46 protein-coding genes and 2 pseudogenes (1 of these 48 cut by a window edge) are annotated in these 57,671 nt (G+C 60.0%); 15 read left to right on the top strand and 33 right to left on the bottom strand.

Going from position 1 to position 57,671, the window contains the following annotated elements; translation table 11 throughout:
- Both treS and glgB read left to right on the top strand, forming a co-directional pair.
- Positions 1-743, top strand: the end of a protein-coding gene (gene treS, locus ACIGDJ_RS01435; protein ID WP_101159525.1) for a maltose alpha-D-glucosyltransferase. Its footprint begins 2,599 nt before the window's first position; the window shows 743 of its 3,342 coding nt (coding positions 2,600-3,342); its start codon lies beyond the left edge, outside the window; the stop codon is at positions 741-743.
- A gap of 2 nt (positions 744-745) precedes the next feature.
- Positions 746-2,977 (top strand): 1,4-alpha-glucan branching protein GlgB, encoded by a 2,232-nt coding sequence (gene glgB / locus ACIGDJ_RS01430; RefSeq protein ID WP_312999328.1) that lies wholly within the window; start codon positions 746-748, stop codon positions 2,975-2,977.
- A 131-nt stretch (positions 2,978-3,108) separates the two neighbouring features.
- On the opposite strand, the gene ACIGDJ_RS01425 is transcribed toward glgB, so the two are convergent.
- The 20 genes and pseudogenes from ACIGDJ_RS01425 to ACIGDJ_RS01330 all read right to left on the bottom strand — a co-directional run.
- Complete coding sequence (locus ACIGDJ_RS01425) at positions 3,109-4,161, bottom strand: autotransporter outer membrane beta-barrel domain-containing protein (protein ID WP_101159527.1); 1,053 nt, start codon at positions 4,159-4,161, stop codon at positions 3,109-3,111.
- Between the two features lie 280 nt (positions 4,162-4,441).
- Positions 4,442-6,973 carry an autotransporter outer membrane beta-barrel domain-containing protein gene (locus tag ACIGDJ_RS01420; RefSeq protein ID WP_397478173.1) on the bottom strand — a complete coding sequence of 844 codons (2,532 nt, stop codon included), beginning with the start codon at positions 6,971-6,973 and terminating at the stop codon, positions 4,442-4,444.
- 186 nt (positions 6,974-7,159) lie between these two features.
- Positions 7,160-7,942, bottom strand: coding sequence for an endonuclease/exonuclease/phosphatase family protein (locus ACIGDJ_RS01415; RefSeq protein WP_101159529.1), 783 nt, complete (start codon positions 7,940-7,942; stop codon positions 7,160-7,162).
- A 131-nt stretch (positions 7,943-8,073) separates the two neighbouring features.
- Positions 8,074-8,832: a PIG-L deacetylase family protein gene (locus ACIGDJ_RS01410; RefSeq protein WP_101159530.1), complete on the bottom strand. Its 759-nt coding sequence runs from the start codon at positions 8,830-8,832 to the stop codon at positions 8,074-8,076.
- Positions 8,833-9,010: 178 nt separating this feature from the next.
- Complete coding sequence (locus ACIGDJ_RS01405) at positions 9,011-9,670, bottom strand: glycosyltransferase family 2 protein (RefSeq protein WP_101159531.1); 660 nt, start codon at positions 9,668-9,670, stop codon at positions 9,011-9,013.
- Entirely contained in the window at positions 9,667-10,266 is a 600-nt protein-coding gene (locus ACIGDJ_RS01400; RefSeq protein WP_397478172.1) for a class I SAM-dependent DNA methyltransferase, read from the bottom strand. The genes ACIGDJ_RS01405 and ACIGDJ_RS01400 overlap by 4 nt, the downstream gene beginning before the upstream one ends.
- The gene (locus ACIGDJ_RS01395; RefSeq protein WP_312999342.1) at positions 10,263-11,021 is read right to left on the bottom strand and encodes a PIG-L family deacetylase; all 759 of its coding nucleotides are present in this window, start codon (positions 11,019-11,021) and stop codon (positions 10,263-10,265) included. The genes ACIGDJ_RS01400 and ACIGDJ_RS01395 overlap by 4 nt, the downstream gene beginning before the upstream one ends.
- A complete protein-coding gene (locus ACIGDJ_RS01390; protein WP_101159534.1) occupies positions 11,018-12,016 on the bottom strand; it encodes an acyl-CoA dehydrogenase family protein in 999 nt (332 codons plus the stop codon). Before ACIGDJ_RS01390 ends, ACIGDJ_RS01395 begins: the two co-directional genes overlap by 4 nt.
- A gap of 1 nt (position 12,017) precedes the next feature.
- On the bottom strand, positions 12,018-14,177 hold the full coding sequence (gene glgX / locus ACIGDJ_RS01385; RefSeq protein ID WP_101159535.1) for a glycogen debranching protein GlgX: 2,160 nt from the start codon (positions 14,175-14,177) through the stop codon (positions 12,018-12,020).
- A 180-nt stretch (positions 14,178-14,357) separates the two neighbouring features.
- On the bottom strand, positions 14,358-14,705 hold the full coding sequence (locus ACIGDJ_RS01380) for a DUF2934 domain-containing protein (protein WP_397478171.1): 348 nt from the start codon (positions 14,703-14,705) through the stop codon (positions 14,358-14,360).
- Between the two features lie 21 nt (positions 14,706-14,726).
- Positions 14,727-17,501 carry a malto-oligosyltrehalose synthase gene (locus tag ACIGDJ_RS01375; RefSeq protein WP_101159537.1) on the bottom strand — a complete coding sequence of 925 codons (2,775 nt, stop codon included), beginning with the start codon at positions 17,499-17,501 and terminating at the stop codon, positions 14,727-14,729.
- Positions 17,498-19,576, bottom strand: a complete 2,079-nt coding sequence (gene malQ, locus ACIGDJ_RS01370; protein ID WP_101159538.1) for a 4-alpha-glucanotransferase — start codon at positions 19,574-19,576, stop codon at positions 17,498-17,500. The genes ACIGDJ_RS01375 and malQ overlap by 4 nt, the downstream gene beginning before the upstream one ends.
- The gene (treZ, locus tag ACIGDJ_RS01365; RefSeq protein ID WP_101159539.1) at positions 19,573-21,375 is read right to left on the bottom strand and encodes a malto-oligosyltrehalose trehalohydrolase; all 1,803 of its coding nucleotides are present in this window, start codon (positions 21,373-21,375) and stop codon (positions 19,573-19,575) included. Before treZ ends, malQ begins: the two co-directional genes overlap by 4 nt.
- A gap of 17 nt (positions 21,376-21,392) precedes the next feature.
- Positions 21,393-22,979 (bottom strand): glycogen synthase GlgA, encoded by a 1,587-nt coding sequence (gene glgA, locus ACIGDJ_RS01360; RefSeq protein WP_039760491.1) that lies wholly within the window; start codon positions 22,977-22,979, stop codon positions 21,393-21,395.
- Between the two features lie 589 nt (positions 22,980-23,568).
- A complete protein-coding gene (locus ACIGDJ_RS01355) occupies positions 23,569-24,522 on the bottom strand; it encodes a D-2-hydroxyacid dehydrogenase family protein (protein ID WP_397478170.1) in 954 nt (317 codons plus the stop codon).
- Between the two features lie 12 nt (positions 24,523-24,534).
- Positions 24,535-25,581, bottom strand: coding sequence for an alpha/beta fold hydrolase (locus ACIGDJ_RS01350; RefSeq protein ID WP_397478169.1), 1,047 nt, complete (start codon positions 25,579-25,581; stop codon positions 24,535-24,537).
- An 86-nt stretch (positions 25,582-25,667) separates the two neighbouring features.
- Positions 25,668-26,102 (bottom strand): YqaA family protein, encoded by a 435-nt coding sequence (locus ACIGDJ_RS01345; RefSeq protein ID WP_101159542.1) that lies wholly within the window; start codon positions 26,100-26,102, stop codon positions 25,668-25,670.
- On the bottom strand, positions 26,102-26,548 hold the full coding sequence (locus ACIGDJ_RS01340) for a DUF411 domain-containing protein (RefSeq protein ID WP_041480975.1): 447 nt from the start codon (positions 26,546-26,548) through the stop codon (positions 26,102-26,104). The genes ACIGDJ_RS01345 and ACIGDJ_RS01340 overlap by 1 nt, the downstream gene beginning before the upstream one ends.
- Before the next feature lie 261 nt (positions 26,549-26,809).
- Positions 26,810-27,337 (bottom strand): annotated as a pseudogene (locus tag ACIGDJ_RS01335) (methyl-accepting chemotaxis protein); the annotation flags it as partial.
- Positions 27,338-27,670: 333 nt separating this feature from the next.
- Positions 27,671-28,801: pseudogene (locus ACIGDJ_RS01330) on the bottom strand (cache and HAMP domain-containing protein); the annotation flags it as partial.
- Between ACIGDJ_RS01330 and ACIGDJ_RS01325 the strand changes: the two are divergent.
- Both ACIGDJ_RS01325 and ACIGDJ_RS01320 read left to right on the top strand, forming a co-directional pair.
- Positions 28,800-28,967 carry a hypothetical protein gene (locus ACIGDJ_RS01325; RefSeq protein ID WP_157830908.1) on the top strand — a complete coding sequence of 56 codons (168 nt, stop codon included), beginning with the start codon at positions 28,800-28,802 and terminating at the stop codon, positions 28,965-28,967. The pseudogene ACIGDJ_RS01330 and the gene ACIGDJ_RS01325 overlap by 2 nt on opposite strands.
- A 217-nt stretch (positions 28,968-29,184) precedes the next feature.
- Positions 29,185-29,373, top strand: coding sequence for a hypothetical protein (locus tag ACIGDJ_RS01320; RefSeq protein WP_101159544.1), 189 nt, complete (start codon positions 29,185-29,187; stop codon positions 29,371-29,373).
- A gap of 17 nt (positions 29,374-29,390) precedes the next feature.
- On the opposite strand, the gene ACIGDJ_RS01315 is transcribed toward ACIGDJ_RS01320, so the two are convergent.
- Entirely contained in the window at positions 29,391-29,768 is a 378-nt protein-coding gene (locus ACIGDJ_RS01315; RefSeq protein ID WP_101159545.1) for a fe2+ zn2+ uptake regulation protein, read from the bottom strand.
- Between the two features lie 245 nt (positions 29,769-30,013).
- Here ACIGDJ_RS01315 and ACIGDJ_RS01310 point away from each other — a divergent pair, with 245 nt between their 5' ends.
- Entirely contained in the window at positions 30,014-32,359 is a 2,346-nt protein-coding gene (locus ACIGDJ_RS01310; protein ID WP_312999380.1) for an acylase, read from the top strand.
- 52 nt (positions 32,360-32,411) lie between these two features.
- On the opposite strand, the gene ACIGDJ_RS01305 is transcribed toward ACIGDJ_RS01310, so the two are convergent.
- Positions 32,412-33,413, bottom strand: a complete 1,002-nt coding sequence (locus ACIGDJ_RS01305; protein ID WP_312999385.1) for a FecR family protein — start codon at positions 33,411-33,413, stop codon at positions 32,412-32,414.
- 153 nt (positions 33,414-33,566) lie between these two features.
- Between ACIGDJ_RS01305 and ACIGDJ_RS01300 the strand changes: the two genes are divergently transcribed.
- Positions 33,567-33,836, top strand: coding sequence for a PepSY domain-containing protein (locus ACIGDJ_RS01300; RefSeq protein WP_101159548.1), 270 nt, complete (start codon positions 33,567-33,569; stop codon positions 33,834-33,836).
- Between the two features lie 58 nt (positions 33,837-33,894).
- On the opposite strand, the gene ACIGDJ_RS01295 is transcribed toward ACIGDJ_RS01300, so the two are convergent.
- Complete coding sequence (locus tag ACIGDJ_RS01295) at positions 33,895-38,511, bottom strand: dermonecrotic toxin domain-containing protein (protein ID WP_397504508.1); 4,617 nt, start codon at positions 38,509-38,511, stop codon at positions 33,895-33,897.
- Between the two features lie 493 nt (positions 38,512-39,004).
- On the opposite strand from ACIGDJ_RS01295, the gene ACIGDJ_RS01290 reads away from it, so the two are divergent.
- Complete coding sequence (locus tag ACIGDJ_RS01290; RefSeq protein ID WP_397478167.1) at positions 39,005-40,033, top strand: Ldh family oxidoreductase; 1,029 nt, start codon at positions 39,005-39,007, stop codon at positions 40,031-40,033.
- Positions 40,034-40,091: 58 nt separating this feature from the next.
- Here the strand turns inward: ACIGDJ_RS01290 and ACIGDJ_RS01285 are convergent, their stop codons facing one another.
- Positions 40,092-40,409 carry a YqjD family protein gene (locus ACIGDJ_RS01285; protein ID WP_101159551.1) on the bottom strand — a complete coding sequence of 106 codons (318 nt, stop codon included), beginning with the start codon at positions 40,407-40,409 and terminating at the stop codon, positions 40,092-40,094.
- Between the two features lie 154 nt (positions 40,410-40,563).
- Between ACIGDJ_RS01285 and ACIGDJ_RS01280 the strand changes: the two genes are divergently transcribed.
- Positions 40,564-40,818 (top strand): hypothetical protein, encoded by a 255-nt coding sequence (locus tag ACIGDJ_RS01280; RefSeq protein ID WP_003224595.1) that lies wholly within the window; start codon positions 40,564-40,566, stop codon positions 40,816-40,818.
- A 6-nt stretch (positions 40,819-40,824) separates the two neighbouring features.
- Here the strand turns inward: ACIGDJ_RS01280 and ACIGDJ_RS01275 are convergent, their stop codons facing one another.
- Positions 40,825-41,739: a LysR family transcriptional regulator gene (locus tag ACIGDJ_RS01275; RefSeq protein WP_101159552.1), complete on the bottom strand. Its 915-nt coding sequence runs from the start codon at positions 41,737-41,739 to the stop codon at positions 40,825-40,827.
- Positions 41,740-41,822: 83 nt separating this feature from the next.
- On the opposite strand from ACIGDJ_RS01275, the gene ACIGDJ_RS01270 reads away from it, so the two are divergent.
- A complete protein-coding gene (locus tag ACIGDJ_RS01270) occupies positions 41,823-42,746 on the top strand; it encodes a carbon-nitrogen hydrolase family protein (protein WP_101159553.1) in 924 nt (307 codons plus the stop codon).
- Between the two features lie 55 nt (positions 42,747-42,801).
- On the opposite strand, the gene ACIGDJ_RS01265 is transcribed toward ACIGDJ_RS01270, so the two are convergent.
- Positions 42,802-43,275, bottom strand: a complete 474-nt coding sequence (locus tag ACIGDJ_RS01265) for an LEA type 2 family protein (protein WP_397478166.1) — start codon at positions 43,273-43,275, stop codon at positions 42,802-42,804.
- Positions 43,276-43,340: 65 nt separating this feature from the next.
- On the bottom strand, positions 43,341-44,807 hold the full coding sequence (locus ACIGDJ_RS01260; RefSeq protein WP_101159555.1) for a nucleobase:cation symporter-2 family protein: 1,467 nt from the start codon (positions 44,805-44,807) through the stop codon (positions 43,341-43,343).
- Between the two features lie 295 nt (positions 44,808-45,102).
- Between ACIGDJ_RS01260 and zapE the strand changes: the two genes are divergently transcribed.
- The 3 genes from zapE (at position 45,103) to ACIGDJ_RS01245 (ending at position 47,518) form a co-directional block, all read left to right on the top strand.
- Complete coding sequence (gene zapE, locus ACIGDJ_RS01255) at positions 45,103-46,221, top strand: cell division protein ZapE (RefSeq protein WP_397478165.1); 1,119 nt, start codon at positions 45,103-45,105, stop codon at positions 46,219-46,221.
- Between the two features lie 17 nt (positions 46,222-46,238).
- Positions 46,239-46,820, top strand: coding sequence for a DinB family protein (locus tag ACIGDJ_RS01250; RefSeq protein WP_397478164.1), 582 nt, complete (start codon positions 46,239-46,241; stop codon positions 46,818-46,820).
- Between the two features lie 200 nt (positions 46,821-47,020).
- Positions 47,021-47,518 (top strand): GNAT family N-acetyltransferase, encoded by a 498-nt coding sequence (locus ACIGDJ_RS01245; RefSeq protein ID WP_101159558.1) that lies wholly within the window; start codon positions 47,021-47,023, stop codon positions 47,516-47,518.
- A gap of 117 nt (positions 47,519-47,635) precedes the next feature.
- Here ACIGDJ_RS01245 and ACIGDJ_RS01240 read toward each other — a convergent pair whose 3' ends face one another.
- The 3 genes from ACIGDJ_RS01240 to ACIGDJ_RS01230 all read right to left on the bottom strand — a co-directional run bounded on the left by ACIGDJ_RS01240 (position 47,636) and on the right by ACIGDJ_RS01230 (position 50,157).
- On the bottom strand, positions 47,636-47,845 hold the full coding sequence (locus ACIGDJ_RS01240) for a hypothetical protein (protein ID WP_101159559.1): 210 nt from the start codon (positions 47,843-47,845) through the stop codon (positions 47,636-47,638).
- 175 nt (positions 47,846-48,020) lie between these two features.
- Positions 48,021-49,763 (bottom strand): phosphoethanolamine transferase CptA, encoded by a 1,743-nt coding sequence (locus ACIGDJ_RS01235; RefSeq protein WP_312999411.1) that lies wholly within the window; start codon positions 49,761-49,763, stop codon positions 48,021-48,023.
- A 211-nt stretch (positions 49,764-49,974) separates the two neighbouring features.
- Complete coding sequence (locus ACIGDJ_RS01230; RefSeq protein ID WP_016774671.1) at positions 49,975-50,157, bottom strand: DUF6026 family protein; 183 nt, start codon at positions 50,155-50,157, stop codon at positions 49,975-49,977.
- Positions 50,158-50,432: 275 nt separating this feature from the next.
- Here ACIGDJ_RS01230 and gnd point away from each other — a divergent pair, with 275 nt between their 5' ends.
- From gnd to ACIGDJ_RS01215, 3 genes are read left to right on the top strand one after another with little or no spacing between them, the layout of a single operon-like run.
- A complete protein-coding gene (gene gnd / locus ACIGDJ_RS01225) occupies positions 50,433-51,413 on the top strand; it encodes a phosphogluconate dehydrogenase (NAD(+)-dependent, decarboxylating) (protein ID WP_101159561.1) in 981 nt (326 codons plus the stop codon).
- Complete coding sequence (zwf, locus tag ACIGDJ_RS01220; RefSeq protein WP_397478163.1) at positions 51,410-52,933, top strand: glucose-6-phosphate dehydrogenase; 1,524 nt, start codon at positions 51,410-51,412, stop codon at positions 52,931-52,933. The genes gnd and zwf overlap by 4 nt, the downstream gene beginning before the upstream one ends.
- On the top strand, positions 52,930-53,751 hold the full coding sequence (locus ACIGDJ_RS01215; RefSeq protein WP_101159563.1) for an HAD family hydrolase: 822 nt from the start codon (positions 52,930-52,932) through the stop codon (positions 53,749-53,751). The genes zwf and ACIGDJ_RS01215 overlap by 4 nt, the downstream gene beginning before the upstream one ends.
- Positions 53,752-54,048: 297 nt before the next feature.
- Here ACIGDJ_RS01215 and nhaB read toward each other — a convergent pair whose 3' ends face one another.
- The 3 genes from nhaB to ACIGDJ_RS01200 all read right to left on the bottom strand — a co-directional run bounded on the left by nhaB (position 54,049) and on the right by ACIGDJ_RS01200 (position 57,458).
- Positions 54,049-55,551 (bottom strand): sodium/proton antiporter NhaB, encoded by a 1,503-nt coding sequence (gene nhaB / locus ACIGDJ_RS01210; protein WP_397478162.1) that lies wholly within the window; start codon positions 55,549-55,551, stop codon positions 54,049-54,051.
- Positions 55,552-55,648: 97 nt separating this feature from the next.
- Positions 55,649-56,938: a hypothetical protein gene (locus tag ACIGDJ_RS01205; RefSeq protein ID WP_397478161.1), complete on the bottom strand. Its 1,290-nt coding sequence runs from the start codon at positions 56,936-56,938 to the stop codon at positions 55,649-55,651.
- 253 nt (positions 56,939-57,191) lie between these two features.
- The gene (locus ACIGDJ_RS01200; RefSeq protein ID WP_101159567.1) at positions 57,192-57,458 is read right to left on the bottom strand and encodes a hypothetical protein; all 267 of its coding nucleotides are present in this window, start codon (positions 57,456-57,458) and stop codon (positions 57,192-57,194) included.
- Between the last annotated feature and the right edge of the window lie 213 nt (positions 57,459-57,671).

Here is a 57,671-nt window from a genome sequence, read left to right as displayed (position 1 = left end):
TGGGCGAGATGCACCAGGTGCTCGCGGCGCCTACCGATAACGAAGACTTCGCTGCGCAGGTGTCGTCAAGCAAGGACATGGCTGCAACGGGCAAGGATGTCACCGCCCAGGTCGAACACGCGTTGAAACTGCTCAAGCAGCATCAAAGCGAGTTGAACCCGGCGGACCAGAAACGGGTCAAGCGTCTGCTCGATGAGAAGAAAACCATTCTTGCGCACGTGCAGGACCTGGCGAAGAAAGCCACCGGCGGATTGCGCATTCGGGTGCACGGCGACTTGCATTTGGGCCAGGTGCTGGTGATCAAGGGCGATGCCTACCTGATCGACTTTGAGGGCGAACCGGCGCGGCCGCTGAGCGAGCGTCGCGGTAAACACAGCCCGTACAAAGATGTCAGTGGCGTACTGCGTTCGTTTGATTACGCCGCGGCGATGACCATCAACGTGCACAACGTCGACAACAGCACTGAAGCTGAAGCGGCGCGTAAACGCGTTGCCGAGCGTTATCTGCGTGAAGCGCGTGAGGCATTTGTTCAGTCATATCGCGAGGCGGCAGCTAGTCTTGAGCATGCCTGGCAGGATCCTGAGGGTGCCGACGCCGCGCTGGCGTTGTTCGGCCTGGAAAAAGCCGCTTATGAAGTGGCCTATGAAGCGGAAAACCGCCCTACGTGGCTGCCCGTGCCATTGCACGGCTTGTATGGATTATTGACTGGGCTTAAACCCTTTTCCGATCTTGGTGGAGAGTAGTCATGAGTTTCTCGAACAAGGAACAGGGTGTGGTAAAGGAAGCGTTGTTACCTTCGGCACGTGACGTCGATGCCTTGGTGCGCGCTGAGCATCACGACCCGTTTTCCATTCTCGGCCCGCACGGCGATGGCGCTGGTGGCCAGTTCATCCGCGCGTATCTGCCCGGTGCACTGAGTGTGGCGGTGCTGGACAAGGACAGCGGCGAAGAACTCGGTCCGCTGCAGATGACCGAAACCCCGGGGCTGTTTGTCGGGCATTTCGATCAGGCGCGACCGTATCTGTTGCGTACGCGCTGGGCCGGTGGCGAGCAGGTCGCGGAAGATCCGTACAGCTTCGGCCAGTTGCTTGGCGAAATGGATTTGTACCTGTTCGCCGAAGGCAACCACCGCGACCTCAGTGCCTGCCTCGGCGCGCAGTTGAAAACCGTTGATGGTGTCGACGGCGTGCGCTTTGCCGTGTGGGCACCGAATGCTCGCCGCGTGTCGGTGGTTGGCGATTTCAACGTCTGGGACGGTCGTCGCCACCCGATGCGCCTGCGTCACCCATCGGGCGTTTGGGAGCTGTTCATCCCACGTCTGCAAGCGGGGGAGTTGTACAAGTACGAAATCCTTGGCGCCCACGGCATTCTGCCGCTCAAGGCCGACCCGATGGCGCTGGCCACCAGCCTGCCGCCGGACACCGCCTCGAAAGTCGCCTCGCCTCTGCAAATCGACTGGCAGGATCTTGACTGGATGAATGCCCGTCAGGATCGGCAAAAGCATTCCAAGCCTTTGTCCATCTACGAGCTGCACGCCGGTTCCTGGCAGTGCGAGCTGGATGATCTCGGCGAAGTCGCGCGTCAGTACACCTGGCCGGAACTGGCTGAGCGGCTGATTCCTTATGTGAAGGAGCTGGGGTTCACCCACATCGAACTGATGCCGATCATGGAGCACCCGTTCGGCGGTTCCTGGGGTTACCAGTTGCTCTCACAATTCGCGCCGAGCGCCCGTTATGGCACGCCGGATCAGTTCGCCGCATTCGTCAACGCCTGTCACCGGGCCGACATCGGCGTGATTCTCGACTGGGTGCCGGCGCATTTTCCCACCGACACCCATGGTCTGGCGCAATTTGACGGCACCGCGCTGTACGAATACGGCAACCCGCTGGAAGGCTTTCACCAGGATTGGGACACGCTGATCTACAACCTCGGCCGCACCGAGGTGCACGGCTACATGCTCGCTTCGGCGCTGCATTGGCTGAAACACTTCCATATCGATGGTCTGCGTGTCGATGCCGTGGCCTCGATGTTGTATCGCGACTATTCGCGCAAGGCTGGCGAATGGGTGCCGAACCGCCACGGTGGTCGGGAGAATCTCGAAGCAATCGACTTCCTGCGTCATTTGAACGATGTGGTCGCGCTGGAAGCCCCGGGTGCGCTGGTGATCGCTGAAGAATCCACCGCATGGCCGGGCGTCAGCCAGAGCACCCAGCAGGGCGGCCTCGGCTTTTCCTACAAATGGAACATGGGCTGGATGCACGATTCGCTGCACTACATCCAGCAGGATCCGGTGTACCGCGCCCATCACCACAATGAGTTGAGCTTTGGTCTGGTCTACGCCTGGTCGGAGCGTTTCATCCTGCCGATTTCCCACGATGAAGTGGTGCACGGCAAGCACTCGCTGATCGACAAGATGCCCGGCGACCGCTGGCAGAAATTCGCCAACCTGCGCGCGTACCTGAGCTTCATGTGGACGCACCCGGGCAAGAAACTGTTGTTCATGGGCTGCGAGTTTGGCCAATGGCGCGAGTGGAATCACGATCAGCAGCTGGACTGGTACCTGCTGCAGTACTCCGAGCACAAGGGCGTACAGAAACTGGTTGGCGATCTCAACCGTTTGTATCGCGAAGAGCCGGCGCTGCACGATCAGGACGACGCCCCGCAAGGCTTCCAGTGGTTGATTGGCGATGATGCGATCAACAGCGTTTACGCGTGGTTGCGCTGGAGCAAGGATGGCTCGCCGGTTTTGGTCGTCGCCAACTTCACTCCGGTACCGCGCCAGGCATATCGTGTCGGCGTACCGTTTGCCGGGCGCTGGACCGAGTTGTTCAACAGCGATGCCGACATTTATGCCGGTTCCAATTATGGCAATGGTGGCGGGGCGTTGACCGAAGAGGTACCCAGTCATGGCCAGTCGTTGTCGCTGGAGCTGAATCTGCCACCGCTGGCGGTGTTGATCCTCAAGCCGCAAGGCTGATTCGCAACCGCATCCCAATTGTGGGAGCGGGCTTGCTCGCGAAGGCGCCGTGTCAGTCAACGATAAAGTTGAAGGTGACACCGCTTTCGCGAGCAAGCCCGCTCCCACAAGGTTCTTCAGTGTTCAGAGGCTCACCAGCGCATCCGCACCCCGAGGCTGCCAATAATTCCGTTAAGGTCGTTGTCATCCACGTCGCTGCTGTAATCGGCGCTCATGTACAGGCTCACTGCCGGCGTGACCCGTGCCACCAGTCCCAAACCCAACTCCACGGTTGAAGATTTGCGACTGCTGCTGATCTTGTCGACCTGATCCAGCGTCACCGTGCTGCCGGTATAGACCGTGTGCCACAGGTTAGTGCGCACGTAAGGCTCGACCGGCAACCCGTTCAAGTCATAACTGCCTTTCAACCGCGCACCGACGCGGCCGCTCCACGCTGTCAGGTCAGTCGAGGAAGCGTTGCCCGCGCTGGCGTAAGGAGCGTCGAGGCTAATGCGTTGATTGATCAGTTGCGCTTGCGGTTCAACCACCCAATTCTCACCCAAGCCGATCGGATAACCGCCCTCGACAGAAAATGTCATCGCGCTGCCTTCGGTGACCTGACGGTTACCTTGCGCGGTACGACTGAAACCACTGACCCGGCCGCCGCTGGCCGTCAGGTCAACATGCCAGCCTTGCGCGCCCACGAGGCTGTAATAAGCGCCCAGACTCTGGCCGTGCAGATTAAGCCTGTCAGTGTTCGGGGCGGCGAAAGCGCGTCGCGTCAGTGCACCCTCGGCACTCAGTTGAATCTGATTGTCGCCGCCGATCAGACCAAGGGTCTGGGTAGCGCCATTGTTGCTTTTCAACGTGACCACGGCCGGGCCCTTGTCCTCTGCGCCGGGCATCGCGTAACCAGAGGTCAGTGCATCGGTCTGAGCGCGTCGCGCATGTTTGCCATAAAGCTCATCCCATGCGGAGGGCGCCAGATCCTCGGTGATCAGGCGCGAAGTCTGTTGGCCCAGCGGCAGCGGGCCAGGGGTTATCACGGTGACCGGCAACGTCATCACTGGCACCTCCGCGCGATACCACGTGGGTTCATCCGCCGCAGAACCCGCATGCGCCTCCATGGATGAGCACAGCATCAACGAACCTGAGACTGTGCAAAGGGTGATTTTCAATTCGTGTGGGGTCAGTGAAGTTTTCATGGAGGTCTACCTTGCAGGCGCATGCGTCTTCTCAAGTTTGGCGTCTCTCCTACCCCGAACGAGGGGCGACCGAATAGAGCGGGGCGAACCGTGGCGGCTCGATTTCACGAGTGCCGGAAGGTCAGCCCCAGTAGTGATTCCGGGGGGTAGTAAGGTAGAGATAAGAAGAGCGATGCCCGCGCGTCAAGAAAATAGACGATAAGCGGTAATGGCAAATTGCACGACGCAAGTTACTGTTTTAAAAAAATAACTAAGTGATTGTTTGTACGTAAGAACCCGTTTACCAGCTGATCCGCACCCCCATATTTGCCACCAGCCCACGCTCATCGTTGCTGTCGATATTCTGGCTGTAGTCGGTACTCGCATACACACTGACAGCGCGGTCAAGGGTCAATATCACACCGAGACCGACGTCCGTTGTTGAAGACTTCTGTTCGGTACTGATCACGGTGCTGTCGCCGAAGGTGACCGAATCGGTGCCGGAGAACGTGTGCCAAAGGTTGGCGCGCAGGAAAGGTTCCACTGGCAAGCCACTGACCTGATAGCGCCCCTTGAGCCGCGCACCGAGACGGCCGGTCCAGGCGCTGTCGGAGTCGAATGAGACCCGGGAAATTCCGTCGTCCTGGCTGTCGAGAGAGATTTTTTGGTGAATGATCTGGGCCTGCGGCTCGACCACCCAGGTGTCGTTCATCGCAAACGGGTAACCCGCCTCGGCCGAGAGCGTCAGCGCATGGCCGCGGTTATCCAGCTTCACGCCGCGATCGGAATGATTGTCTCCATCGAAGCGGGTACCCATCACTACCGTATCGACGTACCCACCATGCGGATCGCTCAGCGTCCAGTACAGCCCATAGCTGTCGCCCTCAAGTTTGATCTTGCCGGCGCTGTTGTTTTGGAAACCCTCGTTGAAGCCGTCGACATCGCCTCGCAAGCGACTATGCCCGACGAAAAAACCAAGGCGCTGAGTCATGTCGTCCAGGATCAGCGAACTGTAAAGATCATTGCCGACCTGAAAGCCTTTGAGCGAACCGTCGAGGCTCGGGGTGACCGTGCCCGCCCAGGTCTGATTGAGGTTTTTGCCGTACACCCGGCCCCATCCGGCACCGAAGGCGCCAGTCTCGCTGAGCAGACGTTGATCACCCTGACGGTCATGGAACGTGCCCAGAGCGCTCAGCGTCAACTGCGCCGCAGCCGGTGGAAGCACCGACCAGGTCGGGACTTCCGGGCGATAAAGCGCAATGGGCGCGGCGCCTGCCACCGCAGCGGGCAATACTGGCAGCGGCGGGCTGCCGGCCGGCGCCACAGCGGCGATCGGTACAGCAACCGCCGGCACAATGACTGGAGGCACAATGATCGGAGGCAAGGTCGGGTCGGGGTTGGGCACGCTGACCACCGGTGGCGCGACTGGTGGCGCGACCACGGCGGAGCGCAGGTACCAACTGTTTTCCGTGCCGGCAGTGACGCCACCCTTGAACAGGTAATAATCATAAGCCCCGGCAGACACCGGGCCATTGAGCGTAAATGCATTATCGCTACTGACCGTGCTGCCTTGGGCCTGTACCAGTTGAATGCCATTGAGCTGAGTCAGCGCGCCAAGCCCGCCGATGTTGCTGACGCTGATCACCGTCGCGCCGTCGAGGCTGCCGTTGCTGACCACCAGCTTGTCGCTCGGGGAGTCATCGCCAGCGACGACGGTTTGCAACAGTAACTGGCCGCCGCTGCCGATGTAATTTCCATTGATCGTCAACGCATCATTGGTACGGCTGTTATCGCGGGTCAGATCAATGATGCCGGCGTTGTTGACGGTTACGGCTTGCCCGGCCAGTGCAGGCGATATAGCTCCTTGCGTCGAAAGGATCACGCTGGCGGCATCGATATTCAGCACGCCGGTGCCAGTGCCTGCGTCGCCCAGCACCAAAGCGTTCGAGCCCAGATCGAGGGCGCTACCGTTCAGATTGATCGTTTCCCAGTTGCTGAAGCGCGCGGGCAGGGCGGTCCGCGTGTTGTCAAAGGTCAATACGTCAGTGCCGGCGCCGCCGTCGACTCTCGGTGTGAGGGCGAGGATGCTGTCGTCCAGGTTGCGCAAGGTCGCGCTGTCATTGGCGACATCCATCAAAATCGCCGAGCGAATGATGCCGCCACCGTCCCATAACAAGCGATCATCACCCGCGCTGGCGCGGATCTCGCCGCCGATTTCCCCTCCGGTTACGGTAATGCTGTCGCTTCCGCCGCTGACACTGATATTGCCGCCGATACGCCCGCCCGAAACAATAATGGTGTCGGTGCCGAATCCGGCCACCAGATTGCCGATGATCTGTCCGCCGGACAGGTCAAAAATATTGTTGTCGAGCTTCATGTCGACGCGGCCGATGGTACCGCCGGTCATGCGTGCAACATCGCCGTCCTCGAACGCCGCGACGATGGTGCCACCCGTCATCAGGAACGTGTCGCGACCGTCACCTTGGCCAAGAAACCCGATGGAGCCGCCGGTCATCACAAAATCGTCGACGCCTGTGCCTTGATTGACGGCAAGGCTGATCACACCGGAATTGACCTCGACCCTGTCAGCACCGGCGCCAAACGACACGCTGCCGTTGATCTGGCCCGTGCCGCCGACAGGAAGGGTCAGGCTGTTGTTACCAGAGAGATCGGTCAGCGCACCGCTGGTGCCGCTGTCGCAAATGAAAGCATCGTTGCCAGGGCCCGCTACCAGCGAGCAAGCGGCCGTAACGGGCGAACTGTCCAGCAGCAGATAAGCAGGCAGCATCAGGAACGGCGGCAGCACCCGCAGTTTCGTGGCGTGGCGCATCATGACAGTCCCTCTATCATTTTTAGGGAATTCATCCATGAGCCATTCCTTTGTGAGCCGCCCCGTGCACCGATGCACCTTATGAGGTCCATGCTCCCGTTGAATGCGCCACTCCATGTGCTGCTGTAGGTGTAGAGGGTTTCGCCCGCTGATCAAGCGGTTCCGACAGACGGTCACGTCAGGATCGGTCTACAGATGTACTTCCACCGCTAATGGCAGGTGATCAGAAAGATGCGTCCACGGCTTGTTACCGAGGATTCTTGGATCATGGCTGCTGGCATTGCGCAGATAGATCCGGTCCAGCCGCAGGAGCGGAAAACGTGCCGGATAGGTTTTTGCCGGGCGGCCATGATGCCGTTCAAAGGCTTCGTGCAGATAATCGCGCCGGGCGAGGGCAGCGTTGCCCTGCAGCTGCCAGTCATTGAAATCGCCGGCAATGATTACCGGCGCATCGTCCGGCAGTGATTCCAGCAACTGGCAGAGCAGCTGCAACTGCAACTGCCGATGGCTTTCCAGCAGACTCAAATGCACACAGATCGCATGCACCTCGGCATGCCCGGGCACATCGAGGATGCAGTGCAACAACCCGCGCCGTTCGGGGCCGGTGATCGACACATCGAGGTTGCGGTATTCGCGGATCGGGTATTTCGACAGCAGCGCATTGCCATGATGGCCATCGGGGTAAACAGCGTTGCGACCGTAGGCAAAATCGCTCCACATGCTGTCGGCCAGGAATTCGTATTGAGAGGTTTGCGGCCATTCGTTGTAGCGACTCGAATGGCGTTCATGTTCACCCACCACTTCCTGCAGAAACACCAGATCGGCCGAGGTGCTGCGCACTGCTTCGCGCAGCTCCGGGAGGATGAAACGCCGATTCAGCGCGGTGAAACCCTTGTGGGTGTTGACCGTGAGTACCCGCAGGCGATGAATGACTGGCGCGTCGACCGCTTGACGCTTGGGATCGCTGGACACGTTCACTCCTCTGAATTGGGCCTTGCCTGTTCATGCGACTGATTTGAGAGGGTGGCAGTTCCTTCCAGAAACGGTTAATCGTACGCACGAGCCAGCTTCCACAGAGGTTGTTGGCGTCCAGTTGACCGAGATCAAACGAAGACAATCTCATACGGTAAGCGCATCCGTTCCAGCAACACCGGTGGCAGCAGCGGGGCGATGCCGATGGCCGGTTCGCCTTTCAGCTGGCTGGCATAAGCGTGAGTGGCGTGGCTCTTGCGCGCAACGGTCCAGGTATCGAGTCGCAGCTTGCGCGCACGCTCCCAGGGAATCATGCGCTGTTCGCGCTCCGGCCAGTGCCAGGCCCACACCGGCACATCGTGATAGCTCGCCCCGGCCTTTTGTGCCGCGTCGAAACTGGCCCGGCCCACCACTTCATGATCAGGCGGGCCATCCTTGCGCCAGGTGCTGAACACCACATCGCCCGGGCGCAGGTAACGGCCGATGAATTCAGTGAGCTGGGTCTGTTGATCACTCAGTGCGTTGTCGGTGAATCCGCCGCGCACCCATTTAAGGCTGTGCATTGGCAAGCCGAGGCGGCGCAGGGCTTCGACGCTTTCCTGCGGGCGGAATACGCTCAGGCGTTGTTCCGACCATTGCCGCGAGCCGGGGTGGCTGGCGCTGCCATCGGTGATGGAGAGCAATTGCAGTGGATGGCCAAGGCTGCACAGCAATTGCAACAAGCCGCCGCAAGTGACCACTTCATCACCGGGATGCGGGGCAATGACCACGGCGCGAGCGCCAGCAGGCACCAGACTGTGGGTGTTGATGACTGGAATATTGTCAAGCTGCGACGCGCTGTTCCAGATCTGTGCTGGCAGGCCGTGGTCGTTGAGCAATGAGGGTGTCATGAGTGCGACGTCCTTGTGGTGTCTCGCCCTCAGTCGTGAGCAGCCAACGCTGGTCGCGGCCCGTGAAGGCAAATGAATAGCAATGGTGCGGTGCTCCAACCCCTGGATTACCGCGAGGCAGAGTATTGCTCAAGCCAACGGATTCGTCGCGTCACAGATCAATCTGAATCGTATTTTTTTATTCCAACTGTGCCAGGTTTCGCAGGAAGTCACCGAATCCGCCCTTGGCCCGACTGTCGAGGCGGGCGCTGGTGTGCACCTGCGGCCGGTGACTCCAGGCGATATTGGCGCCGCTGCGTTCCAGCGCATGGACAAGTTGCACATCCTCATCACAGGTCAGCGGTTTGAAGCCGCCGGCCAGGCGATAGGCCTCGGCACTGACACCCAGGTTGGCGCCGTGAATATGTCGATGGCCATCGCGAGCCTGATAATCGCGGTGATAGCGAATCTGCGTCGCTTCATCGATCGACTCGTGCCAGTGCTCGACGGTGACCGTGCCGCACACCGCGTCAGCTTCCAGCCCCAGTTGCGCCGCCAGCCAGTCATCGGCGACGCGGCTATCGGCATCAGTGCAGGCGATCCAGCGCGCACCGCGTTCGAGCAGCAGGCGTGCACCGACGGCGCGGGCCTGGCCAACGTTGCGCGCATCGATCTGCAGGCTCAACACCGGATAAGCGTTGACAATCTGCGCCGAGCCATCGCTGCAACTATCCAGTACCACGAGAATTTCTACCGGCTCACCGGCCAGTTGCGCATGTTGGCTGGCACGCAAGGCGGCGCGCAGACATTCATCGAGCAGCGCCTCTTCGTTGTGCGCCGGAATTACAATGCCGATCAACGCAAGCCCTCCAGGGCCGCCACCGAGCGTGGCTCGCGGCTCCACAGTTCGAGAATGAAATCCGCCTCCTGATGCAACACCAGACGCGGCAACGCCAACTGATCGTGGATCTGATCGTGTACCTGGCGCGCATTCAGCGGGCAACCTTCGATTGGCGGTCGCCAGTGGCAGGCAAGCAATTGGCCGTCAGCGGTCAGCGATGCACTGATCCGGCGGATCACTTCGCTCAGATCATTCTCATCGAGGTAATAGCCGATTTCGCTGAATACAATCAGGTCGAATTTTTCCTCCGGCCAGTCAACCGGAAGGCGGCCCTGACGGACTTCGGCATGCTCGAACACGCTCAAGCGAGTACGCGCCAGCTTCACCGCTGCGCTCGCTGTGTCGCAACACAGCAGGCGGTCGCAGCGCGGAGCGAGTTCCGCACTCAGTTCGCCAATGGCGCAACCCGGCTCGAAAACCGACCTGTAGCGCGGCCGGGGCAAGGCAGCCAGAGTGATCGCGCGTTTGCGCTGCTCGTACCAGCGCTGGCGGAACGCCCAAGGGTCGTCATTATCAGCGAACAGCCCGTCGAAATAGCGGTCATCGACACTCAAAGGAATACCACTTCAAAAGGTTGCAGCAGACGATCGAGCACATAGGGTGCGAGCACTGGCCCGAGTCCGACGTCGCGATCGCCTTCCAACTGGCTGGCGAAAGCGTGCGCCGCGTGGCGTTTGCGTGCGATGTGTGTCGGTGAAAGGATAATCTTGCGCGCCCGATCCCATGGCACCGAGGCGTCTTCCGGGGTTGCCCAGTGCCAGGTCCAGACCGGCAGTTCATGGCAGGTCGCACCGACGCGCCGCGCCGCTTCGACACTGGCGCGGCCGACGGCCTCGTGATCGCTGTGGCCGTCCTGGCGCCAGGTGGTGAAGACCACGTCACTGGCATGCAGATAACCGCCGATGAATTCACTCAACTCGGTTTCCTGAGCCGCCACCTGGGTATCGGTGAAACCGCCGCGCAGCCATTTCAGGCTGTGCATCGGCAAGCCAAGACGCCGCAGCGCTTCGGCGGACTCTTGCGGACGCACCACACTCAGGCGTTCTACCGTCCAGCGTTGCGAGCCGGGGTGGCTGGCGCTGCCATCGGTAACCGAGATCAACTGCAGCGGTCGCCCGGCGGCCGCGAGCAACTGCATGATGCCGCCGCAGCCAAGCACTTCGTCATCTGGATGCGGCGCGATGATTACCGCGCGCGAGCCCAGCGGTACGAGGTCAAGAATGTCGATGGCGGGCAGCTCGGCCAGACGCCGCGAACCCTGCCATTGCTGCAGCGAAGTGCCTTGGCCGACGATCGGGTTGTCCTTCATAACGCCCAGACCTCGCAGGACTGGCCAGCAATTTGCTGGCCCAGTGCGGCAAGGTCGCGTTCGGCGTGACTCTGGCGCAGAAACACCGGCAAGTCGGCGCTCAGTCGCGCGAAATGCCGATCCTGACAAAACGGCCCGGCCCCCAGTGCCCGCCCGACTTCACGCATTACCTGCTCGGCAGATTGTTCGACCACGGCGCGGGCGCGGCGGGCCAGCAATTGGGCGTCAGCCTCAGGTTGCGCATCGATTTGCAAGGCGCTGAAACGCAACACATCGGCAGCCGCTTGCAGTGCGGTGTCAGTCGCGCCGAGGTGGGCGAGGGCATGCGGTTCATCGCGTTGCGCGCAATGCTGGCGCAGCCCTTCGGCAATCCGCCGCGAAGCGCCGTACCAGCAAGCCGCAATACCGATTCCGCCTTGCCAGAAACCCGGCCGCTGCAGGTAATCGCCGGGATTGCCGATGGCCTGCGCTTCGGCGTTGTCGAACAGCACTTCGACACTTCCGGTTGCCGCCATGCCCACTGCTTGCCAGCCTTGATCGGTGATGGTCACGCCAGGCTGATCCAGCGCGACTGCCACCAGTTGCTGCTGATCGTCAGCGTCCCACGCAGTGAGCAAGGCGTGGCTGAGCACCGCAGCGCCAGAACACCATGCCTTGCGTCCGTTCAGCGTCACCATCTGCCCGGACGGCGTGACTTTCACCCGTGCCTGCGGCGGTTCGGCAGCCCACATTCCCCACGTGCTGCCCGGCGTTGGCGTGCCACCCAACTGCTCGATGATCGCCAGCGCATCGGTGTGACCTTCATAGAGCTTGCATAACCCCAGATCGTGTCCGCCGACCTCCGAAAGACGCTGAAAACGCTCCAGCGTGTGACCGCTGCCAGGCAACGGCAAGCGGTCGAGTCCCGCCTCGACCATGGCGCGCAGGCAACGGCCGAGGGCGTTGGTGTCAGCGTAATCTGGCGGACGGCGGGCCAGATAATGTTGAAAGTCCATATCACTCTTCTTCGTCGCGTTGCAGTTCGAACAACAGCAGCGAACGTCCGGTCACTGAATACTCATGGCCGAAGTCGAAGCGTTCCTGGCCGCGAATCGACGGCTGATTGGTGTCGATCATGCAGGTCCAGAAGCCACCATCCGGTACTTCCGGCAACGTGAAGTTGACGATGTCGTGGTGCGCGTTGACTACCAGCAGCAGGGTTGCGTCGGCACCTTTGCGGCGGATGCCGGTTTCCTGTGCGCGGCCATCGAGCAGCATGCCCAGACAGCGATTGTGCGCATCGTGCCAATGCTCGGTGGTCATCTCGGTGGCGTCCGGAGCCAGCCAGGTCACGTCTTTAACGCCAATGTCTTCGTTATATTCGCCGACGAGGAAGCGCCCACGGCGCAGGATCGGATAGGTCAGACGCAGCTTGATCAAGCGTTTGACGAATTTCAGCAGCGCCTTGCCGTCCTCGCTCAGGTCCCAATTGACCCAACCGATTTCGCTGTCCTGGCAGTAAGCGTTGTTGTTGCCGTCCTGGGTGCGTGCGAACTCATCCCCGGCGACGATCATCGGTGTGCCTTGAGCCAGCAGCAGGGTGGCGAAGAAGTTACGCATTTGCCGGTGACGCAGAGCGTTGATTTCCGGATCGTCGGTCGGACCTTCAACACCGTGGTTCCACGACAGGTTGTTATTGCTGCCGTCCTGATTGTTCTCATCGTTGGCCTCGTTGTGCTTGTCGTTGTACGAGACCAGATCGTTCAGGGTGAAGCCGTCATGGGCGGTGATGAAGTTCACCGACGAATACGGGCGGCGCCCGCGCTGATTGAACATCTCGCCGGAAGCGGTCATGCGGCTGGCGAAATCGGCAAGCTGAGCGTCGTCACCTTTCCAGAAAGCACGCACGGTGTCGCGGAACTTGTCGTTCCATTCGACCCAGCCCGGCGGGAAGTTGCCGACCTGATAGCCGCCGGGGCCGCAGTCCCAGGGCTCGGCGATCATCTTCACCTGACGCAGCACCGGGTCCTGGCGGCAGGCGACGAGGAAGCTGTGGCGCTCGTCGAAGCCGTCATGGTAACGGCCGAGAATGGTCGCCAGGTCGAAGCGGAAACCGTCGACGTGCATCTCGCTGGCCCAGTAGCGCAGGGAGTCGGTGACCATTTGCAGGACGCACGGATGGCTCAAGTCCAGCGTGTTGCCGGTGCCGGAGTCGTTGATGTAGTAGCGCTTGTCGTCCGGCATCAAGCGGTAATAGGAGGCGTTGTCGATACCACGCATCGACAGGGTCGGGCCTTGCTCGTTGCCTTCGGCGGTGTGGTTGTACACCACGTCGAGAATCACTTCGAGATTTGCATCGTGCAGGTGCGCGACCATTTCCTTGAATTCGGCAATCTTGCCACTGGCCAGATAACGTGGATCCGGGGCGAAGAAGGCGATGCTGTTGTAGCCCCAATAGTTGGTCATGCCTTTCTGCAGCAGGTGCTGATCGTTGACGAAGGCATGGATCGGCAGCAGTTCAACGGAGGACACGCCGAGCTTGCGGATGTGCTCGAGCACGTCGTCAACCATCAGGCCGCCAAAAGTGCCACGCAGGTTTTCCGGTACCGAAGGGTGGCGCATGCTGATGCCGCGCACGTGGGTTTCGTAAATGATGGTCTTGTCCCACGGCACGCTGACGCGATGGTCGTTGCCCCACGTATGCGCCGGATCGATGACCTTGCACTTGGGCACGAACGGCGCGCTGTCGCGCTCGTCGAAGCTGAGATCGGCGTCGGGGTGGCCGATGGTGTAGCCAAACAATGCTTCCGACCATTTCAGCTCGCCCACCAATTGCTTGGCGTACGGGTCGATCAACAATTTGTTGTGGTTGAAGCGGTGACCGTTGGCCGGATCGTAAGGACCGTAAACACGGTAGCCGTAGATCAGCCCCGGATGCGCATCGGGCAGGTAGCCGTGATAGATCTCATCGGTGTATTCCGGCAGCTCGATACGCTCGAGTTCCACTTCGCCGCTGTCATCGAAAATGCACAGCTCGACTTTGGTAGCGTTGGCGGAAAACAGAGCAAAGTTCACCCCCAGACCATCCCAGGTTGCGCCGAGCGGGAAGGGCAGGCCTTCACGGATTCTCGACGGCTCAGCGTGCGCAGCGGGTTCGGCTTTCTTTGGACGGGTCATGATTGCTCCTGCAAAAAACGGGACGGTTCAGGCAATGGGCTTACCTTGTGAGAGCGAGCTTGCTCCCATAAGGAATTGTTTTTTCTCCCATGGTGGGAGTGGCTTTCTTCGGGGCGCAAAAACCCCTTGTGGCGAGCAAGCTCGCCACACAGTCGTTCAGTTCAATAATCGTGGACGGTGTCAGATCGCCGGGGGCTTTCGCGGGGCTCGCGGCTTTTTCTGCGCAACCTTTTCGCCCGGCGGGACTACTTTGGGCGTCGCGGCAGGCTTGGCTTTGCCCGCTGGTTTGGCTTTGGCGGCTGTCGGTGTTTTACCGTCGAGGGTTTTGGCCTCGGCGCTCTTGGCCGCTGTCGTCTTGCCAGCCACCTTGCTGCCAGCCGCTTTCGGTGGCTTCTTCGGCGCCAGCGCCTCGGCTTCAGCCAGTTTGCGCGCCATCTCCCAATGACGTTCTTCCTGACCTTCCGGCTTACCTTCCGACTCCCAGATCTGATAGGCGAATTCGCGAATGCGTTTATCGTCGGTGCTCATCGCAATGCTCCTGAACTGAACTCATGCTTGTGTCAAGTGTTGGATAAAGAGATTGACCGGGACATCCCCCAGCGCTTCGCTGACATTCAGCTCCCTGTTTTGTGTGACTACGCTGCTGGCAAAAAGTCCCTTCAGGTTTGCATCCGAAGCGGCAGACGGTAAAACCACCCGCGTATCGCCCCAGCGCAGCGCATCGACCTGCGGGATGGCACTGTTTTCCAGCAACTTCGCGCAACGCACCGGCACTACCACGATGACCCGCACGCCGTCGTGTTCACGTGCGAATGCCAGCACGTTATGGGCCTGACTGCCCAGCACTTGCAGCGGCTGATAATCGCCACGGCGCAACAGCTCGCTGTGGTCCTTGCGCAGATTCAGCACAGCGCTGATCAGCGCCTGCTTGATGCGCCCGTCACGCCAGTTCTTCAGCAGTTCTGCTGGCGGCACGGATGCCTGCAGGGATTGCTCGCGGGCGGCGTAGTCCACAGGCCGGCGGTTATCCGGATCAACCAGGCTGAAGTCCCAGTACTCGTTGCCCTGATACAAATCCGGCACGCCAGGCACGGTCATGCGCAGCAAGGTTTGCGCCAGCCCGTTGAGCGCGCCGGCAGCGGCAATGCTGTTGACGGTCTTGCTCAGCGCTGCACGCAGCAATTGGCCTTCTTCGCCGGTGAGCAGTTTTTCCGTAAAGGCCTGTGCTGCGTTTTCGTAGGCTTCGTTCGGCGCGCTCCAGCTACTTTGCAGCTTGGCTTCACGCAGAGCTTTCTGCTGCCATTGCCAGATGCGCTTGGCGTAATCGGCGAAACCAGCCTCGTCATCGTCACGCAAGTCCAGTGGCCAGCTGCCGAGCAATGCCTGATACAGAATCAGTTCATCACCCGCGGACGGCGCTTCATCTTCGATGCGTACCGGGCGGGCGAGGGCGCGCCACAGTTCGACCTGGTCGGCGTACCAATGGCTGCGCTCGCTGAGGACGGCCAGCCGGGCGCGGGTGTCTTCGCCGCGTTTGTGATCGTGGGTCGCGGTGGCCAGCAGGTTATCAGGGAACTCTGCCATGCGTCGTTGATTGACCTCGTGGAACTCGCTGACCGGCGCGCTGAATTGCTCGGTGTTGTAACCGACATCGTTGCGCGACAGCAGCACCGCCGAGCGATACAGCGCGGTGTCTTCCACGGCTTTGGCGGCCGCCGGCGAGGTCAACTGCTGGAAGCGCACGCAGGCATGCTTTAGGATCTTGCGCGAGCGCCCGCGCGGCTTGCGGCGCCACGGCGTGCCGCCGAGCCAGCCGGCGACCGAATCGAGCACCGGCCAGTCTGCTTCGCTGAGGGCTTGCCTCGCACCGTCCATGGCGTGCTGGAAGATTGCTTCGTCCTGCTCCGAGCGACCCATGGCGCTGATGTAAGTGCGGTAAACCGGGAAATGCACGATCAAGGCGTGCAGCACGCGGCGGATTGCGCCAAGGGTCAGGTCGCGGGTCATCAAGTCATCACGCGCCACCTGGTGCAGCGCCTGCGCGACGCTTTCGAAGTCGCTGGCCAGTGAACCATTGAGGATTTGTTGCCGGGCCAGTTGCGCCTCTTCGATAAACGCGGCCGGGCGCTCGGTGCGGCGCTGCCAGAGTTCGCCGAGCACCTGTTCGCCGTCCGGATCATGTTGCAGCAGCGACAGCTGATTCATGAACTCGTAACCCGTGGTGCCGTCCACGCTCCAGTCGCGGCGCAGGGTTTCGCCTTCGCCGAGAATCTTTTCGACATAGATAGGCAGATGACGTCCCGGTGCCAGCTGGTCAAGACGACGGCGCAATTTACGGCAGTAGCCACGCGGGTCGGCGAGGCCGTCGATGTGGTCGATGCGCAAGCCGTCGACCAGACCTTCTTCGACCAATTGGAAGATTTTGCCGTGGGTCGCTTCGAACACCGCCGGACGCTCGACGCGCAGGCCGCCAAGCTCGTTGATGTCGAAGAAGCGCCGCCAGTTGATGTCGTCCGCCGCCGTGCGCCAACTGGCCAGGCGATAGCTTTGCCGTTCCAGCAGTTCGTGAAGCTTGTGAAAGCCTTCCTCGGTGGTGGAATCGTACTGTGCGAGGTTGCCTTCGATAGTCGCCAGAACACGCGGATCGCTTGCCAGCTCGCGCAGCTCCTGCTTGAGCGGCATCGCCAGCGAATGGGCATCAGTCTGGTAGCTGAGCGTGCTGAAACGATCGGCCAGGGATTTGAGCGCGTCGTCGGATTTAAGTAGCTCCCCATAATTGTTCGGGCAGATCGGGAAGTGATGGTCGTAATGCTCGACGTAGAAACTGCCGATCTGTGCATTGAACTTGAGCTTGAGCGTGCCTTCCTGCAGCGCCACGCCGTAGTCGCTACCGAGGAACGGCAACAGCAACTGGCCTTCCATCAACGGGTCTGGCGAGTGCCACTGAATGTCGAAGAACTCGCCGTACGGGCTCAGGCGTCCCCATTCCAGCAGGTCGAGCCACCACGGATTGTCGTTGCCGCCCACGGCCATGTGGTTGGATACGATGTCGAGGATCAGCCCCATGTTGTGTTCGCGCAGGGTGCTGACCAGTCGACGCAATGCCGGCTCGCCGCCCAGCTCAGGGTTGACCTGAGTGGGGTCGACCACGTCGTAGCCGTGCATCGACCCGGCGCGCGCGGCCAGCAGTGGGGAAGCATAGATGTGACTGATGCCGAGTCGGGCGAAATACGGCACCAGTGGCACCGCTTGCTCGAGGGTAAAACCTTTATGAAATTGCAGGCGCAACGTGGCGCGCAATGGCTCGATAAGCTGTTGATTCATTGGTCACGCTCAGTGGCTTGAAGGCGCGCGCAGGCCAGCAGTTCCAGGCGGCGGGCGGCATCGGGGCCGTCCAGCAACGCTTCGCTGGGACCGGGCAAACGTCGCGACCAGTTCGGATGTGAGTCAGTGGTGCCGGGCAGATTCGCCTGTTCATCGATACCCAGGGCATCTTCCAGCGGTAGCAGCACCAGCGGCGCGCGGGTGTGGCCGAGGAAACGGATGCTGGCATCGACCACTTGGTCGGCTTCATGGGACTCTTCGCGGAAGTTCTGCGGATCCTGCCTCAGCGCATCGCGCAGGCCCTCGCGCTCACGCTCGCGATGCCGGCGCCAGTCGATTTCACCGTTGGCGTCGACCAGACCGAGGCGCGCATTCCAGTCGATATCGCGTCCATGCCACCAGCCATTGAGCGTCGGCAGGTCATGGGTGCTGGTGGTGGCCAGCGCGTCATCGGGCCAGTCGAGAATCGGTTTGAAGCGAGTGTTGTCCTGTTCGAACAACAGCACGCGCATGCCCAGGATCGAACGCGCGGCAAGTTTTTCGCGCAGGCCTTCCGGCACGGTGCCGAGGTCTTCACCCAGCACGATGGCTTGATGTCGGTGCGATTCGAGGGTCAGCAGGCGCAGCATGTCGTCAAACGGGTAATACAGATAGGCACCGTCGGCCGGATCAGCGCCGTTGGGGATCACCCACAAACGCTGCAGCCCCATGACATGGTCGATGCGCAAGCCGCCTGCGTGGGCGAAGTTGGCCCGCAGCATGTCGATGAAGGCACGGAAGCCATTCCGAATCAGCCCTTCAGGGGAGAACGCGGAGATGCCCCAGCCCTGGCCGCTGCGATTGAGAATGTCCGGCGGCGCGCCCACGGTCAGCGAGGCGAGCAATTCGTCCTGAAAACTCCACGCCTGACTGCCAGCGCCGTCCGCACCGACGGCGAGGTCGGCGATCAGGCCGATACCCATGCCGGCACTGCGCGCGGCAGTTTGTGCACGCTCCAGGCAGCGATGAATCAGCCATTGGCAGAAGGCGAAATAGCCGATGCGCTCGGCATATTCTTCGGCAAAAGCACTCAGCGCCGCGCCGCGCGGGTCGTGCCAGTGCTCCGGCCATTCGCGCCAGTCGAGGCTTTCGCCACGGGCGGCACGCATTTGCTGAATCGCTTCGAAGCGGCAATGGTTTTCCAGCGCTTCGCCACCGCAGTGACGAAAACTGGCGAAGTCGGCATGCAGCGGATGTTCGCCAGCGATAAAGCCGTCATACAAGGCTCGCAGCAGTTTCTGCTTGGCTTCGGCGGCAGCCGGCCAGTCGATCAGTTTGAGATTTTCCAGCTGCTCGAATTGAGCGGCCAGGCCACTGGCATCGATCGCGTCACGCAAGGCGCGTTCGCCGAGAATGCTGCCCGGGGCGGCATACAGTGAATTGAGAAACAAGCGGCTCGATGGCGAATAAGGGCTGTAGCGGCTGGTGTCGGCGCTGAACATTGCGTGCATCGGGCTGATCGCCAGCGCATCGGCGCCGCGCTCGCCAGCCACGCGGACCAGTTCTTCCAGCGCCTGCGTATCGCCGAAACCCCCATCACCTGGCCGGCGCAACGCATACAGCTGTGCGCTCAGGCCCCAGGCGCGAGGGATTGGGCTATCGACGGCATCGCCCACGCTGAAGCAGCGCTCGGGCGCAACGGCCAGCGTGAAATACTGATCGCCGATGTGCACTTGCTGATAACCGACCGGAATCAGGCCGGGCAACATCGCCTCGTTGTCCAGTTTGAGGTTCATCTGCGAGCCATCTTCAAGATGAATTTCGCAGGGCGTGTCCGGTGAAAAATAGCGACTCAGGTCGAGCGCAACGCCTACGTCGCAGGTCAGCAGGGGCGGTAAATGGCGGTCTTGCTGAACTTCTTGCAATTCCAGCAGGCTGGCATCGATTTCTTGCGCGGTGCTGGCCGGGTGGCCGAGTCCGATGAGGACATTGCGCAACACAGCAGGAGCGACTTTTTGCTGACGCCCGTTGGCGTCGATCCAGTCGACGGCCAGGCCGGCTCGACTGGCGAGTATTTCCAGTTGCGCATCGCTCATAGGCGCTCTCCATCCAGGGGGTGCATAACGGGTGCGGCCGTGAGGCTGACGAGCGCGGTGTACGCCGGCAGTTGGTTCGGGTCCGACAGTTCGATGGCGGCTGGCTGTTGAAACAGCCACTCGGTCTCGGTCTGTGCAGGGTTGACCACTGGCTTATCGCTGAGGTTCAGGTCAATTCGCAGCTCACTGCCGTTGCCCAGTCGCCAGCGTGCACTGACCGCGCCATAGCCGAGCATTTGCGCGCCCAGCGCCTGGGTGCCGGAGAGATTGGGAATGATGTACTGGTGACGCAACTGCAGCAGTTGCCGGTAGAGCTCTTGCGTCTGCTGTTGGAGCGGCGTGCCACTGCCAGCCAGTCGCGGCTGCGAGGCGCGGAAGGTGTCCTCGGCATTCGGATCGGGAATCTGCTCGCGCTTGTGCGGGTCGGTGAAGGCGCTGAACGCGGCGAACTCATTACGCCGACCTTCACGCACCAGTTTTGCCAGCTCACCGTGGTGGCTGGTGAAAAACAGAAACGGTTGCTCGGCAGCGAATTCGTCGCCCATGAAGATCAGCGGAATCATCGGCGACAGCAGCAACAGCACCGTGGCCGCTTGCACTGCACGCGGGTCGGCGAGCTGATGCAGACGCTCGCCAAAGGCACGGTTGCCGATCTGGTCATGATTCTGCAGAAACAGCACGAAGGCGGTGGAGGGCAGATGTTCGCTAGGTTCGCCGCGAGGCTCGCCATGACGCGTGATATGGCCCTGAAACACGAAGCCTTGGCTCAGGCAGCGCACCAATTGTTCGGTGGGTTGCGCGGCATAGTCGGCGTAATACGCATCGGTTTCGCCGGTCAGCAGCACATGCAGAGCATTGTGGCCGTCGTCGTTCCACTGCGCGTCGTAATCGGTTTCCAACAGGCTCGACTGGTTCAGCTCGTTCTCGACGGTCAGCCAGACGTGCCGGGTCGGGTCGATCTGCTGGCGAATGCGCCGCGCCAGATCGCTGAGAAAATCCGGGTCTTCAATCGCGTGCACCGCATCCAGACGCAAGCCGTCGAAACGGTATTCGAGCAGCCACATCAGCGCGTTTTCAATGAAGAACTCGCGAACTTCGGGGCGACGGAAGTCGATCGCCGCGCCCCAGGGCGTGTGTTTGTCTTCGCGGAAAAAGCCTTTGGCGTAACGATGCAGATAATTGCCGTCTGGACCGAAGTGGTTGTAGACGACGTCGAGAATCACCGCCAGGCCATGGCCGTGGGCGCTGTCGATCAGGTGTTTGAGCTGCTCCGGGGTACCGTAGGAGGCTTGGGGCGCGTAGGGCAACACGCCGTCGTAACCCCAGTTGCGATCACCGGGGAATTGCGCCAGCGGCATCAATTCGATTGCGGTAACACCCAGCGCAACCAGCCGCGCCAGATGCTGTTCGACTTCAGCGAAACCACCGAGCGCACCGACGTGCAACTCGTAGATCACCGCTTCGCTCCACGGCCGACCATTCCACGCCGTGTGTCGCCATTGATAAGCATGCGGGTCGACCACCACGCTGTGGCGGTCGAGATCCCCATCCTGCGCCCTGGAGGCCGGGTCGGGCACCTCCAGTTCGCCATCAATGCAGTAACGGTAGCGGCTGCCCGCCGGGCAGTTGGCCTTGATCACAAACCAACCGTCGCCCTGGGGCAGCATCGGCAACGATCTTTCACCTTCCAGTTCCACACTGACGTAGAACGCGTCAGGTGCCCACAGCGCAAACTGCGTGTGTTCGGCATCCAGCATGATCGCGCCGTGGGGCCAGGTTTCTTGGGTCCTTGACGGCATTTTCTGCAACTCCCTGGTTATTTATGGCTGGCTTTACCCAACGCCTTGGCGACCAGTTGTTCGTAAAGTTCGGCGTACGGTTCGACTGCTTTGCTCCAGTTGAACGGTGCGGCCATGGCCCGGCATCGCATGGCATTGAGCAGTTCCGGGAAGGCGAAAACCTTGAACGCGCGGCTCAGGGCTTCCTTGTAGCTCTCGACGGTGGATTCATCGAAGAGAAACCCGGTAACGCCGTTTTCGATGGTGTCGGCAAGGCCGCCGGTATTGCGCGCCACCGGCAGCGAGCCGAAACGCTGGGCGTACATCTGGCTCAAGCCGCAAGGTTCGTAGCGTGAAGGCATCAACAGGAAGTCGCTGCCGGCGAACATGCGCCGCGCGTCGGTTTCGTTGAAGCCGATGCGCACACCGATCTGGCCAGGGAAGCGCAGGGCCAGCTCGCGCATGGCTTGTTCTTCTTCCGGCTCGCCACGACCGATGATCGCGATCTGGCCACCGTTCTGCACGATGAACTCGGACACCGCTTCAGTCAGGTCGAGGCCTTTCTGATAGACCAACCGCGAGACCACGGCGAACAGTGGGCCGGTAGAGTCATGCAAGCCAAACAGTTCACGGACGTGAGCGGCGTTGACCGCTTTGCCTTCCCAGTCGCCGATGGCGAACGGGGCAAACAGGTGTGGATCGGTTGCCGAATCCCAGCTCTCATCAATACCGTTCGGGATACCGCTGAGCAGGCCTTGCTGGGTTTTGGCAGCGAGGAACCCGTCGAGGCCGCAGCCGAAGTCCGGAGTAGTGATTTCCTGCGCGTAAGTGGCGCTGACGGTGGTGATGTGGCTCGAATAGGCCATGCCGGCCTTGAGGAACGACATCTTGCCGTAGAACTCCATGCCTTCCTGTTGCAGCGCATGGGCGGGAATCCCCAGCTCCGGGCAGGAACCGAGGCTGGTCACGCCCTGATAGGCCAGGTTGTGAATGGTGAACAGGGTCGGCGTGCGTTGCCCGCGCCAGTGCATGTAAGCGGGCGCGAGGCCAGCCGGCCAGTCATGCGCGTGCACCAGATCCGGGCGCCAGTGGATTTGCGCAAGGTTGGCGGCGATATCGGCAGCAGCGAGGCCGAGACGGGCGAAGCGGATATGGTTGTCCGGCCAGTCGCGACCGTTGTTGGCGCCGTAAGGGCCACCTTCGCGCTCATACAATTCAGGGCAGATCAACACATAGATCACCAGGCCATCGGGCATGTCCATGCGACCGATTTTGCAAGGTGGCAGCGCGGCGTGGCCACCCAGCTCGCCGATAATGTGGATCGGGTTTTCGCTGTGCACCACTTGCGGGTAACCGGGAATCAACACTCGCACATCGTGCAGATGGGCCATGGCCCGGGGCAAGGCGGCGGAAACGTCGCCGAGGCCACCGGTCTTGACCAGATCGGCGATCTCCGACGTCACAAACAACACTTTTTTCTTGTTGGGATTCTGGCTTGCTACCGGAGCAAGCGTCTTGGTGCCGGGTACGTTGATCTGTCGGCTGCCGGGAACACTGATGGTGCTCGATTCTCCAAGCGACTGGTGAGCACGCTCTCCCTGAATATCCAATGCCGCACTGATCATATGTATCTCCCGTGTGTGATCTGATTCTTGTCTCGAACAAGCTGTTTCGTGGCCAAGTCCTGTGGCCGGGCGCAAAGGCGCCACGCATCGGTGAGCAAATGCTGACCCAACACGCGCAAGCAGAATGGGTGGTGAGGCCGTTGCAAGGATTACACCAGTCGCTTTCGCCCAGTTGTTCTGATGACCTGTGGCGTGAAGCAAAAGTTTCGACTTTTTTTCGTCGGTATGACCGAGTGGTTTGGCCACTGAAAAATCAGTCTAGGCCAGATCCTAGAGCGGGTCAGGGCAAAGGGGTAAATTGTTCGACAATCGGTTGTGTCGGTACGTGAACGAGGGTTTGAGAGGGCGAATGCTCCGACGAAGGGCATGTTTTCCGTCCGGAGTGGGCCAAAACGGTGACTGGTTAGTCACGATTTTGTGCTAGGGGATGGGCGGATAGCACCGTTTTGGTGCGAGAACATTCTGGCGTAGTGTCGATGATGGCCTCTTCGCGAACAGGCCCGCTCCCACATCGGCACGCGTACACCCTGTGGAAGCGAGCCTGTTCACGAATCGGCCGGTTGAGCGCTGAACCTCTCAAATGAAAGACTCAATTCAACAATCGCACCGGCTCTCCAGCCGCCCACGCCTGAATATCCTCGATCATCTGCCCGAAGAACTGCTCGTAATTCTGTCGGCTGACATAGCCCACATGCGGCGTAGCGAGGACGTTTTCCAGCGTGCGAAACGGGTGCAGAGCCGGCAAAGGCTCTTGGTCGAATACGTCCAGCGCCGCGCCGGCAATGCGTTGTTTCTGCAGCGCCTTGATCAGCGCGGCTTCATCGAGGATTGGCCCGCGCGCGGTGTTGACCAGCAGCGCGGTCGGTTTCATCCAGCCAAGCGCCTGGGCATCGACCAGGCCCCGACTGCGCTCGCTGAGCACCAGATGCACCGACAGCACGTCGGCCTGCTCGAACAATTGCTGCTTGCTGACGTACGTCACGCCGGCATTTTCGGCACGTTCGGCCGTGAGGTTTTCGCTCCAGGCAATCACCCGCATGCCGAACACCTGACCGAACTGCGCGACTCGCTGGCCGATGCTGCCCAAACCGAGAATTCCCAGCGTCTTGCCATGCAGGTCGCCGCCCAGGCCCTGTTGCCACTGGCCGGCGCGCAGGGCATTGGCTTCCTTGACCAGATCACGGGTCGCCGCCATGATCAGCGCCCACGTCAGTTCGGGTGCGGCGTGTTTGTAGCTGTCGGTGCCGCAGACCTGGATGCCGAGCGCGGCTGCCGCTGACATGTCCAGCGCCGCATTGCGCATGCCGCCGGTGACCAGCAACTTCAATTGTGGCAAGCGCCCAAGCAGATCAGCGTCGAAACGCGTGCGCTCGCGCATCACGCAGATCACCTGATACTTGCCCAGGCGCTCGGCCAGCGTGGCGTTGTCGGACGGGTAATCGTGCACAAAGCTTACTTCACCGATGCTCTCGAGCACGGACCAGTCGACCACGTCGCGGGCCACGTCCTGCCAGTCATCAATCACCGCAATCTGCACCGTCATCGGCTTACCTCATCATGGAGCGGAAGGGGTTTTGCCCAGCCAGCCGAGCAGCGCCTGATGAAATTTCTCCGGCTCTTCCATTTGCGGCGCATGGCCCATGCCCGGGAATTCGATCAGCGTCGACTGGGGAATCAGCTTGGCGACCTGTTTGCCGAGCACTTCGTAATGACCGATCTTCGCTTTCACCTCAGGCGGCGCGAGGTCCTTGCCGATGGCGGTGGTGTCGGAGGTGCCGATCATCAACAGGGTCGGCATCTTTAGATCCTTGAATTCGTAGTACACCGGCTGGGTGAAGATCATGTCGTAGATCAGCGCCGAGTTCCACGCGACCTGGGTCTTGCCCGGGCCTTTGCTCAGGCCGGCGAGCATGTCGACCCAACGATCAAATTCGGGCTTCCAGCGGCCGTCGTAATAAGTCGTGCGCTCATAGTCGCGAATGCCCTTGGCCGTGACCTTCAACTCGCGCTGGTACCACTGATCGACGGTGCGATATGGAACGCCAAGGGCTTTCCAGTCTTCCAGACCGATCGGGTTGACCATCGCCAGTTGATCGACCTGCTCAGGGAAAAGCAGCGCATAACGGGTGGCGAGCATGCCGCCGGTGGAGTGGCCGAGGAGGGTGGCTTTCTGGATACCCAACGCTTTGAGCAATTGCTGAGTATTGGTGGCCAGTTGCTGGAAGCTGTACTGATAGTGCTCAGGTTTGCTGGATGTACAGAAGCCGATCTGGTCTGGGGCGATGACGCGGTAACCGGCATCGCTGAGGGCCTTGATCGAACTGTCCCAGGTCGCTGCGCAGAAATTCTTGCCGTGCATCAGCACCACGGTGCGGCCGTTGGCCTTGCCATTGGCGGCGACATCCATGTAACCCATTTGCAGTTTCTGCCCCTGGGATTCGAAGGCGAAATGTTTAAGCGTGTAGGGATATTGGAAACCTTGCAGCTGCGGGCCATAGGCAGGCCCTTCGGCGGGAGCGGTTTCAGTGGCTGCGTGCGCCATTAGCGGCAGTGCAGCGCTGAGGACGAGGCCGGGCAGCCAGCGGGAAAGCGTGACGGACATAAGCACAAACTCCTTGAAAATTGGCTGACTCTGTAAGGCCGGGATTACGCCGACGTTAAACAATGGCAATCATGCGGGCGGTTGGTTCAACCGAGCCAGCCCAGCGTCAGCAAGGCCAGCACGCCATAACGCGCGCCTTTGGCCAGCGTGACGATCAGCAGAAACCGCCCGAGTGGCTCACGCATGACACCGGCAATCAAGGTCAGCGGATCGCCGATCACCGGCAGCCAACTGAGCAGCAGCGACCAATGCCCATAGCGCTCGTAATGCTTGCGCGCCGTGGTCATATGCCGCGGACTGACCGGGAACCAGCGGCGATCCTGAAAACGCTCGAGACCACGGCCCAGCCACCAGTTGACCAATGAACCGAGCACGTTGCCCAGCGTCGCCACCGCGAGCAGCCCCCACAGCCAATATCGCTCACTGATGATCAGACCGACCAGCAGCGCCTCGGATTGCAATGGCAGCAATGTCGCCGCGCCAAACGCGGCAAAGAACAGACCGAAGTAGGCTGCACCCATCAACGGGCCGGGTAATCCGCCACCACCACGTCAGCGCCGTCCTTCTTCAGGCCGATCACTTGGTACGCATCGCTCATGCCGTCCATTTCCATCCCCGGCGAACCCATCGGCATGCCTGGCGCGGCAACGCCCAGCAGATCGTCGCGCTTGCTCAGCGCCAGCACTTGATCGGCCGGCACATGACCTTCGACGAATTTGCCATTGATGATCGCGGTATGGCAGGACGCCAGGCGCGGCGGTACGCCGTGCTGCTGTTTAAAGCTGCTCATGTCGCTTTCGACGTGGTCTTCGACTTTGAAACCGTTGGCTTCGAGATGGCTGATCCATTTTTTGCAGCACCCGCAATTGGCATCGCGATGCACTTCGATCGGGATCAGTTCGGCGGCTTGCGCCAGGGAGGAGATGAACAGGGCGCTCAGGGCGAGCAGACGCAGTTGGCTTCGCATGGGGATGGGCTCTCGACTCGGTGACGGGCAAAAAGAACGCATTTTGACCGGTTTTTCCGCCCCGGCATCAACTGAGTGTATCCAGTTGCTACAAGGCAGGCTGACAGGATGATTATGGATCAAGGCTGACAGGGGGATGAGGGAGAGGTGGCTGGATGGTCAGAAAGGTATGACATGTTGATCGCAATGTCGATGCGAATCAGATCCCTGCTCCCACACTGGATTGTCTGCTATCGGCAATCCAGTGTGGGTGGTGAAGACTCAACTGACCTTGAACCGCCCCATGATCGCGCTGACGCGGCTATTGGCTTCCAGCAACTGGCGGGTGTTCAACTCACTGGCCTGGCCGCTCTGGACCAACTCATCGACCATGTGGCGGATCTGCACCATGCTGCGGTTGATCTCTTCGGTGACCGCGCTTTGCTGTTCAGCGGCAGTGGCGATCTGAGTGCTGAGGCTGTTGATGTGGCTGACCGAACCGGCCATTTCGTCCAGACCCGAGTTGACCCGTGCCGTGGCGTCGGCGGCGGACTGGCAACTGGCCTGGGTGTTTTCCATGGCGCTGACTGAGGAACTCACGCCCTGGGTCAGGCGGGTCAACATTTCGTTGATTTCGGAAGTGCTGGCCTGAGTGCGTGCGGCGAGGGCGCGGACTTCATCCGCCACCACTGCAAAGCCGCGACCCTGTTCCCCGGCACGCGCGGCTTCAATCGCTGCGTTGAGGGCGAGCAGGTTGGTCTGCCCGGCAATCGCGCCGATCACGCCAAGGATTTCGGTGATGCGCTGGGCGTCCTGCTGCATGTTTTCAACTTTGTGTGTAGCGCTGGCGACCTCGTCAATCAGCGCGACCACGCTGTTGGTCGCTTCACCGACCACGACGCGTGAGCGATCGGCGTTCTCGTTGGCGCGCTGGGTGAACGCTGCGGTTTCGGCGGCGTTTTGCGCAACGCTTTCGGCGGTCGAGCTCATTTCGGTAATGGCAGTGACGGTCTGGTCGGTTTCCGAGGCGTGACGCAGCAGGATCTGGCTGGTGTGTGCCGAGGTGCGCTGCAGGTTGTCGAGGCTCGAAGCCATGGCGCCGGTGGCCTGAGTGACTTCGCCGATCATGTTTTGCAGGTAGGCGATGAAGGTGTTGACCGAATGGCCGATCGCACCGAGCTCGTCTTCAGCGCGAATGGTGATGCGGCGAGTCAGGTCGGCGTCGCCGCTCGACAGCGAGTCGATGTTGGCTTTGAGGGCTTTCATGCGCTGCACCAGCTTGCGAATCGCGTAAACCTGCAACAGCACCAGCAGGATCACCAGCGGAATCTGGATCAGGCTCAGGCTGTTGAGCACATCGTCGCGCTGGGCGGTGAGCATTTTGGTGGGCAGGGCGGTGGCGAGGAACCACGGTGTGCCCTCGATAGGGCGCATAAAGAATGTCGCGGCTTCACCGTTGTTGTCGAACTCCACCCGTTGCGCTTTATCGCGATTCTGCAGGCCGGTCTTGATCTGATTGACGAAGGTCGAGCTGGCCGCCAGTTCGCTGATGTTCTTCAATACGATCGGGCCGCTGATGCGCGAGCTGTTGCTGATGATCTTGCCGTCAGCCTCAACGATGAGCATCTCGGCATTAAGGTCTTTTTCCTTGCGCGCTACCAGGTCGTTGAAGAAGCCCAGGGTCACGTCGATGGTCGAAACGCCCCAGGCACTGCCGTTCTTGTAGATAGCCATGGCGCAGTTGGTGCGTGGCTCGGCACTGGCATCGTCTTTATAGGCAGCGGCCCATGCGCACTGGCCGCGCGGGGTGGCCATGCCGCCCTTGTGCCAGCTCTGGTCGTAGTAGTTGGGTGCCGCATCGCTGTTCCAGAACGTATTGACCTTGAGCTGGCCCGAGGCGTCGCGATGCCAGAAGGTGCTGAACTTGTTGCGCCCGGCTTCACGCTGGCCGGGCAACGGCCAGATGCCGCCGCCGAAGACTTTCGGTTCGCCGTACTGATCCACCAGCCCTGGCAACACTACATCGATGGCAGCGCTGTCGAGCAGCGGGATGGTCTGAGTGATGCTGCGTTGCTGCGCCTGTACCTTGTTCAGTTCGCCCTGAATCTGTACCGCGACCTCGGCGATGCGGTTGAGCACGACCTTCTCTTCGGTATCGCGCAGGGTCGGCGCGACCAATTGGCTGATGCCGGCCACGGTCAGCACTGACAACAGCAGGATAAACAGAACCAGAAACAGCGTGTAGCGAGCCTGAATAGTGCGCAGTGCGGGCATGGAACTGATCCTTGAGCGGCTTTTTGTTGAACGGCGGGAATTGAAACAGGGCGGGTATCACAGCGTATCGTCGTTCTGCGCCGAAGCTTTAGCTGCTTGCGTGCCTAAACAAATGCGTAGCGATGACCGGTTAGTTTCGCAATTGAGCCGCCGTGATCAGCGCTAAACAGGAATCTTCGTGATACGGCCAGACAGGTTCTAACCGAACTGGCGGCGCGGGCGTGGGTTGCGGCAAATCGACCGGGCGGCCTCAAGGTGGCCGATCCTGCAGCCAAAACGCCTCAGCGGCTGTAACATGAGCCTCCGTTTGTGTCGCGTTTACTCAGAATCCTCAGAGCAGGTGGCCTGCAAGCGGACACATTTCTACGTTTCAGGAAACCGCAATGACCCAGAAGCAACGCTTGATTTATTCGATTCTGATCGCTTTGTCCGTACTGGCGATCATGCTCGGCCTGTCCTGGCTGCAAAACGCCGGAATGATCACTGAAAAAACTTTCCAGTACGTCGCGATTGGCGTGGCAGTGATTGTGGTGGTGATCAATGGCGTAATGCGCCGCAAGGTCAAGCCCTGACGTTTATTTCACAGGCCTCATTCGTCGCTGAGGACCGCAGCAGCGTGCGGGTGCAGGCTGTAACTCTTGTCGGCGTTGAAGGTGATCACGCCTTCGGCGCACAAGCGTTTAAGCACTTCGCGGACGCTGAGAAAAGACAACGGCACGTCCAGATCGAGCAACTGGCTATGCACACCGCGCACGCCCAAGCGGCGATTGCTCTGTGCTGCCACCAGCAGCGCGTCGATGACTTTCAGCCGAATCAGGCTGGTGCGCAGGCCGAAACTCTTCAATAGAACGCGGATGCGCTCGTTGCCCGGACGCTCGCCGCGCTGGGTGAAATTGTCGGTGTGCGTACTTATGGAAACGCTCTGTGGCGTCTGGCTACCGTCCGATGGTAGTTGCGAGTTGTACATGCGATTACTCCTTTTCAGAGCCAGATCGGGAAAGGTTTTGTTGCGTTCTCTAAACAAGACGTTTCAGCACGACAAATCATGAAAGAAAAGATGTAGAAATTTCGTCGCCAATTCGTCCCAGCCTCGTGATGACGGCGCCGCCTCGGTGGTTTTTCGCGCTAAATATTTTTTTCTCAGCTTCGTTTCTTCGTCAGGCTCATTGCGCGTGGACGCAGGGGCAACCGACCTTTCGATCAGGAGCGAGCGTGATTATTTCCAGGCAACTCACCGGGCTGGCCCTTGCCGGCACCTTATTCGGACTGAGCCTGTCGGCTCATGCACTGAGTCCGGCCACGGACACCCGCATCGACATTCGGCGTACCAGTTTCGGCGTGCCGCACATTCGTGCCGAGAACGAGCGCGGTCTGGGTTTCGGTATCGGTTATGCCTATGCTCAGGACAATTTGTGTCTGCTGGCCAATGAAATCGTCACGGTCAATGGCGAGCGTTCCCGTTACTTTGGTCCCGAACAGTTCACCGTTGAACAACGGGAAAATCGCGTGAGTGACGTGTTCTTCACCTGGCTCAACACACCTGCAGCGGTCGAAGCGTTCTGGCAGGCGCAACCGGCTCAGGTGCGTGATCTGGTACGAGGCTACGCCGCCGGTTACAACCGCTATCTGGCCGAACGCCGTCAACAGGGACTGCCACAGCAATGCCAGGGTGAATGGGTGCGTGAGATCCACGCCGAGGATCTGGTCAAGCTGACGCGGCGCCTGCTGGCAGAAGGCGGGGTGGGCCAGTTCGCCGAAGCCCTGGCCGGTGCGACCCCACCGCAATCCACTGCGCAGGTTCAGCGCAACGCTCAGGCCTTTCAATTGGCCGACGTACGTCAGCAGCGTTTCGCCCTCGATCGAGGCAGTAACGCCGTGGCGGTCGGCAGCGAGCGCTCGTTCAACGGCCGCGGCATGTTGCTGGCCAACCCGCATTTTCCCTGGGTGGGTGGAATGCGCTTCTATCAGATGCACCTGACCATTCCCGGCAAGCTGGATGTCATGGGCGCGGCGTTACCGGGCTTGCCGATGATCAACATCGGTTTCAACCAGCATCTGGCCTGGACCCATACCGTCGACTCGTCGAAACACTTCACGTTGTATCGTCTGCAACTCGATCCGAAAGATCCGACCCGTTACCTGGTCGACGGCAAGTCGCTCGCGCTGAGCAGGCAGACAGTCACCGTGCAGGTCAAGCAGGCTGATGGCCAGGTCGTACCGGTGACGCGCGACGTCTACAGTTCGCAATTCGGGCCGATCGTGCAGTGGCCGGGCAAGCTCGACTGGGACAAGCAGTACGCCTACAGCTTGCGCGATGCCAATCTGGACAACGATCGTGTGCTCAAGCAGTGGTATGCGATGAACCAGGCCAACAGCATCTCGAATCTGCAGGACGCCGTGCACAAGATTCAGGGCATTCCCTGGGTCAACACTCTGGCGGTGGATGACAAAGGCCAGACGCTGTACATGAACCTCTCGGTGGTGCCGAATGTCAGCGCCGACAAGCTGGCCAAATGCAGCGACCCACGCGCGGGCCTGCACATGATTGTTCTGGACGGTTCCAACAGCGAGTGTGTCTGGGATATCGATCCGCAAGCGGCACAGCAGGGCATATTCGCCTCCAGTCAGTTGCCGCAGTTGCTGCGCAAGGATTTTGTCCAGCACTCAAACGACTCTGCGTGGCTGGCCAATCCGGCGCAACCGCTTACCGGCTATTCCCCGCTGATCAGCCAGGACGGACAACCGCTGGGCCTGCGCTCGCGATTCGCCCTGGATCGCCTGGGCAACCTGAGCAAAAAAGGCCCGCTGGGGATCAGGGATCTGCAAAGCATGGTGATGGATGATCAGGTGTACCTGGCCACGCAGGTCATGCCTGATCTGCTGAAGTTCTGCGCATCGGATCTGGGCAGCGATGCGGCGACACTAAAACCTGCCTGCGTCAGCCTCAAAGCCTGGGACGGCCGCGCCAATCTGGATTCCGGGCTGGGCCTGGTGCACTTCCGGAACATCATGCAGGCGCTGCTTGAATCGCCAGACATCTGGCGCGTCACCTTCGATCCGGCTGATGCGCAAAACACTCCGCGTGGTCTGGCGGTTGAACAACCCGCTGTCGCCAAAGCGCTACGCGAGGCGATGCTGGCGTCGGTAAAACTGACTGGCAAGATGCGCCTGAAGCCGGACACGCGCTGGGGTGATATTCAAGTGGTCAGCAGCGGCGGGCAGCAAACGCCGATTCACGGCGGGCCGGGGACCCTTGGCATCTACAACGCGATGCAAAGCGTGCCCCGCGAGGACGGCAAACTGGAGGTGGTCAGCGGCACCAGTTATCTGCAAGTGGTGAGCTTCGACGAAAGCGGCCCACATGCCCAAGGGCTGTTGGCGTTCTCGTTATCAAGTGATCCGGCGTCGAAATACTCGCGCGATCAGACGGCGGCGTTTTCCAGAAAACAGTGGAGCGTTCTGCCATTTACCGAGCAGCAAATCCAGGCAGACCCGCAATATCAGGTGCAGACCATACACCAGGCACAAGAACAGGCAGGGAAGGTGGTAGCGCAGTAAAAGTTCATCACCTGGAACAAACGAAGGCCGCCTCCCGCAAGGGACGCGGCCTTCAGCTTTTCGAGGGACGTTGCGGCATCGAGTTGATCACCGGGTTACCTTCCTTGTTGCGGGTCAGGTAGACCGGCAGCACTTTCGGCAGGCTGTTGGCGAGGTTGTTCAACTCTTTGATGTTATAGACGCCGCCCACGCGGATCGCGCCGGTGCTGGTGTCGGCGAGCATCAACGGCTTGTCGAGGTAACGATTGATCAACGGCAGGGCGTCGTGAAGCGCAAGGTTGTCGAGCACCAATCGGCCGCTGCGCCACGCCAGCGAGGTGTCGTTCGGGTAGGTCTGGCTGATTTGTGGCGTGTAGTCGCCATGTCGGTAGCGTGCCTGCATCGATGGCGTCAGGCGCAGACCGTCGCCCGGTAGATCGCGATTGCTGCTGACCAGCACCGAGCCTTCGATCAGATTCACCCGAACCTGGTCTTCATACATCCAGACATTGAAGCGCGTACCAGTCACACGGACCTTGCCTTCGCCGGCGCGAACCACGAACGGGTGTGCGGCGTCGTGACTGACGCTGAAAAACGCCTCGCCCTTGTTCAGGGTCACGCGGCGTTCATGTTTGTAATTGCTGAAGGTCAGGTCGGTGTTGAGGTTGAGTTCCAGCTGGCTACCGTCACTCAAAGTGATCTGACGGACATTGTCGCTGGCGGCGTAATGCTGATAACTGTTGGGCAACCAGCCCAGACTCCAGCCGGTGTAGGCCGCTAGCGGCAAGGCGAGGGCGCAGGCGCCGGCAATGACCGCGAACCTGGGCCATGAGCGCGAAGGCTTGCGTTGTGCAACGAGTGCCTCGGGCTCGGTTCGCGGCAGATCTCCGGCGACCTCCCAGATCTCTTGCATGGCCTCGTATTCGAAAGCGTGCAAGGGATGCGCATCGTGCCACGCCTGGAACGCGCGACGTTCTTCGTCCGTGCAGTCAACGGCATGCAAACGCATGCACCACTGCGCGGCGGCATCGGTGATCGCATCGTATTCGGCTTCCGAAAGAGTGTCTTGGGTCATTGACTCGTCCTGATTTCGCTCATTCTAACCTCGCTGACCCGCTGCCGAGAACATCCGTCATGGCATTTACCCATCAACGTGGAACTTATTTTCCCCTGTGGCGCCCAAAAACACAGGAAGCAAGTGCCTACTATCCATAAATGGAGTGAAAAAATGATCAAACAGACATTCACAGCCCTGATTGCCACCGCCGGTCTGCTCAGCGCCGGTGCCGCCCTGGCGGACAAGCCAGGCGCTGGCTGGATCACCATCGAAAAAGCCATCGAGGTCGCCAAGACCAAAGCCGGTTATGTCGAAGTCTATGAGATCGGTGCCGACAATGACGGCTACTGGGAAGGCGAAGGGCGCAAGGCCGACGGTATTGTTTACGAGTTCCGAATTGACGGCGCGTCGGGCAACGTGTTGCGTGATCAGAAGGACTGAGTCCTCACTGCTGGCTGTATAAAAAGTGCGCGGGTGTCGAACCTGCGCACTTTTTTGTTTACGGCTCTGGTTGCGGGGATTGCGTCTGACTTGGGACAGAGACAGAGACAGGCACTGGGGCCGGTAAGGGTATGGCTGCCGGTAGCGGGTCCAGTTCTCTGCCGATATCACTCATCAGCAACGCGATCGAATCAGCGTTGGCCAGAACCACAGCAATGCGCGCCTCATCCGAGACCGGGCTGCGAAACGCTTTGCGGGAGTCTGCAAGGTTTTTGCTCTTGGTAAGTCGCAGAATCTTTTTGTAATCATCAGCGTGCGACGGCACCTGGTCCACGCCGATCCAGGCGTTGCTGGCGTTTTCCACTGCGAACAGGCGTTCAGACGCTGTAGAGCGCGACAAGGACTTGCGCCTGAGTTCGAGATCATCTTTAAGCGTTTGCCCATCTGCAGTGCTCGTGTCAATCAGATCGGGATAGGGACTGATCGCGTCTACCCCCGCAAAATCTTCGCTGTCGCACACCAGATGCGACAGTTCGTGAATCAGCGTCACTGCCCGAGCGTGAGAATCGACGTTGAACCGTTGCGGCAAGTAGGCGGTATAGACATCCTGCTGCGGGTTGAAGAAGTTCTCGGTGAGGTGAACTATTTTTCGCTTGTCCTGTTTGAAGACGAATGCAACCGTGTTGTCGGAGTAACGGGAATTCAAACCAGCGAAAAACCGTTCGGTATGGAGTAAGTCATCTTTGGGGTCGGCCAGCTCATGGCAGAGGGGGATCAGCACTTTTTTGATGTTTGCAAGCAGAGCAGGTGTGACTTGCGAGACGTCGAAAATCCCCTTCAATACAGTTTCCAGGCGACTGCCGCCCAGGTTGTCGCGATATAAGGCCAGGTTGTGCAGACAGTTCAGTGCGTAGCGTCTTGCCCGGCCTATGGCTTGCTCGATGACAAAGGCCCTGGCGGGGTAGCGGCGATTGATCTGTGCCATCCCTTTGGCCTGAATATCCATTTCTATCCAACGGCTTGTCTCGACTTCGATTTGTACGAGATCGCGCCGCTTCGATCGGCACAAGTGAACGGGGTTGCCGGTCCGCGCAATCACCAGCCTTTGGTTTTTCTCTTCGAGAGCAGGCCCTCTGCCGCCCTGCTTGACCTGCAAATACCAGGTTTTCTCAGACTCGACCACCGGGTAGACCTTGCCAGCAATGGCCGCATATTTCTGGGTTGTCGACGTGTCTCCATACACCAGCTTATTGCTCTCGAGTTTGAGACTTTGCAGCGCTTTGCTGGTTTCAAGTGACTGTAGCTCCACCCGAGCGGTTGAAACGGGTGACACTTTCGCCCATCGAGCGGCAACTTTGGCTGTTGTGTCTGCGTCGGCAGCAGGCTGAGCTTGTGGCGCAAAGTCGTCGGTGGCCGTTTCTGCTTCTGCTTCCCAGGACAAGCGGCCCAGACTGAACAGGGATATCGCGCCGGCTATAAAGTTTTTCAGAGCGTCCGCCCAATGGTGATTTTGAAGGGCTTCGGCAGAAGTCTTGAAGTCTTGGTAGCTTTGCCAAAGGAAAAACACAGACGCGAGCTTCGCCGGCAACAAGTGGGGTACCAGGCGCACGCCTTTACTGAACAGAATTTTCGCCGCTTCCCAATCCGACTGGGCATTGATCTGTGGCTGGCTACCGAGCAGGTGCGGCACGAGACTGAGCGTGTCCTTGTGAAACAGCTCAAGCGCATTATCGTTGACGGCTGTGCTTTGAAGCGTGATCTCGCTGGGTTTGCCAATCGTGGTTTGCAACAGGTTCCTGAATACGGCCTGCTGATCCTCTGGCAGACGCCTGATGATCAGATCCTGGAAAGGCCCGGGGGTGTTCAATGCTTCGATCAACTGCGCTTCGTTTTCAAATTCACGCAATACGAACCTGGAATAGGGCGCATACAAGACCCGTGGCCCCGTTTGTCCCGCGCCCGGCCCGATGACGTACAGGCCGAGGGCGTCAACGGAAGCGGCGCCGGAGGTTTTGATCAACGAGAGTGGGCTGACGATGGCATGTGCTCCGTCGACGGTGGCACGGGCAATCCCGTCCGGCATATCGAGTATTTGGCAGATGTAGTCGTAACCGCTATCGGACAGTTGCTGTTGCAGCTTCAACGTGTGCGCGTGCTGCATCAACTGCCAGGGTAATTGGCGGAGGAATCGTTGTTTGCTGAGGCGCGCAGCCTCAGTGTCGCCCGACAGCGCTTCGGTCACCTTGCGCGTATAAGTTGTGGCGACTTCCAGCGATAGCAGCAGTTGACGCACGGCGGCCTGATCGAAGTTTTTCGGTAACGCCGTGGCTGTTTTTGCGGATACTGAAAAACCTGTGTCCTGCACGATGTTGTAGTGATGCTGGGCAAATTCCAGCAGGTCGCAGGCTGGGCCGGCAAGCGTCAGGTTAGGGGTGATCTGGATGTCTTGAGGACGGAGCCGGTTATTGGGGAATCTGGCATCGAGCAGTGTCTTCAGTGTCTGCTCCACGTGAGTGGCCAGAGTCGGAACGCCTTCAATGAAGTCCTTGCCATCGATAAAGGCTCGCCGCACCTCATCCAGCAGTGCAAGTTGCGTGCGCTGTTCCTTCACCGGTGCCGTGCGCAACCAGTCGGGGTAGTCCAGATGCCGGGAAACGGAACGAGCGATATCGATGGCCCGCAGCAAATTGGTATCGATGACGTTGGCTTTCATTTGCTTGAGAAACTTCGCCAGCGTGTCTTCGTCCTTGATGCAAATCCGTAAAAACTCACACTCGGCCATGTAATGGTCAATGGCCGATTGCATGCGATCGCTTGACACACTGCCGTCAATCAACTCGAAAGTGCCGAGCGTGTACGGCTGATCCAGGCGACGCAGCTTCGCTGGCAGATTTTCCAGCAAGGTTGAACTCAGGTTTGTGTCGTCTAGCCTTCGTTGCAATTGCTGGCGCGCAACGGCGATGTCGGCGAACGACTCGAGGCCGTTAGCCGGCGTCCACAGAATGGCGCGGCCGGAATGCGCGACGTCCAGGCCGCCGCGTTCGGTCAGCAACACACAGTAGGCAAGCGGCAATGCGTCAGTCTGGCCTTCGCATTTCAAGGACATTGTCCAGGCGTCCGGGCGAAAGCCATTGAGCGACTGGCGTTCAGCGCGGGTGGCGTGGGCAGTGTCGAATACGGTTTCGATGATTTTTCGTTCGGCCTGCGGCCATGAACCATTGAAGTTTCTCAGGTGTGCTTCAGCGCAAATTCCCGCCTGGTAAGCCTGCGCCAGTTTCCACAGCATGCTTTCCACGAAGCCGCGCTGTTCACCGCTGCTTGCAGTCGGTTGATTGTTGAATTCATCAGTGAGGGGTTTGAGCCGTCCTTGAAGCTCTTTCGTCAATTGCGCCGCCTTGTCTGCCTGCACCAGTGACGATGGAGGCGCGCTGGAAAACGACGGCCGGGTGCTCCAGCGCTGATTGACGTCGAGTTTGAGCAGGCGCTGATGGATCATCGAGCGGATATCCAGCGCCTTGTCGAACAGTGCATGAATGTCTCTGGTACGTTCACTCTGGCGAAATTGCTGCAAGGCAAACTCGACGTTTTGCCGTTGTTTGGTGACGATGGCCTCGAACAAGGTAGTCATTATTTCGCCACCGATGTTTTCGCCTGACACCTGGGCGTTGGTAAAACCAAGGTAGTGATCACGCTCCTCAAGGCTCATCAGTCCATACAGTTCGTCTTCGTGCCCTGCAGTATCGAGTTTGGCACTGAGCGTCTCTTTGAGATCGGCATAGTTGGTCAACACTTGCAGGCCCTCGCTGGGGGTGTAGAGATAAGCCTTGTCATGATTGATCATCAGCGAGCCGGCCAACTCTACCTGAGTGGCGGCCTCGCGCAGACACACGGTTTCGAAGGTGGGGCGCCGTACGGCCACGTTCGGCTCACGGATCAGACTGTGCAGCGCATCGAACTCGCTGGCGCTGAGGATTTGTGTCTCGCGCTTGGTCATCAGATCGGCGCGCGCCTGGTCCTGCAAAGCCTGGCTGAACAATGTACGTCTCGGAGCCCCCTCCAGTGAGGCGGCACTCCAGTAGGTCTCGAGTTGACGAAACAACAGCATGATCAGTTTGCCCGACGCGGTCTTGACCGCGGTTTCCCATGCCGATTGATCATCCGTGGCTGGGAGGCGGGCAGGATTGGAGAATTCAATGGTCTGGCCTTGCGGCCACTGCTGACGGCGAAAGTGCAGCAGCAGCGCTGCACTGAGCGACAGCGATTCGACCCAATGCCTGGTTTCTCCGGAAGAGGGCGCAGTATCCGCGTAAAAACTGACCCGGGTGTCACTCTGTCGCAAGTCGCCAAAGTGCGCTTCGAGTCGTTCATCGAGAATCTTTTGCAGCAGGGAGGCGAGCGACGGCAGGCGCTTGAGTTCGTCAAGCAAGTCGCGCGAACAGGCTTGCTGAGCGAGAGTGATCGAGTTTTGTTGCTCCTCGAATACATCGCCTTCGATCGTTTCGCGGGTAACGCTGATAACGCTTTTTTCCACCAGTTCCTTGCGCTGCGAAGCGCTGAGGAACGCCAACAGATCGTCCTGTTCATCGGCATTGTCCAGGCGCGTTTGCAACGCCTGCGTCAGTGCTTCGTCATCACTGTATTTCTTCAGCCCGTCGTAGGGGGTGTAGAGAAACATGCCGTCGTCGTCGTCGTCCGGGCCGCTGCCGAGAATGAAGCTACCGGCCAACGGTACGGGCAGTTGCTTGTCGGCGTTAAGCAGAATTCGCTCGGCGAGCATTGGCGGGGTCTGTTCGCTACGCAGAGCGTGGGTGGCCAGTTGCACGTGCGCGAGCCAACTGAAGTCTTTGCTGTTCAGACCATGGGTTTTGGCCAGATCAGCATGCAGGCCGGGGAATTTCAAAATCTCGGGAAACAGCAGAGGTGCGGTCGAACTGGACATCATAGGGCTCTGAACGGGGCGCCATCGGGCAGGGACTCAACCATAGATCCACGACCGCGAGCACTGGCGGTATTCAGTTACCGCACCTGCCAAGGGTGAATGTGTATTCGCCAGCATCAGCATTGTCGTTCAATCCAAGGGTTGACAGCCGACAGCTCTGGCGCGGTTAATCGGTGGTCAAATCGACCGTACGCTGTTGTTCCCTCCAATAATCATTCTGGAGCTTCAGATGTCTGCGCCACACGATCATGGTTCGTCCTCGTTATCCGTCGAAGCACTCACGCAACTGCTGGAAACGATTTTTCTACGCCACGGCACCTCCAGCGAAGTGGCTGGTGTGCTGGCGGCCAATTGCGCCAACGCCGAACGCGATGGCGCCCATAGCCACGGTGTATTCCGCATTCCCGGTTATGTCTCGACCCTGAAGAGTGGCTGGGTCAATGGCCATGCCGTGCCCCGGGTTGAAGACGTCGCGCCCGGGTTTGTCCGCGTCGATGCCGGCAATGGTTTTGCCCAGCCGGCATTGGCGGCGGCCCGATCGCTGCTGGTGGAAAAGGCTCGTCACGCCGGGATCGCGGTGTTGGCGATCCGCAACTCACATCATTTCGCCGCACTCTGGCCGGACGTTGAACCCTTCGCCGACGAAGGTTTGGTGGCGTTGAGCGTGGTCAACAGCATGACCTGCGTGGTGCCCCATGGTGCTGACAGACCGCTGTTCGGCACCAACCCGATTGCCTTCGCGGCGCCAAGAGCCAATGCCGCGCCGATAGTCTTCGACTTGGCCACCAGCGCCATTGCCCACGGCGATGTGCAGATCGCTGCGCGCAACGGCGAAAGGCTGCCGGCCGGCATGGGCGTTGATAGCCTCGGCCAACCGACCCAGGATCCCAAGGCAATTCTCGAAGGCGGGGCGTTGTTGCCGTTTGGCGGGCACAAGGGGTCGGCGCTGTCGATGATGGTCGAGTTGCTGGCGGCGGCGTTGACCGGTGGCAATTTTTCGTTCGAGTTCGATTGGTCCAACCACCCTGGCGCGAAAACCCCATGGACTGGCCAACTATTGATCGTCATCGATCCGAGCAAAGCGGCGGGGCAAAGCTTTGCCCAGCGCAGCGAGGAACTGGTGCGGCAGATGCACGGGGTCGGGCTCAAGCGCCTGCCGGGGGATCGGCGGCATTTGCAGCGCGGTCGATCAATGACCCAAGGGATCGCCCTGGATGAGCAGACGTTGCGGCAGTTACGCGAGTTGGCGGGAGAATAGTTCGCGCAGGCATAAAAAAAGCGAACCGCAGGGTTCGCTTTTTTTTGTCACGCTGGATTCAGCGACGGCCGAGCAGCAGGCCCACCACAAGGCCGAAACCGGCGGAAACCGCCACGGTCTGCCAAGGATGACCACCGATGTAGTTCTCGGTGGCTGCAACGGCGGGTTTGGTGCGGTCGCGCACCCTGGACACCGAATCCAGCGCCAGCTGCAGTTTCTGAGCAATTTGTGCACGCAGCGTTTCCGCCTCTTCGCCTACCAGTGAAGCGCTGCTCTTGAGCAGTTTGTCCGATTCTTCGATCAGAGCCTGAAGCTCGCTGAAAGCTTGATCCTTGATTTGCTCTTCGGCAGCTTGCGAGGCAGTTTTACGGGCCATTGGATGACTCCTTGCAGGTGAATGGACAGTGACCAATGGAGTGTAGCGGCAGGCGAAAAGTTGCATGTCATTCGCGGACAAGGGAAAAACCTGCACCGGAGATTTCCGCCGAGCGTGTAAGATGTCGCCATTTTACGCAGCAGGATAAATCCCCATGAGTTTCAATCTGGCCGACAAATCCCTCGCAGAGCGCGCCGCGCTGGAAGATGAGAAATCCCGTCTGTTCGAACTCTGGCAGAACAATCTGGGTAAAGCCAAAGGCGAAGCCGCGCGCCTGTTTGGCGAACGCTCCAAACGCAAGGGCAAATGGGCCGAGTGGGTTCGCGCCGAACTCGACGGCATGTCGCCGCCGGAGTTCGCCAACATGGTGCGCAGCGAAGTCAATCGCCTGATGGCGGCGAACAAGTAAACCGCTTCACACCTGGCTGAACGTGGCGGCAATCGCCTCGCGAACCTTGCCCAGCACCGGATCGATCTGCGTGCTGGTGCGCCAACCCAATTCCACCGGATAGCGCGGCAACGGCAAAGGGCAGGGCAGCAATGCCAGCCCGCTCAGCGCTGCGATGCTTGCGGCAGCATGGGTTGGAATGGTTGCTACGGCCTGACTGCCCTTGAGCAGAAACGGCAGCGCGGCAAAATGCGTGGTCGACGCGCAGACCCGGCGGCTCAATCCCACTGCCGCCAAACCCTCATCGGTGATGCCGATAAAGCCTCCCGACGACACCAGAATGTGCTCGCGCATAACGAACTCCTGCAACTCGATGTGCTGCTGGCCGGGCGCGAGACTAGCCGGGTCGACGAGGCAGGCGTAGCCACCTTCGCCCAACACCTGACGGCTGAGCAGGCGCTCGGCAAACCCGCCAGCGGTAATCGCCAGGTCGATGCTGCGTTCCATCAGCGCGCGGGCGACGATCTGGCTATGGGTCTGGCGAAAGATCAGCCGCAGTTTCGGCGCGCGCCAGGCGATTTCCTCGATCAAGTGGCGACCGTAGGCAATTTCGAAATCATCCGACAGACCAATCGCAATCGAACGCCCGTCGTATTGATTGGCCGCTGGATCGAGCATGGCCAGACTTTGTCGGCATTTGTTCAGGGCATCGCTGATCACTGGTTTCAGCTGATTGGCTTGCAGGGTCGGCGCCAGTCCGCGTCCGGTGCGGACGAACAACTGATCGCCATAGACCTCGCGCAAACGGCGCAACGCCGCGCTGACTGCCGATTGCGTCACGCCCAGGCGCAGTGCGGCGCGGCTGGCGCTGGACTCCTCGTGCAGTGCCTCGAAAACTTTCAGCAGGTTCAGGTCGATGTCGGCGATATTCATTTGGCTCATATCATTCAGCAGCGGGCAGGGCTTTATTCATGATCGCGTGCCGCTGGAGAATCAGCAACACCTGAACCTGATGGAGTAACACCATGCCCAAATCCATTGTTGCCGCGCTGCAGATCGGCGCTTTGCCCGGCGGTAAAAGCGAAACTCTCGAACAGATCCTGAGCTGGGAAGACGCGATCCGTGACGCCGGCGCTGCGCTGGTGGTGATGCCCGAGGCCTTGCTTGGTGGCTATCCGAAAGGCGAGGGCTTCGGCACTCAATTGGGCTACCGACTGCCCGAGGGGCGTGAGGCCTTCGCGCGTTATTTCGCCAATGCCATCGATGTGCCCGGCGCCGAAACCGAAGCGCTGGCCGGATTGTCAGCGCGCACCGGTGCCAACCTGGTGATCGGTGTCATCGAGCGCGCCGGCAGCACGTTGTATTGCACAGTGCTGTATTTCGACCCGCAGGCCGGGCTGATCGGCAAACACCGCAAGCTCATGCCCACCGGCACTGAACGACTGATCTGGGGCAAGGGTGACGGCTCGACGCTGCCGGTGTTCGACACCCAGGTCGGCAAGCTCGGCGCGGTGGTCTGCTGGGAAAACATGATGCCGCTGCTGCGCACGGCGATGTATGCCAAGGGTGTCGAGGTCTGGTGCGCGCCGACCGTGGATGAGCGCGAGATGTGGCAGGTCAGCATGCGGCACATCGCTCATGAAGGCCGCTGCTTCGTGGTCAGCGCTTGTCAGGTGCAAGCCTCGCCGAATGCGTTGGGCGTTGAGATTGCCAACTGGCCGGGCGATCGCCCGTTGATCGCCGGCGGCAGCGTGATCGTCGGGCCGATGGGCGATGTCCTGGCGGGACCGTTGCGTGGCGAAGCGGGGTTGCTCACGGCACAAATCGATACCGATGAATTGATCCGTGCGCGGTATGACTACGATGTGGTCGGCCACTATGCGCGGCCGGATGTGTTTGAGTTGACCGTCGATGAGCGTGCGAAGCCGGGGGTGCGGTTCAACTCCTGACCTTTGAGCTCCCACAGGGGGCAGTGCCCGGATCTGAAACAGTCACCAGCACGTTTTACCACGTCGCCGCACTCGCCTCGGGCAAACTCAACTTGCCGCTGTCGGTAAAGCGCATCGTGCCAAACACTCCGCCAGCCAGCTTGCCGCGCAGCACGTAGGGCAGGTTGTCGAGGCTCTGCGTCTGGCTCAGGCCCAACGTTTGGCGCAGGAACGAGAACGCCGAGACGCTGACCGGCACTGTGACAATCGCTTCAGAGAAACGCGGTATCGTGCCGCTCTGATCGCTCACGCCCGAGGCCAGTGGATGACCATTGACCTCCAGGTCCAGCGCGACGCCGTTGTAGTCGATCGCGGTCTCATTTGGATTCTGCACCCGCAGCTTGATGGCGAAGCGCACTTCCAGTTCCTGGCTCGGCAACGGTTCGAGGCCGACCACATTGATGTTCACCGGATCGCGATTGGGGAACAGCGCGCAGGCACTGAGCGACAGCAGCAAGAGCGACAGGATGACGGCGTGAACGCGGCGCATAAAAATCTCTCGACAAAAAAGGGCTGAACCGTCGCCGGTGCAGCCCTTTTTTTCGAGGCGCGACGTCAGCGGTTCAATGGTGCGACACCCGCCGCCTGGCCGGGTTCAGCTTTGGCGGTGACGTCGGGGTTTTCCATGACCTGCAGAATCGACGCTTCCGGGTCGAAATCGTCTTCTTCCAGCTCAATGAATTCTTCGGGCAGGAAGATGTTCAGCACGATAGCGCACAACGCACCGACGGTGATCGGCGATTCGAAGATGTTGCGCAGCGCCTGCGGCAGTTCACGCAACACTTGCGGCACCGCCGCGATACCCAGGCCCATGCCCAGCGAGATCGCCACGATCAGCATGTTGCGCCGATGCAGGCCGGCCTCGGCAAGGATCTTGATCCCGGCCACGGCGACGGTGCCGAACATCACCAGCTCGGCGCCGCCAAGCACCGGTTTCGGCATCAATTGCAGCACCGCGCCGATCATCGGGAACAACCCGAGAATCACCAGCAATCCGGCAATGAAGAAGGCAACGTAGCGGCTGGCCACGCCGGTGAGCTGAATCACGCCGTTGTTCTGCGCGAAGGTCACCATCGGCATGCTGTTGAACACCGCTGCCATGGCCGAGTTGAGCCCGTCGGCGAGCAGGCCGGATTTGATTCGGCGGATGTACAACGGGCCTTTGACCGGTTGCCGCGAAATCATCGAGTTGGCGGTCAGGTCGCCGGCCGCTTCCAGTGGCGAAACGAGGAAAATGACCGCCACCGGCACGAACGCCACCCAGTCGAAATTGAAGCCGTACTTGAACGGCACTGGCACGCTGACCAGCGGCACCTCGGGCATCGCAGCGAAATCCACCGTGCCCATCAACCAAGCCACTACGTAGCCGAGGGTAAGACCGATAACAATCGCGCCCAGACGCAGAAACGGCACGTCGACGCGGTTCAACACGACAATGGTGCCAATTACCAGCGCCGCCAGAAACACATGGCTGGCAGCGCCGAGGTCAGGTGCGCCGAAGCCGCCGGCGATGTCGGTCATCGCCACTTTGATCAGTGATAAACCCATCAGGGTGATGATCGTGCCGGTCACCACCGGCGTGATCAGCATGCGCAGCTTGCCGATGAATTGGCTGAGTACTACTTCGATGAATGCAGCGAAGAAACACACGCCGAAGATGGTCGAGAGGATTTCGTCAGTGCCGCCGCCGCGCGCCTTGACCATGAAACCGGCGCTGAGAATCACGCTGATAAAGGAAAAACTGGTGCCTTGCAGGCAGAGCAGGCCGGAGCCCACCGGGCCAAAGCGCTTGGCCTGGACAAACGTGCCGAGGCCGGAGACGAACAGCGCCATGCTGATCAAGTAAGGGATCTCACTTTGCAGGCCCAGCGCGCCGCCCATGATGAGGGTCGGGGTGATGATGCCAACGAAACTCGCCAGCACGTGCTGCAGCGCGGCGAACACCGTGGCGGTCAGGTGTGGACGGTCGTTGAGGCCGTAGATCAGGTCGTTGTTGCGCGGGGTTTTATCGGAGGCGGTCATGGTCAGGTGCGCGCCGCGAGGCGGAGCCGGGTCAGAAAATGGGTGCGCAGAATGCCGCAAGCGGACGGCGAGGGCAACGAGCAATAACTGCCTGAAAGGTCAGGTTTTACTGCCTCTCCCTTGTTCTGATCGTTGCCATGCTCCGCGTGGGAATGCAGCCCGGGACGCTCCGCGTCCCTTCCAGAGCTGGAACGCGGAGCGTCCCTTGAGGCATTCCCACGCAGAGCGCGGGAACGATCAAACGTGCCTCGACCGGCAATGGAAAAGCGCCCGTGGCATTGGCATACTCCCGCGCATGACTTTCGACTCCCCCCACAGTGCCTGGCAATACGCCGTTGAACACAAGGGTTTCATCCAGGATGAAGCCCAGGAACTCGCGGTCTGGGCCTTGCAGAAATGCCACGAAGCCCTGCATGCCGGCGTCCGTTCGGTCAACGGCGTGTACCTGTGGGGGCCGGTCGGGCGCGGCAAGACCTGGCTGATGGATCAGTTCTACCAAAGCCTGCGGGTGCCGGCGCGGCGACAGCACTTTCATCACTTCATGGGCTGGGTGCATCAGCGTTCGTTTCAGCTGAGCGGCATCGCCGATCCGCTGCGCGCCCTGGCCAGAGAACTCGCCGCCGACGTGCGCGTGCTGTGTTTCGATGAGCTGTTCGTCAATGACATCGGCGACGCGATCATTCTCGGGCGACTTTTTCAGGTGATGTTCGACGAAGGTGTGGTGGTCGTCTGCACATCCAACCTGCCGCCGGACGAGCTGTACGCCGATGGTTTCAATCGCGACCGTTTCACTCCGGCCATTGCGGCGATCAAGGCGCATATGCAGGTGGTCGCGGTGAATGGCGCCGAGGATCATCGCTTGCATCCGGGCACGATCGAACAACGCTATTTTGTCCGCACAGCCGATTCGCCAAGCGCGCTGAGGGCTGTTTTCGAAGCGCTGATTGCGGGTGAAAGCAGCAGTGAAGATCCCGTCGCCGTCGGCCATCGCATGCTCAACGTGGTAAAGGCCAGTGAATCCATTCTGTGGTGCCGTTACCACGATCTGTGCGAGCAGCCTTTTGCCGCCATGGACTTCATCGCTCTGTGCGATCGCTACCGGGCTATTCTGTTGAGCGAAGTGCCAAACCTCAGCGCGCAGAAGCGCGAGGGGCGCATCGCCCGCGGCACCGAGGACGGCGCCGAGCGCGTGGTCGCCGGCGATCGGGAGCTGCCGCAGTTGTCGGTGCATGACGACGGCGTGCGCCGCTTCATCGCGCTGGTCGACGAGTGTTACGACCGCAAAGTGCCGCTGTACGTCGAGGCAAGCGTGCCAATGCACGCGCTGTACACCGAGGGTTACTTGCAATTCCCGTTTCGCCGCACGCTAAGCCGCTTGCAGGAGATGCAGTTGCAGCGTTTCGCCGAAGTTTGAAAGAGGAGGGCGCACAGATGAGCCAAGCGTTGTCCCATCATTTGCTGACCATGGCCTACCAGAATGCCTGGGCCAACCATCGCCTGGCCAAGGCCTGGATCCAGCTTGAGGCCACAGAACTCGCGGCGCTACGGGTAAGCTTCTTCCCGAGCATCCGCCTCACGCTTAATCACATCCTCACCTGCGACTGGTTCTATGTCGACGCGTTGGAGCGCGAATTGCGCGGTGACGAGCCGCACCCTGATTGCTACGTGTTCTTTAATGCGGATGAGCCGTTTACCGACGCCGCCGTGCTGCGTGAGGAACAGGCACGCGTTGATCGCCGGCTGATTGCCTATTGCGAGCAACTGCGCGATACCGATCTGGCGAGAATCGTCACCATCGCCCGCGATACGCCGCAGCATGACAGCCGCCTGCGTATGCTCTCGCACCTGTTCGAACACCAGATTCATCATCGCGGCCAAGTGCATGCCATGCTCAGCAGCACGACGGTGAAGCCACCGCAACTGGATGAATTTTTCTGTGTCGGCGAAAGCACATTGCGCGCCGAAGACTTCGCCGAACTGGGCTGGACTGAAGAACTTATCTGGGGCCACTGACCGCGAAAGATCGCAGCCTCGTTGCACTCGTCAACTCCTACACATATCGGACCGTAGGCGCTGACGAGTGCAACGAGGCTGCGATCTTTTGATCTTCAGCTTTTCAAGTTGCCCTCTCAGGCGCACCCAAGCTAATGTCCCCCCTAGGCCTTCCAGCTAGCACCTTGCGCGCCGGGGCTCTTTGTTTATCGGGGATGGAAATGGATTCCGCAGAAATACTTGTACTTCAGGCCAGTTACACCAACCCGGTGCACGCCGAAGCCATCGGCATCGTGCTCAACCACTACGCCGAAGATCCCATGGGCGGCGGTCACCCGATCTCGCCCGAACTGCTGCAACGCCTGCCCGAAGAACTCGCCCGCCGCCCGCATGCCTTCAGCGTGCTGGCCTTCGTTGGCGGCGAACCGGCCGGGCTGGTCAACTGTTTCGAAGGCTTCTCGACCTTTGCTTGCAAACCGCTGGTCAACGTTCACGATGTTGCCGTGGTCGGCAAATTCCGCGGCCTGGGGCTCAGCCAGAAAATGCTGCAGAAGGTTGAAGAGATCGCCCGCCAGCGTGGCTGCTGCAAAATTACCCTGGAGGTGTTGGAAGGCAATACTGTGGCGCAGGGTTCATATCGCAAATTCGGCTTTGCGCCGGGGATGTTCAATCCGGATCACGGACGGATGCTGTTCTGGACAAAGGATTTACCGGCCTGAAAGGCCCGCCAATCACCGGCCCGGACATAAAAAAAAGGCGCCCAGGGCAGGGCGCCTAAATATCATCTCCCTGGCCAGAGCGGAGCCACGGGAGGTCCATCGGTTGCTCGGTAAAGCTCAGTCGCGATAAGACTCGGTTACCTGCGCCGTCTGGTCAGCAGGAACGCGAGTTTCTTTCGCGTTGGCATCGGCCTTCTGCTCGCTTTGTGCGTGCTGGACCGGGAAATTGCTGTAGTGATAACGCATGCGCTCGGCACCGCCTTCAGCGAAGGCGCTGGTAGAGCCGACAGCGAGCAGGGCGGTGAGGATGACTGTGGTGGTTTTCATATTGCCTCCTACTGAACAAGTGGGAGTCGGTTCGTCCTTGAAGCAGACCGCGATAGAGAGTCTGGGTCGCGACCATTAACAATGGGTTAACGCTCGCTCAGCGCTATATTGCGGCGTATTACAGAAACACCATGACCGGCGGGCACAAAAAAGGGCCTTGCGGCCCTCTGTCGTTTTACTTCTGCGCTACTTCCGCAGGAACAGGGTGCGGGGGCTTCATCAGACTGAAGTCAATCAACGCCCGCCTCGGTGCCTGATACGGGTCACCAATCAGCAGCTTGCGCGGTACGAAGCTGTCGCTGACCAGGCTTTTGCTGCGATCCAGCTCATCGGAGCTCAACCCGGCCAAGTCCGCCCAGGTGTGAATGAACTGCGAGCTGCTGTACGGGCGGCTGAGGTCGCCGGCGAAGTTCCAGTCGTGGTTTTCCTTCCACTTCGGCGAGGCCCAGGCCATGAACGGAATGGTGTACATCGGCGCAGTCGGTTTGTTTTCGTTGCGACCCAGGGTGCTGTGGCCGGCTGAGTCGAAGACGTCTTCGCCGTGGTCAGAGAGGTAAAGCAGGAAGCCATTCGGGTCGGTTTTGGCGTAGTCCCTGATCAGGCTCGAAACCACGAAATCGTTGTACAGCACAGCATTGTCGTAGCTGTTGTAGGTCGGTACCTGATCGTCACGTACGCCGGCCGGTACGCCCTGGCGATCCTTGAACTTGTCGAACGTCGGTGGATATCGGTACTGGTAGCTCATGTGCGTGCCGAGCAAATGCACCACGATCAACTTGCGCGGCGCTGCATCGGCCAGCGCTTTGTTGAACGGCTCGATGACGTCGCCATCGTACTGGGCCGAGTTCTGGTTGCGGTTGTTGTTGAGATACACCTGCTCGTCGGCCTGTTCGGAAAAGGTCGTGAGCATGGTGTTGCGCTTGGTCATGGTCTGCTGGTTGGTGATCCAGAAAGTCTTGAAACCGGCCTGTTTCATCACGCTGACCAGCGACGGTGTCGACAGGTACAGGTCGGGATTCTGCTCGTCGGCAAAGGTCAGCACCTGCTGCAACGCTTCGATGGTGTAGGGGCGCGGTGTGATGACGTTGTCGAAGATCGCCAGTTGATCCTTGAGCTTGTCCAGTTCCGGCGTTGTATTGCGCGGGTAACCGTAAAGGCTCATGCGCTGGCGATTGGTCGATTCACCGATGACCAGCACCAGCGTCGCCGGCTGACCGGCCGAAGCGTCCTTGAGGTTTTTCAGCGGTGGGATCTTGCTCGCGCTGTCGAGCATGCCTTGCATGTCCTCGAGCGTTTCCAGATAACGGTGATAGGCCACGGCCATCTGCCACGGCACGGCAGGCTCGATGCGGGTTTCGAATTTCTCGAAGCCTTCGGCAAAGTTGCCCATGCGCATCGTCTGTTTGATGAGCGGGTAGCCGGCCACGGCAATCACGATCGCGGTCGCGGCAGCCAGCGCGCGACCACGGGGCATGTACACCGGGCGCAGCCGCGTCCACAGGAAGTACGCGACCGCGGTATGGGCGAGGAACGCCGGGATCATCCACCAGGCAAAGTATTGCGTCATGTACTCGCCGGCTTCCGACACGTTCGACTCGAACATGATGAAGATGACGCTCTGCGAGAACTCCTGCTGGTAAATGAAGAAGTAACCCAGACTGGCCATCGAGCAGCCCCACAACACCACACCGATGATCGCCGCAAGCACACGAGTCTGTTTGGGGAATAGAAGCATCGGCGCCAGCCACAGCGCGCTCATCACGAATGCCTGACGAAATCCGGTGAAGCCGGAAGTGCCGGTCAGTTGGATCAGCAGTTGGGTAATGCCCGAGAAGTACCAGAAGAAGATGAACAGCCAGATGAATCCGGCCCAGTCGAAACCGCTCGCAGTCGTTTTGCTGCGTTTGAACAATGCCATTCAGCGCTCCAGCTCAATCATCAGACCCACGCCGGAAACGCTTCCATGACACCGACGAACAAGGCCGTACACGCAGGCACGGCCAGAATGGGGCGGAGTATCCCCAAGGGCATGTGAAAGATTTGTTAAGCGCCGCTTCGGATTTGTATCAGGCGGTCAGAGGGTGCAACGTGTCGGGAACGACGGGGGCCGTTCCCGAAGCAGGCGGGGATCAGGCGTGGGGTGCGCGCTGCACAACCGGACGTGGTTGCGGCTGCGAGCCCTGGGTCAGTGCGCGCAATTGCGCCAATTCGTGCTTCAACTGGTCACGCTCGTCTTTCAACTGGCGCAATTCATCGCGACGGATCGTAACGTAGAGGGTTTGTGGCGGCATTGCTGTGTGTACTGTGCCCATTGCTCACCTCGCAAATGGCGTGCATCAACTGTAAGTCACTCCTCGTTCCGAGGCGCTTGACTTACTATCGGCGCCAATTTTGATTTCTTTTGCCCTTAAAGGGAACTTTTTTATTTTTCATGGTCGGTGTGTCTTCGGCAGGATTCGGGGCGTTATCACTCTGGATCGGGCACAATGCCCGGAAACTTCATCGCAACGCTCTGGACTAACCTCCATCAGTCGCGTTGGGCTATAACCAATGACACACATTTATTTGTAGTAAGGAGCATCAGCACATGCAACTCGGGATTATTGGACTGGGCCGCATGGGCGGCAATATTGCGCGACGTCTGATGCTCAACGGTCACACCACCGTTGTTTACGACCGCAATACCGCTTTCATCGACAACCTGGTCGCCGAGGGCTCCACCGGCGTCGCCGACTTGCCGGCTCTGGTCGCCGGTCTCGACAAGCCGCGCGCTGTCTGGGTCATGCTGCCGGCCGGCGCACCGACCGAAGACACCATCAACACCCTGAGCGAACTGCTCGAACCCGGCGATACCATCATCGACGGCGGCAACACCAACTATAAGGACGACATTCGTCGGGCCAGAACCTTGAATGAAAAGGGCCTGCACTACATCGACGTCGGTACCTCCGGCGGCGTATGGGGCCTGGAACGCGGTTATTGCATGATGATCGGTGGCGACGCCGAAACGGTCCAGCGTCTGGACCCGCTGTTCGCCGCTCTGGCGCCGGGCATGGGCGACATCCCGCGCACCAGGGACCGCAAGTCTGATGACCACCGTGCCGAACACGGCTACATCCACGCCGGTCCTGCCGGTGCCGGGCACTTCGTGAAGATGATTCACAACGGCATCGAGTACGGCATGATGGCCGCGTTCGCCGAGGGCTTCGACATTCTCAAGACCAAATCCAGCGAACGTCTGCCGGAAGATCAGCGTTTCGACCTGAATGTGGCAGACATCGCCGAAGTCTGGCGTCGTGGCAGCGTCGTATCGTCCTGGCTGCTCGACCTGACCGCCGATGCACTGGCCAGCGATCCAAAGCTCGATGGTTTCTCTGGCTCGGTCGCCGACAGCGGCGAAGGCCAATGGACCATCGAGGCGGCGATGGAGCAAGCGGTGCCGGTGCCGGTGCTGTCCAACTCGCTGTTCTCCCGTTACCGCTCGCGCGGGCAGGGCACCTTTGGTGACAAGATCCTGTCGGCACAACGCTTCGGCTTCGGCGGCCACGTGGAGACCACGAAAAAATGACCCGTACGATCCGCAGAAAATCCAAGGCAGAACCCGCACCACCGACCACGCTGTTTTTGTTCGGTGCCCACGGCGACCTGGTCAAGCGCTTGCTCATGCCAGCGCTGTACAACCTCAGTCGCGACGGCCTGCTCGACGAGAATCTGCGGATCGTCGGCGTTGATCACAACGCAATCACTGATGACGCCTTCGCGCAGAAGCTCGAAGACTTCATCCGTACCGAAGTGGCGGCGAAAGTCGGCAAGGGCGATCAGATGCTTGATCCGGTCTTGTGGGCCAAGCTCGCCCAAGGTATCAGCTACGTCCAGGGTGACTTCCTGGACGACAGCACCTATTCAGCGTTGGCGGCGAAAATCGCCGACAGCGGCACCGGCAATGCGGTGTTCTATCTGGCCACCGCGCCGCGTTTCTTCAGTGAAGTCGTGCGCCGTCTCGGCGCTGCGAAATTGCTCGAAGAGACCCCCGAAGCATTCAGAAGGGTGGTCATCGAGAAGCCGTTCGGCTCCGATCTGCAGACCGCCGAAACCTTGAACGCTTGCCTGCTCAAGGTCATGAGCGAGAAGCAGATCTACCGGATCGACCATTACCTGGGCAAGGAAACCGTGCAGAACATTCTGGTCAGCCGGTTCTCCAACAGCCTGTTCGAAGCGTTCTGGAACAACCATTACATCGACCACGTGCAGATCACCGCCGCCGAAACTGTCGGCGTCGAAACCCGTGGCAGTTTTTACGAACACACCGGCGCACTGCGCGACATGGTACCCAATCACCTGTTCCAGTTGCTGGCGATGGTCGCCATGGAACCGCCGGCCGCTTTTGGCGCTGACGCGGTGCGCGGTGAGAAGGCCAAGGTGGTCGGGGCGATACGTCCCTGGTCGACGGAAGAAGCCCGGGCCAACTCGGTGCGCGGCCAGTACAGCGCCGGCGAGCGCGAAGGCCAGCCATTGAAGGGTTATCGCGAAGAAGCCAACGTTTCACCCGACAGCACCACCGAAACTTACGTGGCGCTGAAGGTGATGATCGACAATTGGCGCTGGGTCGGCGTGCCGTTCTACCTGCGCACCGGCAAGCGCATGAGCGTGCGCGACACCGAAATCGTCATCTGCTTCAAACCGGCGCCGTATGCGCAGTTCCGCGACACCGAAGTCGACGAGTTGCAGCCGACCTACCTGCGCATCCAGATCCAGCCGAACGAAGGCATGTGGTTCGACCTGCTGGCCAAACGGCCGGGGCCGGCACTGAACATGGCCAACATCGAACTGGGTTTCGCCTACAAGGACTTCTTTGAGATGCAGCCTTCGACCGGCTATGAAACCTTGATCTACGACTGCCTGACCGGCGACCAGACGCTGTTCCAGCGCGCCGACAATATCGAGAACGGCTGGAGAGCCGTGCAGCCGTTCCTGGATGCGTGGCAGCAGGACGCCAGCGTCGAGGCCTACGCGGCAGGTGAAGATGGCCCGCAAGCAGCCGAAGACCTCCTGACCCGCGATGGCCGCGTCTGGCATGGCCTGGGATGAGTGACTTGGCGAAACAACCCATCCGTTTTCTGCTCAGCGACATGGACGGCACCTTGTTGCTGCCTGATCACACACTGAGCCAACGCACCATTGACGCCGTGCGCTCGTTGCGCGAGTCCGGCGTGCTGTTCAGCCTCGCCAGCGGGCGCCCGCCCAAAGCCATGCTGCAACAGATCGAGGCCTTGGGCGTTGATCTGCCGACAGCTGCATTCAATGGCGGCACCATCGTCAAACCGGACGGCACGCTGTTGGCCGCGCATTATTTACCGGCGACCACGGCATTGATCGCACTGGCACTGTTCGCCGATCAGCCGGACGTGGAAATCTGGGTGTTCAGCGGCGGCGACTGGCTGCTCAAGGATCCGCTCGGGCCAATGGTCCCGCGTGAGCAGAACGGCCTCGGCTATCCGCCGGTAGTCGTGGAGAGTTTTGAACCGTATCTGCAACGTATCGACAAGATCGTAGCGACCAGCAACAACACCGAACTGTTGATTGAGCTGGAGGCGCAACTGTTGCCCAAGGTCAACGGCATGGCGCAGGTGTCGCGTTCACAGCCTGTGTATCTTGATGTCACCGCACTGGAGGCCAACAAAGGCACCGCGCTGACGACGATTGCCGAATACCTCGGCGTGCCGTTGGAACAGACCGCAGTCATCGGCGACGGCGGCAACGATCCGGCAATGTTCAAATGCGCCGGATTATCGATTGCCATGGGCCAGGCGGAAGAGGCCGTCAAGCGCCAGGCCGATGTCGTCACCGCACCAAACACTGAAGACGGCGTGGTCCTGGCGATCGAGAAATACATTCTTCCGCAGTGATGCAACACAAACCAATGCGGGTGCGTGCGCAAGATCCCGGCAACACACAAAACCAATGTGGGAGCGGGCTTGCTCGGGAAAGCGGTGTGTCATTCAACGAATCTGTTGGCTGACACTCCCTCTTCGTGAGCAAGCCCACTCCCACAGGGTTTGGTGGCGTTCGCGAGATCCCGGCAACACACAAAACCAATGTGGGAGCGGGCTTGCCCGCGAAAGCGGTGTGTCAGTTAACGAATCTCTTTACTGACACTCCCTCTTCGTGAGCAAGCCCACTCCCACAGGTTTATTCAGTGTTGGTCAGAGCCAGTAGCTCACGGCATACCAACCCAGCGACCCCATGACCACGGTGTACGGCACCGCCATCCACACCATCCGCCCGTACGACAAGCGCACCAGCGGCGCGATCGCCGAGGTCAGCAGGAACAAAAACGCGGCTTGACCATTGGGTGTCGCCACACTCGGCAGGTTGGTGCCGGTGTTGATCGCAATCGCCAATGTCTCGAAATGCTCGCGACTCATGTGCCCGGCGAGGAACGCCTGTTTCACTTCGGTGATGTAAATGGTCGCGACAAACACGTTATCGCTGATCGCCGAGAGCAGGCCATTGGCGATAAACAACATGCCCGGCTGTTGCTCCACTGGCAGCGCCAGCACCCACTGGATCAGCGGGGCGAACAGTTGCTGATCATGGATGACCGCCACCACCGCAAAAAACACCACCAGCAGCGCCGTGAACGGCATGGCGTCCTTGAACGCACCGCCCAGGCGATGTTCGTCAGTGATCCCGGTAAACGCAGTGATCAACACAATCACCATCAAACCGATCAGGCCGACTTCAGCCAAGTGAAACGCCAGGCATCCGATCAGAATCAGCGCTGCCGCACCTTGCACGTGCAACGCTGCCGTTTGGCGTGGCGTGCGCTCGGCGTTGTCCTCGGCAGCGTAGTTGGCCAGCACCGTACGCACGTTATCCGGCAGCAGGGTGCCGTAACCGAACCAGCGCAGCTTCTCCAGCAGCACGCACGTCACCAGACCCGCCGCGAGCACGGGCAGCGACACCGGGGCAACTTTCTGGAAGAACTCACCGAAATGCCAGCCCATCTCATGACCGATCAACAGATTCTGCGGCTCACCGACCAACGTGCAGACACCACCGAGCGCCGTACCGACCGCGCCATGCATCAACAGGCTGCGCAGAAAAGCGCGGAATTGATTGAGGTCTTCGTGATGCAGCTTCGGCAGCTGGCGGTCATCTGTGAACTCACTGTCCTGGCGCGGATCATTGCCCGAAGCGACCCGGTGATACACCGAGTAAAACCCCACAGCCGCACTGATGATCACCGCCGTCACCGTCAACGCATCCAGAAACGCAGAGAGAAACGCCGACAAGAAGCAGAACATCAGCGCCAGAATGGCTTTCGAACGCACGCCCAACAGCAGCCGCGAAAACAGAAACAGCAGCAAATCCTTCATGAAGTAAATGCCGGCCACCATGAACATCAGCAGCAGGATGACCGGGAAGTTGTGCACCAACTCGTCATAGAGCGCTTGCGGCGTGGTCATTTTCAGCAGCAGCGCTTCAATCAACAACAACCCGCCCGGCATCAATGGATAACACTTGAGCGCCATGGCCAGCGTGAAAATGAACTCGATCACCAGGAGCCAGCCTGCCGCGACCGGGCCTACAGTGAACAGCACCACGGCATTGAGGATGAGAAATCCGACGATGGTCGCCTTGTACCAACGTGGCGATTGCCCGAGGAAGTTGTGCGCTAACGCCTGGGCGATTGAACCGGACATCGGCTGCTCCTTTTATTAAGAAGCGCGAAAGTTGCCGGATGTTTCAGGGAAGATCAAGTCGCCGATCAACTCGCCCCCCGCGTTGGCCGTCGAATACTCACTGATTCAGATAACGCGCGACCATTGCCCGGTAGTTGCCATCCAGCGAATACCCGCCGACAACAATGGCGCCGTCCGTTTGCACGGCCAGGGAGTTGGCCGTATCGAGACTTCGGCCCAGTCGCGTGCGCAGCCAGCCGCTACCTTGGCCAAACGCTGGATCGAGGCTGCCATTGCGTTGATAGCGGGCGACCATGAAGTCCGTCTCGACCCCGCCGATGGTCGCCCCGACAGCGATAATTCGACCGTCGCTCATCAACTGGGCGGCGTTCCACTGGCAGCCATTGGGACCGATATCCAGCACTTGGGGCAGGCCATGGTGACAATGCGAGTCCGGACGGCCGTTGGCGTGCAGCACAAATGTCAGGCAGCGGATCGGATCGCGGCTGCTGCCGAAACAAAGCAGCCTGTCGTCGGAGTCGATGATCTGACTGACCTGTGCGCTATTGCCGTGCGCCTTGAAGGCCAAGAAGCCGTCCACGGCAAAGTGCTCATCCAGGCTTCCATCGCGGCGATACACCGCCAGCAGGCCTTGTTGCGGGAAGTCGATGGAACCTGCGACGACGATGCGCCCATCCTGCTTCAACAGCAGCGTGCTCAACCAAGTATTGAGCAGCAGGTGGCGGACCATGACAAATCCGCGCCCGTTGAACGATTCATCCAGACGGCCATCGGGCTGCAGACGAATCAGCATCCCGGCGTGATCGGCGAGGCTGAAATGATGGTTGGCGATCAGTACAATGCGGCCGTCTTCCTGCACCGCGAAATCACAGGCTTCGACACCCGGCACGCCCGGCGGCAACCAGTTGTCGCGGGTGCCGATGGACAGTTCGCCGGGAAGCCGCACGACCTGGAAGCCGTCATCGCCAAAGGTTCGGTCTGGTTGGCCGTTGGCATCAAACAGGGCGAGGGCGGGCAGGGTGCGATGGGCGTTTTCATAATGCAGGCCCGCCAGCAGCGTCCTCCCGTCAGGTAACACCTGAACCTTGCCGGCCCTGGCCTCGAAATCTCCGACGAAGCTGCCGATCACGCTGCCCTGACTGCCAAAGGACAAATCCGCCGAACCATCGGCCAGCAGCCGCGCCACGCCAAAACGACTGCCTCTTGGCGTGCCAACCTTGGCGGCGACCAGAATCCGTCCCTGTGCATCAAGCGCGACATGCTGGGTCTGGCTGGACAGACTGCCGGCGAAGTACACCTGCGCGATACCGCCAATAGCGAACGACAGGTCGAGCGAGCCGGAGTTGTTCCATGCAGTGGGCAGCGCATAAGTGTTCAGGGTAGTCATGCACGCGTCTCCTTGCGAGTGAACCGATACCCAGTGATTGGGAGGCTGACTGCACGAGCGAAACATTCAATCCCTGAACCGCAAGAAGTACAACTGGGCAAATCAACAGAACGACGGTCGCACTGTGCCAGAACAGTGTCTTGTTGAACCAGTCGCAAGCGAGCCAAGTATTCAAGCAACCTGACCCGGGAACTAACGGTTTCCGGCAATAACAAGGGCGGATGACTTCAAGTCATCCGCCCTTGTTCGATCATCAGTGTGGCATCGACCAGGATTGCAACAGGTGGCCGTCTTCGCTTAGTTCGGCGCGGGCCTGCTGCAGCAGTTGCTCAAGTTGCGCCGGATCAGAGTAGGCGCTGCTCGGAATCTGTTTGCGACCGATGTGGGAATTGGTGCGGTCGACGACGGTCAGGCTCAGTTCACCATTGCCGTCTTGTGGCGCCCAGGCCACGCACTGGAAAGGCTTGAACGCGTGGTTGGCAATCAAAAGGGCTTCGTTGATACGGAGCGGGGCAGTCATGGGTTCTTCTCTCTATTAGCGCCCAATCAAGTGATGTGCCGTCGGTTGGGCTTACCGTGCGGCGGGTTACTTGTACTGATGCACGCAACCGGGGGGTGGGTCACAAATGACACAAAGATTTTTTAACTTGAGTGCGCGCGAATCAAGATCATTAAATAGTCGATAGCTAACTAACAACTGCAGTTCTTATAACTACTTTCACACCTCGCCTAT

The organism is Pseudomonas sp. NPDC079367 (assembly GCF_044542195.1).
GTDB lineage: Bacteria > Pseudomonadota > Gammaproteobacteria > Pseudomonadales > Pseudomonadaceae > Aquipseudomonas.
This window is presented reverse-complemented; position numbering and strand designations above follow the sequence as displayed.

What these genes read in the sequence shown, in the direction of transcription:
- treZ (WP_101159539.1), bottom strand. Translation starts at nt 21,375, where the DNA reads ATGCCGTCAAGGACCCAAGAAACCTGGCCCCACGGCGCGATCATGCTG.
- ACIGDJ_RS01230 (WP_016774671.1), bottom strand. Translation starts at nt 50,157, where the DNA reads ATGGGCACAGTACACACAGCAATGCCGCCACAAACCCTCTACGTTACG.
- ACIGDJ_RS01300 (WP_101159548.1), top strand. Translation starts at nt 33,567, where the DNA reads ATGATCAAACAGACATTCACAGCCCTGATTGCCACCGCCGGTCTGCTC.
- ACIGDJ_RS01390 (WP_101159534.1), bottom strand. Translation starts at nt 12,016, where the DNA reads ATGGACTTTCAACATTATCTGGCCCGCCGTCCGCCAGATTACGCTGAC.
- glgX (WP_101159535.1), bottom strand. Translation starts at nt 14,177, where the DNA reads ATGACCCGTCCAAAGAAAGCCGAACCCGCTGCGCACGCTGAGCCGTCG.
- ACIGDJ_RS01265 (WP_397478166.1), bottom strand. Translation starts at nt 43,275, where the DNA reads ATGCGCCGCGTTCACGCCGTCATCCTGTCGCTCTTGCTGCTGTCGCTC.
- ACIGDJ_RS01345 (WP_101159542.1), bottom strand. Translation starts at nt 26,102, where the DNA reads ATGGGTGCAGCCTACTTCGGTCTGTTCTTTGCCGCGTTTGGCGCGGCG.
- ACIGDJ_RS01320 (WP_101159544.1), top strand. Translation starts at nt 29,185, where the DNA reads ATGACCCAGAAGCAACGCTTGATTTATTCGATTCTGATCGCTTTGTCC.
- ACIGDJ_RS01315 (WP_101159545.1), bottom strand. Translation starts at nt 29,768, where the DNA reads ATGTACAACTCGCAACTACCATCGGACGGTAGCCAGACGCCACAGAGC.
- ACIGDJ_RS01350 (WP_397478169.1), bottom strand. Translation starts at nt 25,581, where the DNA reads ATGTCCGTCACGCTTTCCCGCTGGCTGCCCGGCCTCGTCCTCAGCGCT.
- nhaB (WP_397478162.1), bottom strand. Translation starts at nt 55,551, where the DNA reads ATGTCCGGTTCAATCGCCCAGGCGTTAGCGCACAACTTCCTCGGGCAA.
- ACIGDJ_RS01395 (WP_312999342.1), bottom strand. Translation starts at nt 11,021, where the DNA reads ATGAAGGACAACCCGATCGTCGGCCAAGGCACTTCGCTGCAGCAATGG.
- ACIGDJ_RS01355 (WP_397478170.1), bottom strand. Translation starts at nt 24,522, where the DNA reads ATGACGGTGCAGATTGCGGTGATTGATGACTGGCAGGACGTGGCCCGC.
- gnd (WP_101159561.1), top strand. Translation starts at nt 50,433, where the DNA reads ATGCAACTCGGGATTATTGGACTGGGCCGCATGGGCGGCAATATTGCG.
- zapE (WP_397478165.1), top strand. Translation starts at nt 45,103, where the DNA reads ATGACTTTCGACTCCCCCCACAGTGCCTGGCAATACGCCGTTGAACAC.
- ACIGDJ_RS01235 (WP_312999411.1), bottom strand. Translation starts at nt 49,763, where the DNA reads ATGGCATTGTTCAAACGCAGCAAAACGACTGCGAGCGGTTTCGACTGG.
- ACIGDJ_RS01425 (WP_101159527.1), bottom strand. Translation starts at nt 4,161, where the DNA reads ATGAAAACTTCACTGACCCCACACGAATTGAAAATCACCCTTTGCACA.
- ACIGDJ_RS01410 (WP_101159530.1), bottom strand. Translation starts at nt 8,832, where the DNA reads ATGACACCCTCATTGCTCAACGACCACGGCCTGCCAGCACAGATCTGG.
- ACIGDJ_RS01295 (WP_397504508.1), bottom strand. Translation starts at nt 38,511, where the DNA reads ATGTTTCTCTACACCCCCTACGACGGGCTGAAGAAATACAGTGATGAC.
- ACIGDJ_RS01325 (WP_157830908.1), top strand. Translation starts at nt 28,800, where the DNA reads ATGGAACTGATCCTTGAGCGGCTTTTTGTTGAACGGCGGGAATTGAAA.
- glgB (WP_312999328.1), top strand. Translation starts at nt 746, where the DNA reads ATGAGTTTCTCGAACAAGGAACAGGGTGTGGTAAAGGAAGCGTTGTTA.
- ACIGDJ_RS01340 (WP_041480975.1), bottom strand. Translation starts at nt 26,548, where the DNA reads ATGCGAAGCCAACTGCGTCTGCTCGCCCTGAGCGCCCTGTTCATCTCC.
- ACIGDJ_RS01285 (WP_101159551.1), bottom strand. Translation starts at nt 40,409, where the DNA reads ATGGCCCGTAAAACTGCCTCGCAAGCTGCCGAAGAGCAAATCAAGGAT.
- ACIGDJ_RS01205 (WP_397478161.1), bottom strand. Translation starts at nt 56,938, where the DNA reads ATGACTACCCTGAACACTTATGCGCTGCCCACTGCATGGAACAACTCC.
- ACIGDJ_RS01245 (WP_101159558.1), top strand. Translation starts at nt 47,021, where the DNA reads ATGGATTCCGCAGAAATACTTGTACTTCAGGCCAGTTACACCAACCCG.
- ACIGDJ_RS01305 (WP_312999385.1), bottom strand. Translation starts at nt 33,413, where the DNA reads ATGACCCAAGACACTCTTTCGGAAGCCGAATACGATGCGATCACCGAT.
- ACIGDJ_RS01270 (WP_101159553.1), top strand. Translation starts at nt 41,823, where the DNA reads ATGCCCAAATCCATTGTTGCCGCGCTGCAGATCGGCGCTTTGCCCGGC.
- ACIGDJ_RS01215 (WP_101159563.1), top strand. Translation starts at nt 52,930, where the DNA reads ATGAGTGACTTGGCGAAACAACCCATCCGTTTTCTGCTCAGCGACATG.
- ACIGDJ_RS01375 (WP_101159537.1), bottom strand. Translation starts at nt 17,501, where the DNA reads ATGAATCAACAGCTTATCGAGCCATTGCGCGCCACGTTGCGCCTGCAA.
- ACIGDJ_RS01200 (WP_101159567.1), bottom strand. Translation starts at nt 57,458, where the DNA reads ATGACTGCCCCGCTCCGTATCAACGAAGCCCTTTTGATTGCCAACCAC.
- ACIGDJ_RS01380 (WP_397478171.1), bottom strand. Translation starts at nt 14,705, where the DNA reads ATGAGCACCGACGATAAACGCATTCGCGAATTCGCCTATCAGATCTGG.
- glgA (WP_039760491.1), bottom strand. Translation starts at nt 22,979, where the DNA reads ATGATCAGTGCGGCATTGGATATTCAGGGAGAGCGTGCTCACCAGTCG.
- ACIGDJ_RS01275 (WP_101159552.1), bottom strand. Translation starts at nt 41,739, where the DNA reads ATGAGCCAAATGAATATCGCCGACATCGACCTGAACCTGCTGAAAGTT.
- ACIGDJ_RS01260 (WP_101159555.1), bottom strand. Translation starts at nt 44,807, where the DNA reads ATGACCGCCTCCGATAAAACCCCGCGCAACAACGACCTGATCTACGGC.
- ACIGDJ_RS01280 (WP_003224595.1), top strand. Translation starts at nt 40,564, where the DNA reads ATGAGTTTCAATCTGGCCGACAAATCCCTCGCAGAGCGCGCCGCGCTG.
- ACIGDJ_RS01290 (WP_397478167.1), top strand. Translation starts at nt 39,005, where the DNA reads ATGTCTGCGCCACACGATCATGGTTCGTCCTCGTTATCCGTCGAAGCA.
- ACIGDJ_RS01250 (WP_397478164.1), top strand. Translation starts at nt 46,239, where the DNA reads ATGAGCCAAGCGTTGTCCCATCATTTGCTGACCATGGCCTACCAGAAT.
- ACIGDJ_RS01240 (WP_101159559.1), bottom strand. Translation starts at nt 47,845, where the DNA reads ATGAAAACCACCACAGTCATCCTCACCGCCCTGCTCGCTGTCGGCTCT.
- zwf (WP_397478163.1), top strand. Translation starts at nt 51,410, where the DNA reads ATGACCCGTACGATCCGCAGAAAATCCAAGGCAGAACCCGCACCACCG.
- malQ (WP_101159538.1), bottom strand. Translation starts at nt 19,576, where the DNA reads ATGAGCGATGCGCAACTGGAAATACTCGCCAGTCGAGCCGGCCTGGCC.
- ACIGDJ_RS01420 (WP_397478173.1), bottom strand. Translation starts at nt 6,973, where the DNA reads ATGATGCGCCACGCCACGAAACTGCGGGTGCTGCCGCCGTTCCTGATG.